46 protein-coding genes and 2 pseudogenes are annotated in these 57,188 nt (G+C 61.5%); 9 read left to right on the plus strand and 39 right to left on the minus strand.

What is annotated here, in order from left to right:
- Window positions 1–28: 28 nt before the first annotated feature.
- From A9G05_RS20990 to msbA, 6 genes are all read right to left on the minus strand, one after another.
- Window positions 29–1,237 (minus strand): acyl-CoA dehydrogenase family protein, encoded by a 1,209-nt coding sequence (locus A9G05_RS20990; RefSeq protein WP_069562793.1) that lies wholly within the window; start codon window positions 1,235–1,237, stop codon window positions 29–31.
- Between the two features lie 66 nt (window positions 1,238–1,303).
- A complete protein-coding gene (locus A9G05_RS20995) occupies window positions 1,304–2,584 on the minus strand; it encodes an acyl-CoA dehydrogenase family protein (RefSeq protein ID WP_069562794.1) in 1,281 nt (426 codons plus the stop codon).
- 161 nt (window positions 2,585–2,745) lie between these two features.
- Window positions 2,746–4,167, minus strand: a complete 1,422-nt coding sequence (gene hldE / locus A9G05_RS21000; protein WP_069562795.1) for a bifunctional D-glycero-beta-D-manno-heptose-7-phosphate kinase/D-glycero-beta-D-manno-heptose 1-phosphate adenylyltransferase HldE — start codon at window positions 4,165–4,167, stop codon at window positions 2,746–2,748.
- Window positions 4,168–4,239: 72 nt separating this feature from the next.
- Window positions 4,240–5,640 (minus strand): PIG-L deacetylase family protein, encoded by a 1,401-nt coding sequence (locus A9G05_RS21005; RefSeq protein WP_069562796.1) that lies wholly within the window; start codon window positions 5,638–5,640, stop codon window positions 4,240–4,242.
- Window positions 5,641–5,644: 4 nt separating this feature from the next.
- The gene (locus A9G05_RS21010; protein ID WP_069562797.1) at window positions 5,645–6,541 is read right to left on the minus strand and encodes a GNAT family N-acetyltransferase; all 897 of its coding nucleotides are present in this window, start codon (window positions 6,539–6,541) and stop codon (window positions 5,645–5,647) included.
- Window positions 6,541–8,376, minus strand: a complete 1,836-nt coding sequence (gene msbA / locus A9G05_RS21015) for a lipid A export permease/ATP-binding protein MsbA (protein ID WP_069562798.1) — start codon at window positions 8,374–8,376, stop codon at window positions 6,541–6,543. Before msbA ends, A9G05_RS21010 begins: the two co-directional genes overlap by 1 nt.
- 126 nt (window positions 8,377–8,502) lie before the next feature.
- Here msbA and A9G05_RS26755 point away from each other — a divergent pair, with 126 nt between their 5' ends.
- Both A9G05_RS26755 and A9G05_RS26760 read left to right on the plus strand, forming a co-directional pair.
- Window positions 8,503–9,684 carry an O-antigen ligase gene (locus tag A9G05_RS26755; protein WP_083272627.1) on the plus strand — a complete coding sequence of 394 codons (1,182 nt, stop codon included), beginning with the start codon at window positions 8,503–8,505 and terminating at the stop codon, window positions 9,682–9,684.
- Window positions 9,684–10,334, plus strand: a complete 651-nt coding sequence (locus tag A9G05_RS26760; protein WP_083272628.1) for a lipopolysaccharide kinase InaA family protein — start codon at window positions 9,684–9,686, stop codon at window positions 10,332–10,334. The genes A9G05_RS26755 and A9G05_RS26760 overlap by 1 nt, the downstream gene beginning before the upstream one ends.
- A gap of 9 nt (window positions 10,335–10,343) precedes the next feature.
- Here the strand turns inward: A9G05_RS26760 and A9G05_RS21025 are convergent, their stop codons facing one another.
- The 15 genes from A9G05_RS21025 to glnE all read right to left on the minus strand — a co-directional run bounded on the left by A9G05_RS21025 (window position 10,344) and on the right by glnE (window position 28,339).
- Window positions 10,344–11,228, minus strand: coding sequence for a glycosyltransferase (locus A9G05_RS21025; protein ID WP_069562799.1), 885 nt, complete (start codon window positions 11,226–11,228; stop codon window positions 10,344–10,346).
- Window positions 11,225–12,376, minus strand: coding sequence for a glycosyltransferase (locus tag A9G05_RS21030; protein ID WP_069562800.1), 1,152 nt, complete (start codon window positions 12,374–12,376; stop codon window positions 11,225–11,227). Before A9G05_RS21030 ends, A9G05_RS21025 begins: the two co-directional genes overlap by 4 nt.
- A complete protein-coding gene (locus A9G05_RS21035; RefSeq protein WP_069562823.1) occupies window positions 12,373–13,245 on the minus strand; it encodes a DUF6625 family protein in 873 nt (290 codons plus the stop codon). Before A9G05_RS21035 ends, A9G05_RS21030 begins: the two co-directional genes overlap by 4 nt.
- A gap of 158 nt (window positions 13,246–13,403) precedes the next feature.
- Entirely contained in the window at window positions 13,404–14,453 is a 1,050-nt protein-coding gene (locus A9G05_RS21040; protein WP_069562801.1) for a hypothetical protein, read from the minus strand.
- Window positions 14,450–15,556 carry a glycosyltransferase gene (locus A9G05_RS21045; RefSeq protein ID WP_069562802.1) on the minus strand — a complete coding sequence of 369 codons (1,107 nt, stop codon included), beginning with the start codon at window positions 15,554–15,556 and terminating at the stop codon, window positions 14,450–14,452. Before A9G05_RS21045 ends, A9G05_RS21040 begins: the two co-directional genes overlap by 4 nt.
- On the minus strand, window positions 15,543–17,297 hold the full coding sequence (locus A9G05_RS21050; RefSeq protein ID WP_069562803.1) for a carbamoyltransferase: 1,755 nt from the start codon (window positions 17,295–17,297) through the stop codon (window positions 15,543–15,545). The genes A9G05_RS21045 and A9G05_RS21050 overlap by 14 nt, the downstream gene beginning before the upstream one ends.
- Before the next feature lie 86 nt (window positions 17,298–17,383).
- Window positions 17,384–18,838, minus strand: coding sequence for a lipopolysaccharide kinase InaA family protein (locus A9G05_RS21055; protein ID WP_069562804.1), 1,455 nt, complete (start codon window positions 18,836–18,838; stop codon window positions 17,384–17,386).
- Entirely contained in the window at window positions 18,835–19,581 is a 747-nt protein-coding gene (locus A9G05_RS21060) for a lipopolysaccharide kinase InaA family protein (protein ID WP_069562805.1), read from the minus strand. Before A9G05_RS21060 ends, A9G05_RS21055 begins: the two co-directional genes overlap by 4 nt.
- Window positions 19,578–20,312 carry a lipopolysaccharide kinase InaA family protein gene (locus A9G05_RS21065; protein ID WP_069562806.1) on the minus strand — a complete coding sequence of 245 codons (735 nt, stop codon included), beginning with the start codon at window positions 20,310–20,312 and terminating at the stop codon, window positions 19,578–19,580. The genes A9G05_RS21060 and A9G05_RS21065 overlap by 4 nt, the downstream gene beginning before the upstream one ends.
- On the minus strand, window positions 20,312–21,118 hold the full coding sequence (gene rfaP / locus A9G05_RS21070; protein WP_069562807.1) for a lipopolysaccharide core heptose(I) kinase RfaP: 807 nt from the start codon (window positions 21,116–21,118) through the stop codon (window positions 20,312–20,314). The genes A9G05_RS21065 and rfaP overlap by 1 nt, the downstream gene beginning before the upstream one ends.
- On the minus strand, window positions 21,115–22,236 hold the full coding sequence (locus tag A9G05_RS21075) for a glycosyltransferase family 4 protein (RefSeq protein ID WP_069562808.1): 1,122 nt from the start codon (window positions 22,234–22,236) through the stop codon (window positions 21,115–21,117). The genes rfaP and A9G05_RS21075 overlap by 4 nt, the downstream gene beginning before the upstream one ends.
- A complete protein-coding gene (gene waaC, locus A9G05_RS21080; RefSeq protein WP_069562809.1) occupies window positions 22,236–23,297 on the minus strand; it encodes a lipopolysaccharide heptosyltransferase I in 1,062 nt (353 codons plus the stop codon). The genes A9G05_RS21075 and waaC overlap by 1 nt, the downstream gene beginning before the upstream one ends.
- Window positions 23,294–24,331: a lipopolysaccharide heptosyltransferase II gene (gene waaF, locus A9G05_RS21085; RefSeq protein WP_069562810.1), complete on the minus strand. Its 1,038-nt coding sequence runs from the start codon at window positions 24,329–24,331 to the stop codon at window positions 23,294–23,296. The genes waaC and waaF overlap by 4 nt, the downstream gene beginning before the upstream one ends.
- A gap of 93 nt (window positions 24,332–24,424) precedes the next feature.
- Complete coding sequence (locus A9G05_RS21090) at window positions 24,425–25,348, minus strand: branched-chain amino acid transaminase (RefSeq protein WP_044400969.1); 924 nt, start codon at window positions 25,346–25,348, stop codon at window positions 24,425–24,427.
- A gap of 42 nt (window positions 25,349–25,390) precedes the next feature.
- Window positions 25,391–28,339, minus strand: a complete 2,949-nt coding sequence (gene glnE / locus A9G05_RS21095) for a bifunctional [glutamate--ammonia ligase]-adenylyl-L-tyrosine phosphorylase/[glutamate--ammonia-ligase] adenylyltransferase (protein WP_069562811.1) — start codon at window positions 28,337–28,339, stop codon at window positions 25,391–25,393.
- A 238-nt stretch (window positions 28,340–28,577) separates the two neighbouring features.
- Between glnE and aceE the strand changes: the two genes are divergently transcribed.
- Both aceE and aceF read left to right on the plus strand, forming a co-directional pair.
- Complete coding sequence (gene aceE / locus A9G05_RS21100; RefSeq protein ID WP_069562812.1) at window positions 28,578–31,223, plus strand: pyruvate dehydrogenase (acetyl-transferring), homodimeric type; 2,646 nt, start codon at window positions 28,578–28,580, stop codon at window positions 31,221–31,223.
- An 11-nt stretch (window positions 31,224–31,234) separates the two neighbouring features.
- Entirely contained in the window at window positions 31,235–33,166 is a 1,932-nt protein-coding gene (aceF, locus tag A9G05_RS21105; protein ID WP_069562813.1) for a dihydrolipoyllysine-residue acetyltransferase, read from the plus strand.
- 181 nt (window positions 33,167–33,347) lie between these two features.
- Here the strand turns inward: aceF and A9G05_RS21110 are convergent, their stop codons facing one another.
- Window positions 33,348–33,878 carry a hypothetical protein gene (locus tag A9G05_RS21110; protein ID WP_107328978.1) on the minus strand — a complete coding sequence of 177 codons (531 nt, stop codon included), beginning with the start codon at window positions 33,876–33,878 and terminating at the stop codon, window positions 33,348–33,350.
- 80 nt (window positions 33,879–33,958) lie between these two features.
- Between A9G05_RS21110 and A9G05_RS21115 the strand changes: the two genes are divergently transcribed.
- Window positions 33,959–36,658, plus strand: a complete 2,700-nt coding sequence (locus A9G05_RS21115; RefSeq protein WP_069562814.1) for a bifunctional diguanylate cyclase/phosphodiesterase — start codon at window positions 33,959–33,961, stop codon at window positions 36,656–36,658.
- A 63-nt stretch (window positions 36,659–36,721) separates the two neighbouring features.
- Window positions 36,722–37,369 carry a peptide-methionine (S)-S-oxide reductase MsrA gene (gene msrA / locus A9G05_RS21120; RefSeq protein WP_069562815.1) on the plus strand — a complete coding sequence of 216 codons (648 nt, stop codon included), beginning with the start codon at window positions 36,722–36,724 and terminating at the stop codon, window positions 37,367–37,369.
- 63 nt (window positions 37,370–37,432) lie between these two features.
- Here the strand turns inward: msrA and A9G05_RS21125 are convergent, their stop codons facing one another.
- Window positions 37,433–38,272, minus strand: coding sequence for a 23S rRNA (adenine(2030)-N(6))-methyltransferase RlmJ (locus A9G05_RS21125; RefSeq protein WP_069562816.1), 840 nt, complete (start codon window positions 38,270–38,272; stop codon window positions 37,433–37,435).
- Window positions 38,273–38,410: 138 nt separating this feature from the next.
- On the opposite strand from A9G05_RS21125, the gene A9G05_RS21130 reads away from it, so the two are divergent.
- Entirely contained in the window at window positions 38,411–40,213 is a 1,803-nt protein-coding gene (locus A9G05_RS21130) for an acyl-CoA dehydrogenase (protein ID WP_069562817.1), read from the plus strand.
- A gap of 56 nt (window positions 40,214–40,269) precedes the next feature.
- Here the strand turns inward: A9G05_RS21130 and A9G05_RS21135 are convergent, their stop codons facing one another.
- From A9G05_RS21135 to A9G05_RS26765, 3 genes are all read right to left on the minus strand, one after another.
- Window positions 40,270–40,728: a hypothetical protein gene (locus A9G05_RS21135; protein WP_069562824.1), complete on the minus strand. Its 459-nt coding sequence runs from the start codon at window positions 40,726–40,728 to the stop codon at window positions 40,270–40,272.
- A 688-nt stretch (window positions 40,729–41,416) separates the two neighbouring features.
- Window positions 41,417–41,809, minus strand: coding sequence for a hypothetical protein (locus A9G05_RS27425; RefSeq protein WP_139131209.1), 393 nt, complete (start codon window positions 41,807–41,809; stop codon window positions 41,417–41,419).
- An 816-nt stretch (window positions 41,810–42,625) separates the two neighbouring features.
- The gene (locus A9G05_RS26765) at window positions 42,626–42,904 is read right to left on the minus strand and encodes a hypothetical protein (RefSeq protein ID WP_083265710.1); all 279 of its coding nucleotides are present in this window, start codon (window positions 42,902–42,904) and stop codon (window positions 42,626–42,628) included.
- Between the two features lie 411 nt (window positions 42,905–43,315).
- Between A9G05_RS26765 and A9G05_RS26775 the strand changes: the two are divergent.
- Window positions 43,316–43,651, plus strand: a pseudogene (locus A9G05_RS26775) (transposase); the annotation flags it as partial.
- A gap of 659 nt (window positions 43,652–44,310) precedes the next feature.
- Here the strand turns inward: A9G05_RS26775 and A9G05_RS27430 are convergent.
- The 3 genes from A9G05_RS27430 to A9G05_RS27440 form a co-directional block, all read right to left on the minus strand.
- Window positions 44,311–44,706: a hypothetical protein gene (locus tag A9G05_RS27430; RefSeq protein WP_139131210.1), complete on the minus strand. Its 396-nt coding sequence runs from the start codon at window positions 44,704–44,706 to the stop codon at window positions 44,311–44,313.
- 214 nt (window positions 44,707–44,920) lie between these two features.
- On the minus strand, window positions 44,921–45,286 hold the full coding sequence (locus tag A9G05_RS27435; protein ID WP_139131211.1) for a hypothetical protein: 366 nt from the start codon (window positions 45,284–45,286) through the stop codon (window positions 44,921–44,923).
- A gap of 442 nt (window positions 45,287–45,728) precedes the next feature.
- Window positions 45,729–46,094: a hypothetical protein gene (locus A9G05_RS27440; protein ID WP_139131212.1), complete on the minus strand. Its 366-nt coding sequence runs from the start codon at window positions 46,092–46,094 to the stop codon at window positions 45,729–45,731.
- A gap of 209 nt (window positions 46,095–46,303) precedes the next feature.
- Between A9G05_RS27440 and A9G05_RS26780 the strand changes: the two are divergent.
- A pseudogene (locus A9G05_RS26780) lies at window positions 46,304–46,684 on the plus strand (acyl-CoA dehydrogenase C-terminal domain-containing protein); the annotation flags it as partial.
- Window positions 46,685–46,859: 175 nt separating this feature from the next.
- Here the strand turns inward: A9G05_RS26780 and A9G05_RS26785 are convergent.
- The 10 genes from A9G05_RS26785 to A9G05_RS21170 form a co-directional block, all read right to left on the minus strand.
- Window positions 46,860–47,258: an Imm7 family immunity protein gene (locus A9G05_RS26785; RefSeq protein WP_083265709.1), complete on the minus strand. Its 399-nt coding sequence runs from the start codon at window positions 47,256–47,258 to the stop codon at window positions 46,860–46,862.
- Window positions 47,259–47,360: 102 nt separating this feature from the next.
- Entirely contained in the window at window positions 47,361–47,585 is a 225-nt protein-coding gene (locus tag A9G05_RS28560) for a restriction endonuclease fold toxin (RefSeq protein WP_205895119.1), read from the minus strand.
- An 80-nt stretch (window positions 47,586–47,665) separates the two neighbouring features.
- Window positions 47,666–48,013, minus strand: coding sequence for a hypothetical protein (locus A9G05_RS21150; protein WP_069562820.1), 348 nt, complete (start codon window positions 48,011–48,013; stop codon window positions 47,666–47,668).
- A gap of 384 nt (window positions 48,014–48,397) precedes the next feature.
- Window positions 48,398–48,754 (minus strand): hypothetical protein, encoded by a 357-nt coding sequence (locus A9G05_RS26795; protein ID WP_083265707.1) that lies wholly within the window; start codon window positions 48,752–48,754, stop codon window positions 48,398–48,400.
- Window positions 48,751–49,179, minus strand: coding sequence for a cysteine peptidase family C39 domain-containing protein (locus A9G05_RS26800; protein WP_256548474.1), 429 nt, complete (start codon window positions 49,177–49,179; stop codon window positions 48,751–48,753). Before A9G05_RS26800 ends, A9G05_RS26795 begins: the two co-directional genes overlap by 4 nt.
- A gap of 100 nt (window positions 49,180–49,279) precedes the next feature.
- Window positions 49,280–49,537 carry a hypothetical protein gene (locus A9G05_RS26805; protein ID WP_083265705.1) on the minus strand — a complete coding sequence of 86 codons (258 nt, stop codon included), beginning with the start codon at window positions 49,535–49,537 and terminating at the stop codon, window positions 49,280–49,282.
- Window positions 49,538–49,546: 9 nt separating this feature from the next.
- Window positions 49,547–49,819: a hypothetical protein gene (locus A9G05_RS26810; protein WP_240923043.1), complete on the minus strand. Its 273-nt coding sequence runs from the start codon at window positions 49,817–49,819 to the stop codon at window positions 49,547–49,549.
- A 96-nt stretch (window positions 49,820–49,915) separates the two neighbouring features.
- Window positions 49,916–50,293 carry a hypothetical protein gene (locus tag A9G05_RS21160; protein WP_240923042.1) on the minus strand — a complete coding sequence of 126 codons (378 nt, stop codon included), beginning with the start codon at window positions 50,291–50,293 and terminating at the stop codon, window positions 49,916–49,918.
- On the minus strand, window positions 50,290–52,857 hold the full coding sequence (locus A9G05_RS28215; protein ID WP_069562822.1) for a DUF637 domain-containing protein: 2,568 nt from the start codon (window positions 52,855–52,857) through the stop codon (window positions 50,290–50,292). Before A9G05_RS28215 ends, A9G05_RS21160 begins: the two co-directional genes overlap by 4 nt.
- A partial coding sequence (locus A9G05_RS21170) for a hemagglutinin repeat-containing protein (RefSeq protein ID WP_171902735.1) occupies window positions 52,772–57,188 on the minus strand: 4,417 nt, incomplete at its 5' end. The genes A9G05_RS21170 and A9G05_RS28215, both read right to left, overlap by 86 nt.

Genomic DNA, 57,188 nt, shown 5'->3' on the forward strand with positions numbered 1-57,188 from the left:
GGCTGAGCCCGCCAGTCGCACTCGCGGCCTACTTCAGCTCGCTGGAGCTCTTGCCCAGCAGGCGCCGGGCCACGATCAGCAACTGGATCTGCTGGGTGCCTTCGAAGATGTCGAGGATCTTCGAGTCCCGTGCCCATTTCTCCAGCAGTTCGTCTTCCCCGTAGCCCAGCGCGCCACACAGCTCGACGCACTTGAGGGTGACCTCGTTGGCCACGCGCCCGGCCTTGGCCTTGGCGATGGAGGCTTCCTTGGAGTTGGGCAGCTTGTTGTCGGCCATCCAGGCGGCCTTGAGGGTCAGCAGCCGCGCCGCTTCCCACTCGGCCTCCAGGCGATAGAGGGTGGCTTCGGCGTGACTCACACTGAGCAGCGGCTTGCGGTAGTCGAAGCTGCAGCCGGCCTTCTTCAGCAGCTCGCGGGTCCGGTCCAGCGCGGCCTTGGCGACGCCGATGGCCATGCCGGCCACCAGGGGGCGGGTGTTGTCGAAGGTCTCCATCACCCCGGCAAAGCCCTTCTGCACGTCGATCTCGGGGTTGCCCAGCAGGTTGGCCGCCGGCACGCGGCAGTCGTTGAAGCTGATGGAGGCGGTGTCGGAGGCCTTGATGCCGAGCTTTTTCTCCAGGCGGGTGACGGTCATGCCGGGCGTGCCCTTCTCCACCACGAAGGACTTGATTGCGGCGCGGCCGAGGCTCCTGTCCAGGGTGGCCCAGACCACCACCGCATCGGCGCGCTCGCCGGAGGTGACGTAGATCTTCTCGCCGTTGAGCACGTAGTGGTCACCGTCCTTCACCGCTGTGGTGCGGATGGCGGCGGAGTCCGAGCCGCAGCCCGGTTCGGTGATGGCCATGGCCGCCCAGGTGCTGCCGAAGCGCTTGAGCTGTTCGTCGTTGGCGACGGCGGCGATGGCGGCGTTGCCCAGGCCCTGGCGGGGCATGCCCAGCAGCAGGCCGACGTCGCCCCAGCACAGTTCGATGACGCCCAGCAGGGCCGAGAGGTTGCCGCCGTTGCGCACGCCCTCCTCCGCCTGGCCACTGCCGCGCTTGCTGGCGGAGGTGGCGCCGACGGCGTCGGGCGAGCCGGCGTTCATGCCGTCCAGCAGGGCGGCCAGCAGGTCCAGCTCCTTGGGGTAGGCGTGCTCGGCCTTGTCGTACTTGCGGGAGATGGGGCGGAAGTAGTTCGCCGCCACCTGGTGGGCCTGGTTGGCCAGGCCACGGAATTTCTTCGGGGTTTCCAGGTTCATCACAAAGTCCTCAGGACCGGATTTCGACCGTTCGAGCTAGACGCGCAATCGGTAGAAAAACGGTTCTCACAAGTGCAGGCCGCCGGACATGAGGGCCACGGCACGCAGGTCGCGGTACCAGCGCTCGGCCGGGTGTTCTTTGGTGAAGCCGTGGCCACCGAGCAGTTGCACGGCGTCGGTGCCGATCTTCATGGCTTTCTCGGCGCACAGCAGGCGCGCCAGGTAAGCCTCGCGACGGAAGTCCTCGCCGCGCTCGGCACGGGCGCAGGCCCGCCAGACCATCAGGCGCATGGCATCCAGTTCGATGCCGATGTCGGCCACCATGAAGGCCACGCCCTGGCGGTGGCTGATGGGTTCGCCGAAGGCGACGCGCTCGTTGCAGTAGGTCACCACGTAGTCCAGCGCGGCCTGGGCGGTGCCCACGGCGAGGGCGCACCAGGCCAGGGTGGTGTAGGCGAGGAAGCGCTCCAGATCGAAGGCACTGCCGGCCAGGCGGTCCTCCATCGGCACCCGCACGCCCTTCAGGCTCAGCCTGGCGGTGGCGCAGGCCTTGAGGCCCATGGCCGGTTCGGGGCGCAGGTTCAGGCCCTTGGCGCCAACATCCACACGGAACAGTGCCGGGCCGTCGGCCGTCTGGGCGGCGACCAGGATGGCGCTGGCGTTGAGGCCTTCGAGCACCAGGCATTTCTCGCCGTCGAGCTGGTAGTGACGCCCCTTGCGCTTGGCCCGGGTGGCCAGGCGCAGCGGGTCGACCAGCAGGCCCGGCTCGCTGACGGCGATGGCCATGGCCGGCGGGCGCGCGGCCCCGACGAAGGCGGGCAGCCAGCGGGCCTGCTGCTCCTGGGAGGCCCAGCGGCGGATGCAGTTGGCCACCGACAGCGGCACCAGCAGCGAGGCAGCCAGGGACAGGTCGCCCCCGCCGAGGGCTTCGGCGATCAGGGCGTTGGTGACGACGGTACGCTCGCCGGCCATGCCGCCCAGCGCTTCACTGACGCCGTAGTGGGCCAGGCCCAGCTCCAGGGCCTGGTTGATCAGCTCGGCGGAGACGCAACCCTGGGCATCCGCCGCTTCCGCAGCCGGTCGCAGGACCTCGCTGGCGAAGGCGCCGAGCATGTCCACGAGCATCTGCTGCTCGTCGCTGAGGGACAGGTCGAAGAGGCCGTCCGGGTCCGCCGGGCGCGGGGCCTTGGCAGACTTGGCGGGCTTGGCCGCCATCCGGAAGCCGGCACGGCTGCCGGTGTAGAGAAGGCGTTCGAAGGGTTTGCGCAGCTTGAACCGGTCCGGCCAGTCGGCCTGGGCCACGCGGTTCAGCACGGACAGGGCACGGCCCTGCACATCGGTACTCATGGCATCGCTCCACGCGGGGTGAGGATGCCGGGATGATGCGCGCGCCTACCAGAGGCGCCTATGACCGGGCCGACGTGCCGCTGTGGCGCCTCGGCCAGTGAGAGCCCTGTTCAGGGTCTGCTGCGCGTCGGCCCTGCCGGACCGTGGGAAAGCTCAGCGAATCAGCGGCTGCGGATCTTCTCGACGATGGCGGTGGTGGAGCTGTTCTCCACCAGGCCGAGCACCCGCACTTCGCCGCCGTAGGCGCGGACCAGATCGGCACCGACCACCTGCTCGACGCCGTAGTCGCCACCCTTGACCAGGATGTCCGGCTTGACCTCGCCCAGCAGGCGCTCGGGGGTGTCTTCGCTGAAGCTCACCACCCAGTCCACGGCGCCGAGACCGGCGAGCACGGCCATGCGCCGGTCCACCGAGTTGATCGGTCGGCCGGGGCCCTTGAGGCGGCTGACGGAGGCGTCGTCGTTGATCGCCACCACCAGGCGATCGCCCTGGGCGCGGGCCTGCTCCAGGTAGGTCACGTGGCCGGCATGGAGGATGTCGAAGCAGCCGTTGGTGAAGACGATCTTCTCGCCGTGGGCGCGGGCGTCTTCGATGGCCAGCAGCAGTTGCTCCAGGCTCAGCACGCCGCGCTCGGAGCCCTGCTCACGCTGCACCGCGCGGCGCAGCTCGGGAGCGCTGATGGCGGCGGTACCCAGCTTGCCGACCACGATGCCGGCGGCCAGGTTGGCCAGGGCGACGGCCTGGGGCAGGTCTTCGCCGGCCGCCAGGCTGGCGGCCAGGGTGGAGATGACGGTGTCGCCGGCGCCGGTGACGTCGAACACTTCGCGGGCACGGGCCGGCAGGTGCAGGGCCGGGTGGCCAGGGCGCAGCAGGGTCATGCCGTGCTCGCCACGGGTTACCAGCAAGGCGCCGAGGTCCAGCTCCTGCATGAGCCGGGCGCCCTTGGCGACCAGCTCGGCCTCGTCGGCGCAGCGGCCGACGATGGTCTCGAATTCATTGAGGTTGGGGGTGATCAGGCTGGCGCCCCGGTAGATGCCGAAGTCCTTGCCCTTGGGATCGGCCAGCACCGGGATACCCTTGCGACGGGCTGCCTGGATCAGCGCCTGGTGGTTCTTCAGGGCGCCCTTGCCGTAGTCGGACAGCACCAGCACCTTGACGCCGGTGAGCAGGCGTTCGACATCGGCGGCCAGGGCCTCGGCGTCGGTGTCGAAGGGCTCCTCGAAGTCCATGCGCAGCAGTTGCTGGTGGCGGCTCATGACCCGCAGCTTGACGATGGTGGGCTGCCCGGCGATGCGCTGGAAGCGGGCGTCCACGCCGGCGGCGCCGAGGCTGGCGAGCAGGCTCTCGGCGGCTTCGTCCTCACCGGTGACGCCGACCAGGGCCGCCGGTGCACCCAGGGCGGCGATGTTCAGCGCCACGTTGGCGGCGCCGCCCGGACGGTCTTCGATCTGGTCCACACGCACCACCGGAACCGGCGCCTCGGGGGAGATGCGCGAGGTGCCGCCATGCCAGTAACGGTCGAGCATGACATCGCCCACCACCAGAACGGGGGCCAGATCGAAACGGGGCATGGTGAGCTTCATGAAGACTCCAGGGCATGGAAAAACGGCGCGGATCATACCATAGCAGCCGATCCACCCCGGCGAAGGCGCCCGTCAATCGGAAAGCCGGCGGACCCAGAACAGCTCGTGGCGACGCACGGCCTTGCGGAAGAATTCGTCCTCGCCGGTGGCTGGCCAGCGGCGGCCTGCGAGGCAGCGCTGGATCAGCCGGCGCAGGCGTTTCTTGGTGGGCAGCGGCCCCTGCAGGTCATGCTGCATGGCCAGGGCCTGGGCCTTGTCACGCTGTTGCGCGGCATCCAGGCAGAGGCTCCACAGCGGGTCGGCCGGAAGCGGCTCGATGGCCGGCGGCAGCGCGATGCCCTGGCCGGCGGGGCCCATGGGCCAGCGGTCGTTGTCGTGCAGGTGGTTGGCGTAGAGCAGCAGGCTGGCGGGCTGCCAGTCGGCTTGCTGGATGGCCGCGAGCAATGCCTGGGTCGCGGCGACGTGGTCGCTGTGAGGGTCCAGCTCGGGATGGGGCGTGACCACCACCTCGGGGCGGAAATGCTCCAGCAGGCGCGCCAGGTCAGCCACCAGATTGGTCCAGCTGGGCACGCCGTCGGCGTCGCCTGGCAGCTCGATGGGGTTGTGCTGGCGCACGGTGCGGACGTCGGCATCCCTGGAAACCTTCGAGCCGAAGCCCTGGTCGGGTGCCTGGGCCATGGCCGGGAGCTGCAGGCAGTAGTAGCCGAGCTGCACACAGCGGGATTGCGGGACACCGCCCCAGAGCGGGATGGCCAGGCTGTCCCAGCTGCGCAGGCGCCCTTTGAGGCGGGCGGCATCGGCGGCATCCAGGCCGAGCCGCTGGTAGTGCTCGGCTTCGATCTCGCCCTGGGTGAGGGTGACGATGCTGGCCTCGGCGGCCTGGCTGTACAGCCCGAATGCGGCCAGTTCGGCGTCGTCGGCGTGGGGGGCGATGACCATCACCCGCTGCTGGCGGAAGTCCGGCTGGGCGAGGGCGTAGAGGGTGGCGTCGGCGGCGATCCGGCAGAAGCGTCCGCCGATGGCCAGGGTCCCGGCCCGCAGCGCGTGGTGCTGGCCGGTCAGGTTGAGGTAGCGCCAGCCGTCGACGCCGCGCTCGAAGTCCTGGCGGTCGTCGCCTATGTGGACCGCCGGATCCAGCCAGCGCCCCAGCCAGGACGCGCGCAGGCGTACCCGCAGGATCAGCGTGTCGGCCTCGCCTGCCCCCTCAGGCAGGTGGACGCAACCGCTGGCCAGGTCGAGCGGCCACTCGGGGGTGCCGGCCGGGAAGGCGTGGCGGTAGTCGTCGCGCGGGGCGTAGAACAGGTGGTCGGCGAACCAGGCTTCATGGGCGATCCAGCCCAGCACCAGGGCCAGCGGCACCAGCCACCAGGCGAGGCCGATGCCCAGGGCCAGCAGCAGGACGAGGGCGACCAGCAGCGCGATGCGCTTCTGCCGGCGGTGGCGTTTCAGCAGTTGCTGCTTGCGTCCGCTCATGGGTTCACACCTGGTAGACGGGCACGCGGTGGCACCAGCGGTCCTTGTATTCGCGGTCGGCACGCCCGAAGGAGTAGCGCAGCGGCTTGTCCAAGGCGCGGGCCTCGGCCCAGGCGGCCTGGGTGTTGACGAAACTGAGGACGCTGCCGGGGCTGAAGGCGCGCTCCTGGGGGTCGACGCCACCGTTGATGTATTCGAGGCTGACCCAGCGCGGGGCCTCGACCCGGTAGAGCACCTGGATGGCCACGGGGCGCTCCTCCAGGTAGATCAGCGAGCCGGTCATGAACTCGCGCATCAGGCCGAACACTTCGGCCAGGTGCGCTTTGCCGGTGGCGTCGAAGCCCCAGCGGCGGTGGAAGAGATCGGCATAGATGGCGGCCTGCTCCGCCGGTTCCAGCTCCAGCATGGGGCGGATCACGCCGCCCGCCTCTTCCAGCAGACGTTGTTCGCGGCGCTGGTTGTAGCGGAACTTCTTGCTGTAGTCCTCCGGCTCGCGAGCCAGGGCCAGGCCCTCGGGCTGCTCGCGCAGGCCGGTGATGCCGCCGAGGTTGAGGGCCGAGACATAGCGGGCCCGATGACGCAGGGCCACGCCGGCCTGCTCGGCGATGGGCAGGATGATTTCGGCGTTGCCCAGGTCGAACAGGCCGCGTTTGCCCTGTTGCTTGAGCACGTCCTTGGACAGCGCCAGGTGTCGGCCCCAGGTGGGCAGTGCAGCGACCAGACGGCCACCCTGGTTCCGACCCAGGTAGCGCACGGGGATGCCGGCCAGGCCGGCCAGGCGCTCGACCACCTCGGGGTGGGTGGCGACGCTGCCGCCGAACTCATGCCAGGCACGGGCATAGGTGGCGGCGTCGATGGGCTCCCAGCCCCGCTCACGCCAGGCACGCAGGTAGCTGAGCATCAGGCGTCCTGCTCCACCGCGTCCTTGCCGTCGTCCTCGAACTGCTTGGCGTGCAGGCGGGCGTAGTAACCGTTGAGGGCCAGCAGCTCGCGGTGGGTGCCGCGCTCGACGATGCGGCCCTGGTCCATCACCAGGATCAGGTCGGCCTTCTCGATGGTGGAGAGGCGGTGGGCGATCACCAGGGTGGTGCGACCCTTCATCACTTCGTCCAAAGCAGCCTGGATGTGCCGCTCGGACTCGGTGTCCAGGGCGGAGGTGGCCTCGTCGAGGATCAGCAGCGGTGCGTTCTTCAGCAGGGCGCGGGCAATGGCCAGGCGCTGGCGCTGGCCGCCGGACAGCAGCACGCCGTTCTCGCCCACCAGGGTGTCGTAGCCCTGGGGCATCTTCTCGATGAATTCGGCGGCGAAGGCGGCTTCGGCGGCGGCCTTGACGTCTTCCAGCGGGGCGCCGGCGAGGTCGCCGTAGGCGATGTTGTTGGTCACCGTGTCGTTGAACAGGGTGACGTGCTGGGTGACCAGGGCGATGTGTCGGCGCAGGTTGCGCAGGCGGTAGTCCTCGATCTCGACGCCGTCCAGCAGGACCTCGCCGTTCTCGTGGTGGTAGAAGCGCGGGATGAGGTTCGCCAGGGTCGACTTGCCGCTGCCGGAGCGGCCCACCAGGGCCACCATCTGGCCGGGTTCGGCGACGAAGGAGATGTCTTCCAGGACGGGCTTTTCCGAGCCCGGGTACTGGAAGTTCAGATGGCGGACCTCCAGGCGGCCCTCGACATGCTCGCGCTCGACGGTGCCTCGGTCAATCTCGGGTTCTTCGTCCAGCTGCTCGAAGATGCTCTCGGCACCGGCGACACCGCGCTGGATGGTGGAGCTGACTTCGGACAGCTGGCGGATCGGCTTGGGCAGCAAGCCGGCCAGGGTGATGTAGGCCACCAGGTCACCGGCCGAGGAATCACCACGCATATAGAGGACGAGGAACATCAGCACCGCCATGGCGCTGTAGATCACCAGCTGCAGCAGGGGGGTGTAGACCGCGGAGGTCTTGGTCATCTTCAACTGGCGGTCGGTGTTGCTGGTGCTGGCGTCGAGGAAGCGGCTCGACTCGTAGGACTCGCCACCGAAGCTGCGAACCACCCGGTAGCCCTGGATGGTCTCGGAGGCGACGTGGGTGACATCCCCCATGGCGACCTGGATCTTCTTGCTCTGCTTGCGGAACTTGCGGCTGGCGCTGCTCACCATGAAGGCGATCAGCGGCAGGATGGCCACCATCACAAGGGTCAGTTGCCAGTTCATCCAAAGCAGGGAGGCGAACAGGAAGACCACCGTCATGCCTTCTCGGATCACCACCTTGATAGCGTCGGTAGCGGCGCCGGTCACCATGGTGACGTTGAAGGTGATGCGGGAGATGAGGTGCCCGGAGTTGTGGTTGTCGAAGTAGCGGTTCGGCAGCACCAGCAGGTTGTTGAACAACGCCAGGCGCAGGTCATGGACCAGGCCGAGCGAGACCTTGGCCAGGAAGTAGTTGCCGAGGTAGGAGCCGATCCCCTGCCAGAGCGCGATGAACACAATCAGCAGCGGCACGGCCTGAAGCAGTTGCAGGCGCGCCAGCCAGGGGTGGTCCTGCACGAAGGGCACACCAGCGAAGAAGCTGGCCTCGGGGTTGTTCAACCCGTCGACGAAGTACTTCAGCACATAGCCGAACATGGGCTGGGTCGAGGCGAAGATAAGGAACCCGACGATGCTGATAAGGAAGAGGCCGATGTAGGGCTTTACGTAGGAGAGCAGCCGGAAATAGATCTTCAGGCTCGAGGTCGATCGCGAGTCTGCAGAATTGTCGGTCATGGAAGTGCGCCATGGGCAGAGCGGGCGCATATGCTACCACAGCCCCTCTGCCCCGCCAGACACGCGAAATATCCGGCTGTATCCCGTAGAATCGCGCCTCGATTCGACATCAGGGATGCGGGCTAAATGTCTCTCGCTTCACGCGCCTGGCAGCGCAATGCGTTCAACTTCATCAGCGATTGGGTACTACCAGCCGGCCTGTTCTGCCTGCTGACCGGTCTTGCGTGGTTGGGTGAGCGCAACCAGTACCACAAGCTCTTCTATGCGCTCATGGCGGCCCCAGCACTCATTGCATTCCTGTTTCAGCCTGCCCAGGCGCTGCGTGTATTTAGGACACCCGTCACGCTTGCCTTCATCGCGTTCTCCGCTTGGGCATTGCTGAGCATCGCCTGGTCAGCTACGGATGAGTCCGTGAGTTCCCTTTTAAAGAGGCCGCTGTACATCCTCATGCTGTTTGTCGCCTGCGCTCTGATGGCACGTGACAACTGCTCGCGGCTTCTGAGGGCTATCCATCTGGCCGCACTGTTGATGATTCCTATTGCGGCCTACTCACTGGTCGATTTCGCCCGTCATTACTCAGATGGAGCCCGCCTGATCGGGAGCGGCGCACTGGACAACCCCCTGCTCAGTTCGCACCTGTTCGGCTTCTTCTGCATCCTCTGGCTCGGCTATGCGATGACCGCCGTGCCTAGAAACGGTCTTGTCGCGCTTTTGCCGCTGGCGCTGTTGTTCATGGCCTTGCTCGCCACAGGCTCTCGGACGCCATTGCTAGCCGCTGCAATTGCGTCAGCCTGGATGGTGATCTGCTGCTGGAATAGGCGTGCGGTATTGCTTGCGACGCTAAGCGTAATCATCGTGACTGGCCTGCTGCTGCTCTATCCGGAAAGCCTTCTGAACCGCGGAACCTCCTATCGCTTCGATATCTGGCAAATGGCGCTGGAGAAAATCCAACTCCACCCTTTGATAGGCCACGGATTTGATGCACCTGTTTCTTTCGTCATCCCAGAAATTGGTTATGCGTTAAGCGAACCCCATAGCTTTTTCTTGGGCGTGCTCTTCTATACCGGCTTGGTCGGGGGTCTGTGCTGGCTATTCATGCATGCCAGCGCCCTGTGGATCTGCTGGCGAAGCCGCAGTGACGCCTGCTTCATCATCGCCGGGGCATTGGTGCTCTACGGGCTGGGAGCGGGGCTGACCGAGGGAGGTGGCATCCTGCCACGCCCCAAAGAGCACTGGCTGCTCACCTGGATCCCCTTGGCATGGGTCGCCACACTGAGCATTGGACGCCAACAGGAGAAATCCACCTGATGCTCTTTCTTTCCAACAAGCAGCTGCAGGCTCTATGTCACGACTCGAAAGTTCTGGAACAGGACGGGCTTGGCCCTAAGGTCCTGCGTTTGAGCGACGGCAGCTTCCTCAAACTGTTTCGTAAACGCCGCATGTTCTCCAGCGAAACACTGAAACCCTACGCTCAGCGTTTCGCCGACAACGCCAAGCGCCTGCAAAGACTCGGCTTCGCCACACCGGAGATCGTTGAGGTCTATCGCCTTGAAGACCCAGTCAATCGTACAGCCGTACGTTATCGCCCCCTACCCGGTGAAACCCTGAGGCACGCCTTGGGGCAATCCAGGCCTTCGCAGCAACAGCCTTTGGTCAAGCAGTTCGGCCAACTGCTGGGCCTATTGCATGAGAAGGGCGTTTACTTCCGCTCCATTCACCTGGGCAACGTGCTGCTGATGCCAAGCGCCGAGCTCGGCTTGATCGATCTTGCCGACATGAAAATTGGCCCTCGGCCACTGAGCCTGCGCCTAAGGCTACGCAACCTCAAGCATATGCGCCGCTATGACGAGGACAGATCCTGGCTATTCGAGCAATTCAACGACGCACTGGCTGAGGGCTATGCCCAGCACGCAGAGCATTACGCCAAAGCCGTTCTAGCAAACGATCAGTCAGCATGAAACTGCCGGTCACTGCTTCTCCAAGGGAGAGAAAAGCAGTCGCCCTAATCCACGCCAGGTTTTCTTGTTCCAGGAGCGGAACGGAATCTGGCGTAGCAGTTGGCGAGCATACTGACGATCACGATTGGAGCATTTCAGGAACATCGAGCTGAGGAAGCGCGTTCTCACGAACTCGTATTGAGGATGGGCACTGAACAAGGCGTAAGTGCGCAAGATGCTATCCACCATGAAAGGCGTGTTCTTGGATGAGTTGCTGCCGTGCTTCCGGTACTGCGCCAATACCTCGCCCAGGCAATCGATAAAATAGCCCGCATGGGTGATCTTGAGTTCGATCAGCAGGTCTTCCAGGCGTATCTGAGGATCGAATCCCCCCACGCGCTCCAGCGCTTCCTTGCGGAAAAGCAGCGTAGGCGCCGGCGGGTAAGGCTTGCGCTCCATGAACACATCATCGAAATCCAACCGGCGGAACGCAGTGTCACGGCGTTGACGCGACTCCGGAAACAGCTGACCCGCCGAATCGATCAGCTCAATGTTCCCGGCGCAGATCCCCACCTCTGGTTTGTCCTGCATGTAGGCGACCTGCTTGGCGATACGCTCGGGAACCATGATGTCGTCCGAGCCAAACGGAGCAATCAGGCTTCCTTGGGCTCTCGCCACAGCTTCATTGAGGGTGTGGGTCAGCCCCTTGTTCTGCTGCACACGGAAATCAAATCCGTATTGCTGCTGCAATCGCTGGATACGTACAGCACTGTCGTCAGTGGAGCCATCGTCGATAACCAGCAGCTCAATGCTCGGGTAAGTCTGCTGAACGACACTCAAGATGCACTGTTCGATGTAGGGCGCATGGTTATAAGACGCGACGATGACGGTCACTAAAGGCTGTTGCAGGGTCATTTCGCTACCTCTTCCAAAGCCGTTTCAATCAGTTCCAGATACTGCTGGCGAAAAACATCAATGTCGTGCTGCTCCTGCAGATAGCGATAAGCGTTTTCGCCTTTCTCTGCGAGCTGGGCATCGCTTAGCGCAAGGTATTGGGACAATGCCTCTTTCAAGGCCGGCACATTGGCTGGCGGAACAGCCAGGCCACCGGCCCCCTGGATCAGCGGCAGCATGGCGGGTACATCGCTCGCGATGACCGGCAGACGTCCACTCATGCCCTCGAGCAATGCCAGACCCAACCCTTCAGCCAATGAAGGCATTGCCCAGATGTCGAACGCGCGGACATAGCGCAAGGCATTCTCACGAAACCCGAGCAAGTGAACTCGCCCCGCCAAACCCAGACGCTCGGTCTCATGCTGCAGACGATCATGCTCTCGCCCAGCACCAATGATCGCCAGGTGGGCATCAGGAAATTGCTCCGCAACTTGCGAGAACGCCTGCACCAGGTAGATGTGCCCCTTTACCGGAACTAGGCGCCCCAGTGCCCCCACCAAACGCGCATGCGTGGGAAGCCCCAGTTGCTCACGCGCGACCTCACGAGACAGTTGCAGCGCTTCCGCCTGGACAATATCGATGGCATTGGTGATCGCAGCGGTGTTGCGCTCAGTGAAACCACAGCGACACTCCAGCAGATACTGCCGCACGGCTGGGGAAACTCCGACGAAGCGCCAGGATGAGTTGACTAGGCTCGCGGTCTGGCGCCGTCGATAGGCGCGGTCATATTCTCCAAAACCATGTGCGATGCCGATGCAAAGCGGAATTTTCAACCAGCGGTTGAGCATCAGCATCATGTTCACTGGCTTGAAACGATTACAGATCACCACATCGAAGCGCTCGCTCCGGCAGTACTGGTAAAGACGCCACATGGCACGAATTCGCATACCTTTGAGCTGGCTGTCGGAAAAGCCGAAGTAGATCGAGCGCTCAGCTCGACTCACTGGCTGCCCGGCAGCCGGGCGTCCCCGCAGAAATGCGTTGACGGTTTCGAATCGCTCCGACGGCAAGGCCCGGAAAATCTGCTCCCCCAAGTCCGCAAAGTCATGCGTCTTGATGTTGTAGTCAGGGTGCAACTGCAGGACCTTGATACGGCGCCCTTTGTTCATTTCCACTCTGCGAATCCTTTTTCGTCGATCACCCAGGCGTGCGTTTCAGCAAGCGCTTGCGTTGCCCGCCAGGCGGGTTCCGACTGGCTATTCCATGCATCCCGCTTCCAAATAGCGAAATGGAAATAGGGGAATTGGCGATCACCATCTAGGTCGTTGGTCAAGCTGCCGTTTTGCCAGAACCAGCGCTGAGGAAAACGGAAACTTCCATCAATCCATGGAACGCACCCGTAGGGTGTACTGAACGCCTCGGTGAATTCACTACGCCGACGCAATGGATTGAATCGACCGACCAGGTTGAAAAGCGGTTCAGGGAAGTTCTTGCGCCACAGGAACAGCCGAGTGAATGCCCCTTCGTCGAGCGCGTGATGCATCTGGTCACTTAACCGCCTCTGCCACTCTGGCATTCGCATGAAAACCTCACGCATCGCTGCGGTATTGCGCAGCAGGCATAAATGGCCCGAGACGCGACGAGCGTGAGTGGAGTAAAGGTCGTAACGTGCCAATCGCTGGGAGGTGAAGTACTGCCGCAAACGCCCGTAGAGAACATCAAGATCACCAAAGGCCCAGAAGTCGTAGCCCCGCAGCCGGTCCTCATGGATGTAACCGAGCGCCGGCTTGAGGTCGCAGAGCTTGTACGGATTTGCCGGCGCGAAAGGAATGCCGAGACGCTGAGAGACCCATGCGCAATAGCTTGCGTAGTCGACTGGCTCGATACGGACGTTCGGCGGCAGACCCTCGGGCTCACCACAGTCACTGAAGAGCAGCCAATCAATATCGGGATTGAGCCGGCAACTTTCCAGAAACAACGGCATCCAGAATGGCCAACGCCCGAAATAGGGAATGACAAAGCAAATGCTCGGGGACACGACCACGCTTCCAAACCTCAACTAAAAAAGAACGAAGCTTCCATGGGGCGAGCCCATTCAACGTACCAAGGCGAATACCAGCCAACCTGCAGTCATACACCGAACACCAGGCGCAATATCCCTTCGATAGGCGAAAAAGGCGAGTGCAGGCAGTTACCTCAACACAACTTTCTCGCCTGCTCGAGCAGATCACCCAATCGTTGCACCTGAGAGGCCGTAAGGAGTTTCCGCCAGCTTGGCGGCAAATCCTGCTCACCACCCTCAGATTTGAGAGCGTTCAGGCAATCAAGGGCATAGGCAGGCGCACACGACCGGGAGTATCGATCAGCGGGTACTTCCAACGCAAAAAAAGCCGCGCGCGCGCCCTTGCGAGCCTGTTTATCCAGCCCAATTGCAAACAGGCGAAACTTGAGACGCTTCAGCAATGAAGGCTTGGGCCTTTGCGAAGGCAGTTCAGCGGAAACGGCAACTAAACGCTCGGAAAACTCTTCCCCGTGAATCGAGAAGAACTCAGCGATCATCAGGCGCCAAAAAAGCTTGTCGCCATAGTAATGATTGACAATCCCCTGGGCGTTCGCGGGCACCCCCAGCCTTCTCACGTAAGCTGCACAGCCAACAGCAAACTGCTCAACAACATGGACATCAGGTGCCAGCGGGTAGATCTCATCAATCAGGCGGATCGCCATATCCATACAGGCAACCGGCTCTTTTCTGAGGGCCAATACGCCAGAGTTGATCAGTGGCATATCGCCCTTGATCTTGTATTCACGCTCCAGCACTTCGGCTGCGGCGTCATGGAGGCGCTCGCCCCGCCATTCATCCCAACGCGCCTCTACTTCATCCACCAACCAATCGGCCTTTTCCAGGCGCTCGAACAGCCTGCTCGCAGAGCCCGCAAAAAAGGTATCGGTATCGATGAAGATACTGGCGCCTGGGAGGTTGAAAGCATCGTGCATTACCGCTGCTTTCAAACGGTGCATATAGCCCTGGCTACCACGCCATTGCTTGAGCCGATCGTCATCAAGCACTTCCAGATCTACGGGCCAGCCATGGAAATCCTCGGGCCTGTCGGTGTACACGAGGATCTGGGGAAGCTCTTCTCGAGGAGTCTGCCGCAGTAGTGAAAGCAGGCTGTACTTCGCCTCCCACCGATATTCCGCCTGCCCGCCGTACAGGAGATACACGAGGCGACGCTGACAGGCGCTCATCCAGCTTTACTCCATAGCGAGACCAGTGGCAATTCCCAGAAGCGCCTTTTGGCTGCGGAATCAGAAAACACCTGTTCAAGGCGCAAAGGGACAACACTGACAGGACTCTGAGCGGATTCCATAATCACGGCAGACAACATAGATGAGTTCGGATAGCTGAATAATCGCCCAGCGCCTTTAACAACCTCACAAGCCCCCCCGTTGTCGCTGGAAACAACGGGAATCCCCGCTGCCATCGCCTCCAGCAGCACCATGCCGAAGGGCTCGTGATCGGACGAGAGCACGAACAGGTCGAACGCACGGAAATACCGCCGTCCTTCCGGGACCTGCCCAAGGAAGCGTACCCGTGCAGTAACGCCCAATTGCTCGGCCAGCGCTTTCAGGGAAGCCTCAAGCCGTCCACTGCCCATGATGGCCAGCAGGCTACCGGCTGGCAGTTGCGGCAACGCTTCGGCGAACCCGCGAATCAACGTGGCCTGGTCTTTGTCCGGGTGCAGGCGCCCCACATTACCGACCACCCACGCATCCTGGGGCAGGCCAAGCATCTCGCGCGCCTCTTCGCGAGACTTGAGGTCAGCCTGGACCGCCTCGATATCGATCCGGTTATAGAGGGTCTCGATCCGCTCGGCAGACCAGCGTGGCAGGCAACGACGCATGTCGTCACGCACCGCATTGGACACCCCCAGCAACGCCAGGCGCTTGCGGAAGAAGTTGGCGAACACCCGGCGCGACAACCGCTGGTAGTCACCGAAAGCATGGTGCACGCCGATCACAGGCAGCGATGTGCCCAGCAAGGCGATGTAGATCGGCTTGAAACGGTGGGCGATGCAGAAACGGAAATCGCGACCCGCCACGATCTTGCGGATCGCGCGGATCGCTCCGAGCTTGAGCCCCCTCACGTCGCGACTGCTCTGACCGAGGAAGATCACTTCGTCGGAGGCCGATCCCTGCACCACCGCCTCACTCGGCTCGCCGGTGAGGTAGACGGTGGTCACTTTGTAAGGAGTGCCTTCGAACAGCACGGCGTACTGACGGGCGCAATCGAGAAAGGGCCCGTCATAGCCGTGGCAGAACTGCAGGACGCGCGGTTCAGAGCTGCTCATACCACTCGGCACCTTCCTTGACCACGAGGATGTCTTCCATGATCAGGTACTGCAGGTCCGACCCGTAGAACATGTTCAGAGCATCGGTCGGCGAGCAGATCATCGGCTCACCGCGACGGTTCAAGGAAGTGTTCAGCGATACACCGTTGCCGGTCAGCTTCTCCAGTTCGAGCATCAGGTCGTACCAGCGTGGATTGTGGCGACGCTCCAGCACCTGGGCACGGGACGTCCCGTCCTCGTGCACCACCTCGGAGACGCGCTCCTTCCACTCCTCGTTGACCTCGAAGGTGAAGGTCATGAAGGGGCTCGGGTGGTCTACCTTGAGCATCTTCGGTGCGACGGTATCGAGCATCGACGGGCAGAAGGGCCTCCAGCGCTCGCGGAACTTGATCTGCTCGTTGATGCGATCGGCGACGCCCGGAACACTCGGGCAACCGATGATGGAACGACCGCCCAGAGCACGCGGGCCGAACTCCATGCGCCCCTGGAACCAGGCCACCGGGTTACCGTCGACCATGATGCGGGCGATGCGCTCCGGGGTGTTCTCGATGCGCTTGAACACCGGCTTGTTCGGGTGCTTGGCGCAGGCGGCAATGACGTCCTCGTTGGAGTAGGACGGACCGAGGTAGACGTGCTCCATCTTCTCCACCGGCACACCGCGCTTGTGGGAGACAAAAGCCGCAGCGCCCACGGCAGTGCCGGCGTCGCCGGAGGCCGGCTGCACGAACAGCTCCTTCACATCCGGGCGAGCGATGATCTTCTGGTTCAGCTTGACGTTGAGCGCACAGCCGCCGGCGAAAGCGATCTTGCCGGTGTCACGGATGATGTCGCCCAGGTAGTAGTCCATCATCTCCAGCGCCAGCTTCTCGAACAGTGCCTGCATGCTGGCGGCGTAGTGGATGTAGGGGTCGTCGGCGATATCGCCCTGGCGCTTCGGCCCGAGCCACTCGATCAGCTTGGGCGAGAAGTAGTAGCCCTTGCCGTTTTCCTTGTAGCGGCGGAAGCCGATGACGTTGGCGTAGTCGGTGTTGATCACCAGCTCGCCATTCTCGAACTTGGCCAGGCGGGAGAAATCGTACTTGGCCGCGTCACCATAGGGCGCCATGCCCATGACCTTGAACTCGCCGTCGAGCATCTCGAAGCCGAGGTACTCAGTGATCGCGCCATAGAGGCCACCCAGGGAGTCCGGGTCGTAGAACTCCTTGATCTTGTGGATCTTGCCGTTCTCGCCCCAACCGAAGAAGGTGGTGGCGTACTCGCCCTTGCCGTCGATCCCGAGGATCGCAGTCTTCTCCTTGAAGCCGGAGCAGTGGTAGGCGCTGGAGGCATGGGCCAGGTGATGCTCCACCGGTTCGATCTTCACCCTCTTGGCGTCGAAGCCCAGTTGCTCCAGACACCAGACGATCTTGTTGCGGTAGCGCTTGTAGCGGCGGTTGCCCATCAGGATCGCGTCCAGGGCACGGTCCGGTGCATACCAGTAGCGCTTGGCGTATTGCCAACGGGCCTTGCCGAAGAGACTGATGGGGGCGAAGGGGATGGCCACAACGTCCACGTCGGACGGCTTGATGCCCGCCTGCTCCAGGCAGAACTTGGCCGACTCGTAGGGCATGCGATTCTTCGCGTGCTTGTCGCGCACGAAGCGCTCTTCTTCGGCGGCCGCGATCAGCTTGCCGTCGATGTAGAGCGCGGCGGAAGGATCATGGCTGAGGGCGCCGGAAAGGCCGAGGATCGTCAGTGCCACAGTGTTAAGCCTCTATCAAAGCGGCCGGGCGTCGTGACGCCCGGCAAGTTGTCCAGTACACAGCCCCTCGGGGCTCATTCCCAGCTTCAAGCCTCGGGCTTCAAGCTGGCCTTGGGTAAACGTTCATCCAGGTGGCGGTACAGCGCCGAATCCGCCGGCCAGTTGCGCAGGAAGCGCTCGCGATCCCGGGCATAGGCCCTGGCGAAGCTGCGCTCGCTGCCGTGTTGCCGGACCGCATCCAGGTCGATCAATGACCAATGCCCGTCCTGCCAGAACAGGTTGTGACCCTTCAGGTCGCCGTGGCTGATGCGCTCGCGGATCAGCGCGGCGAACAGGCGATCCAGGGCTTCCAGCTCGGCTTTCGGCGGCAGGCTATTGCCCGCACTATCCGCCTGGGCGTCTCGAAAACGGGCAATTATATCTTGACCTGGCAGATATTCGGTAATCAGGTACGCCCGCCCGCGCAGACCCAACCAGCGGTGCTCCACCACCGCCAGCGGGCGCGGCGTAGCTATGCCGAGAAACGCCAGGCGATGACCCTCGCGCCAGCTGTGCCAGGCACGGGACGGCCGCCAGAAGCGTTTTAGCCAGTGCAGCAGGTTCTTGATGTTATAGCGCTTGACCAGCAGCGTCTCGCCGCCTTGCTCCACCCTTGCCACCGTTGCGGCGCCGCCATCCTTGAAGCGATGACCGGCGGCGATGGCGGCATCCGGAGCGGCCAGCAGCAGCGCCACGCGCGCCTCGGCATCCCGACGAACGGCACGCAGGCCGAACAGCGAGCGCCGGACGCTGAACAGGCTGCATTCGCGACCGACCTTCTCGAGGAAATCACGCAGGCGCCAGCGGCGGACCCGGGCAATCTCCTTCTCCAGCATTTCCAGCGGCAAGGCGTGCTCGCCGTTGGCCAGCAGGTAATGCACCAGCAGCTCTTCCAGGTAAGGCGCAAGGGTGGCGGGCAACTGGGCGAAGAACACCCCGAGATTGGCGAGCACCTGCTCGCGGGGCAGGGGTTCGCCCTCGCAGACGGCACGCACGCCGCCGCCATCGATCAGCTTGAGCTGCCCGTCATGCCGGAGGACGTTGTCCAGGTGCAGGTCCTCTTGCACCAGGCCGCGAGCATGCAAGTGGGCGACCAGCTCCAGGGCTTCACCCACTACGCGCTGCTGGCCGTCGGAGAGCAACGGCTCGCCTTCGACCAGGCGCCACTCGTCCCACAGGCTGCTGGCGCCCTCGAGGAACTCGAACAACAGCCAGCCGCCCTGTCCGGAGGCCAGCCCGCTTTCCAGCAGGGTCGGCGTCGGCAGGCCCTGGCGCGCCATCAGCTCGGCGCCCTGGCGCTCGCGCTCGAAGTGGCGGGCTGCCTTGCCCCCCACCAGCAGCTTGGCCAACACGCGACGACCTCTCCACGTCGCCGCGCCGACATAGCGCTGGCCCGGCAACACACGCAGCAGGGTCTCCAACTGCAGCAGTTCGCCGTTCAGCTCAAGCTGCAGCGGCAAGGCAGGGGAACGCCCCATGCCAGCGAGTTCAGCGAGCCTCATGCGCGGCTCTCCTTGTCACGCTGGCGCCGCATCAGGAGCTGTTCCCAATGCTCGGCATCGGCGCAGCTTCCCAGGTAGGCAACCAGGAAGCGCCGGATATCATCGGCGCTCCAGATACGCGCACGGCGCAACAGAGGCTCCAGGTCCTTGACCCGGTCGCGACGCCCGAACAGCAGTGGGCGCGTCTTCTCCAGATCAATCAGGCACGCTTCGTAACCAACGGCAGCAGGGCGCAGGAAGATGTGCTTGGGGTAGAAACAGCCGTGCATCTGCCCGGCTCCGTGAAGCTGCCGCGCCAAACGGCCGCAGGCGTCCAGCAGGGCCTCGCGCTGGCCGAGTTCGACTGCAGACCATTGGTCCAGCCAGTGTTCAAGCTCATGCCAGCCATCCAGCGCGCGGGTCAACAGGATGGCGCGGTGCTCGCCCGAGCGGTGCCGCTCAGCGAAGAAGGCTGCCTGCAAGGCGGGAATTCCCAAGGCGGCGTAACGGCGGATATTGCGGAACTCCCGGGCGAAGGTCGGCTCGCCGAAGGGGTGTACCAGGCTGCGGGTCAGGTGATTGGACTGGCGCTTGAGGTAGTACGCCCGCTCACCCAGCTCCAGGCGAAACACGCTACTCCAGCCGCCGCGTTCGGTGTTGGGAAGGTCCACGGCTTCGAGCTTGAGCGCCCACAAGGCATCGAAGTCGGCCAGGCCATGGGCCTGCAGGCAGGCCAAGTCGTCAGGGGCCACGAAGTCGCTCATTCGCGCCCCTCGAAGTAACCCAGCACGCGGCGGACCTGAGCCTTGCCGCTGCGATCCAGGCGCGCGAGCCCACGGTATTGCAGGTAGAAGCGCATCCGCTGAACGCGGGACAGCTTGTATTTGGCCACCTTGTCGAGGCAGGCGAGGTCCTTGACGATCCGCCGCTCCAGGAAGCGCCCCCACCAGAAGGCTCCCGTGGGGCAATCGATGAAGAACAGCTTCCCGGCCGGGTCTACCAACAGGTTTCGCCATTTCAGGTCGTTGTGCGCAAACGCGTGGTCATGGAGGGTCCGGGTCGCCTTGGCCAGTTGCAGGCTGATACCGTCCACCCAGCGCCGGTCGAGCAGTCGCGGATCGTCAGTGAGCGCGAGGTGATTCAGATCCTCGGTGCCCAGCAACTCGCGGGTGATCAATGCGCCTCGCAGAAAGGCTCCACCCCGGCGCTCCATGCCGTAGGCGACGATGGGCGCCGTGGGTATGCCCCACTTGGCGAACCAGCGCAGGTTCTGCCACTCCGCCTTGACCCGCGGCCGCCCGAGGTAGCGACGCAAGCCCTTGCCTGCTCCCCAGTAGCGTTTCACGTAATAACGGATGCCATTGCGCTCCAGGCGTACGACTTCGGACAGCGGATCGCTGGTGATGCGCTCTGCCTCCAGGGCAAAGACGCGATCCAGGCTGCCAAAGTCCTCCGCCAGCGCGGCGTAATCGGTGGCCAGTGTCCAAGCCGCCATCAGAGTGCATCTCCATAGCGCTGCTTGCGCGCATAGAGCTTCGCCGCCTTGCGAGCCAGACGGGCCAGCAGGGGCCGCTCCTGGCGCAAGACCTCGCTCAGTGGCCGGTCGAAGTAGATCCGCAGGAAGCGAAGCCAGTCATGTCGAGTCAGCCCGATATCCAGGGCCGAGAAATAGAGCGCAGCCAGGTCCTTGTCGCGCCAGCGGCGCGGCAGGCTCGGACGGACCTGGGCGCGGTGCAGGTCGATGACCGACAGGCGGAAGTCGCCTGGGGTCACCGGGCGGTCGGTGTGCAACAGGAAGTGGCAGATGTAGCAGTCGCGGTGGTTGACGCCCGCTCGGTGCATTTCACGCACCATCCGCGCCACCTCGTCGATCAGCGCGCGCTTGAGCGCCAGGGGCGGCGGGTTGCGCGGCCAGTCGAGGGAGAAGTCCTCGAGGCTGACGGTCGGCGCCAGTTCCTCGGTGATGATGAAGGAGTGCTGCTGCGCCGGGTTGTCGCCGCGCTCGCCGAAAGCGACGGCGGTCATGGTCGACACGCCCACCTCCTGCAAGCGATGGATCGCCCGCCACTCCTGGCCGGCGCCGAGCACCGGCAGCTTGGCGGTCACCAGGTTCTTGAGGATCTCGCCCCAGCCGATGCCGCGATGGATCTTGACGAAGTAGCCCCGCCCGTCGACCTCGGTACGCAGCGTGCGGCGGCCATCCAGCTCGCGATAGACCTTGCCCTGCAGGGCCTCTACCGCTTCGAAGGCGTCACGCCCGCGCCACAACTGCTCGAAAGGCGCCCTCAGTTCCAGCTTCATGGACGCTCCTGGAGAATCAGGTCGGCCGCCCGCTGGGGCATGCTGTACAGGTCGGCATTATCGGCGAATGCCAGGCCATTGGCCGACCAACGCTGGCGCGCCGCGTCGTCGGTGAGCATCTCGGCGAGCATGCGATTGAGGGTGTCCTGCTCGAAGGGACTGGGCACCACACGGCCAGCATCGGCCTCGTCGATGTAGTGGGCATAGCCACAAACGTCGGTGACCAGTACTGGCAGGCCGGCCACCAGCGCTTCCAGCAGCACCGTGCCGGTGTTCTCGTTGTACGCGGGGTGGATCAGCAGGTCGGCACCCAGCAGGAAGCGTGGGATGTCGCTACGCCCCTTGAGGATGTCCACCTGGTCGGAAATGCCCAGGGCCTTCACCTGCAGCAGGAACGGCTTGGGGTCGTCCTGGCCGATGACGATCAGCCGGGTGCGTTTGCGCAACTCCCGCGGCAGGGACGACAGCGCCTTGAGGGAGCGGTCCAGCCCCTTGGTCTTGAACCCGGAGCCGATCTGCACCAGCAGCCGGTCGTCGCCGGACAGCTTGAATTCCCGGCGGAACTCGGCACGGATGTCCGCTGCATTGGCCGGAGCACGACGGTCACTGGCGATGCCCGGTGGCAGCAAGTGGAAGCGCGACGCCGGGGTGGCGTAGTGCTTCACGAACAGCGGCTGCTGCACTTCGGAAATCATCAGCACGTCGGTCTTCGACTCGGGGGCGAACACCGCGCGCTCGTAGTCGGAGAAGTGCTTGTAGCGCCCCCAGCGACGGTACAGGCCGTTGCGCAGGGTCTGCGCCTTGTCCTCGAAGCAGGGGTCGGCGGCGTAATAGACGTCCAGCCCGGGCATCTTGTTGAAGCCGATCACCCGCTCCACCGGCTGGCGCGCCAGGTCGGCCTCGACCCAGGCGGTGAATTTCTCGTTGCGCTTGTGGTTGAACAGCGTCTTGACCGGCGCGACCCGCACGTCGAAGCCGTCCGGTACGTCACCTTCCCAGATCATGGTGTAGACGCGGATGGCGTGACCACGACGCTGGCATTCCTGAGCGATGCGCATGAAGTCACGCTGCAGGCCGCCGAAGGGGAAGTACTTGTAGAGCACGAAGGCCAGTTGCATCAGTGGGAGTCCTCGGTCAGCAGCAGGGCCTCCAACTGGGTGGCCACCCGCTGCGGGTTCAGCCGGGTGAAGCACAGGGGCTGCTCGCGCTTGAGGTCGAAGCGACGGCGCTCCTCTTCGCTCGGCTGGTAGGCGCACTGCTTCTTCAGGCAGGGCGCACAGGGGAAGTCACTGCCCAGGTGGACCTGCGAACGCCCGTAGGCACCGGTGAAGCCCGGGTTGGTCGGGCCATAGAGCGACAGGGTCGGCACATCCAGGGCAGCAGCCAGATGCCCCAGCCCGGTATCCACTGCCACACAGGCGCGCGCGCCGGCGAGCACCTTGGCCATGCCGGCCAGGGACAGGCGCGGCAGCACGGCGGCGCCGTCCAGGCCTTCGGCGAGGCGTTCGGCCCTGGCCTTCTCTGCGGCATTCCCCCACGGCAGGCGCAGGTTCCAACCATGCTCGCAGATCCGCTCGGCCAGCTCGCGCCAGTAGGCTTCGGGCCAGTGCTTGGTGTCCCAGGTGGTGCCATGCAGGAACAGCAGGTAAGGCGCGGCGCTCGGCGCATCCGCCAGTTGCGCGCGATTCAGGCCATAGTCACCGGTGCTCTGTGGCAACGGGTAGTCCAGTGCCTTGGCGAACAGTTGACGCACCCGCTCGACAGCGTGCTGCCCCCAGGCGACGGCATGGGGCTGGTCGTAGAAGCGCGCGGCGATGGGCTCACGGGCGGATTCGCGATCGAGCCCGGCCACCGGAGCCTTGGCGTAGCGGGTCAGCCAGGCGCTCTTGAACAGCCCCTGGGCGTCGATCACCAGGTCGTAGCGGGTTTCCCGCAGGCGCCGCTTGAAGCGACCCCACTCACCACTGCGCAGGGTCTGGAACAGGTTCTTGCGCCAGCGGCGGATCGCCACCGGGATGACCTGGGCTACCGCCGGGTGCCAGGCGGGAATCTCGGCGAATCCTTCCTCCACCACCCAGTCGAACTGGATGCCAGGGATGGCACGTGCCGCATCGGTGATGGCCGGCAGCGTGTGGATCACATCACCCAGGGAAGAGGTCTTGACCAGCAGAACCCTCATCCGGCGACCTCGATGGAGTCCACCAACAGACGCTCGAGGGCCTCGATGACCGGGTGTGGCTTGAGCTGGCGCAGGCAATTGTAGTGCCCGAAGCGGCAGGTGCGCTCGAAGCAGGGGCTGCACTCCAGCTCCAGGCGGACGATTTCGACGTGCTCGGCCAGCGGCGGCGTGAACTGCGGCGAGGTGGAGCCGTAAACGGCCACCAGCGGGCGGTTCAGGGCAGCAGCAACGTGCATCAGACCGGAGTCGTTGGAGACCACCGCCTCGGCGCAGGAAAGCAGGTCGATAGCCTCGGCCAGGCTGGTCTGCCCGGCCAGGTTGACCACCTCTTCCCGCAGGCCGGGAATCAGGCGCATGCGAATGTCTTCGCCGCCGGGGTGATCATTCTTCGAGCCGAACAGCCACACCTGCCAACCGGCGCGGATCTTCACTTCCGCCACCTTGGCATAGTGCTCGGCCGGCCAGCGCTTGGCCTCGCCGAACTCGGCACCGGGGCACAGGGCCAGGACCGGGCGATCCAGTCCCAGGCCGAAGCGGCCGAGGGCGGCGTCGCGGCTCTGTGCCTCGATGCGCAGGGACGGGCGGGGATACGGCTGGGGCAGCTCGGCGCCGGGCTCGAATGCCAGCGCCATGAAGCGTTCGATCATCAGCGGGTAACGGGCCTTGTCCAGCGTGCGGATGTCATTGAGCAGGCCGTAGCGCATCTCGCCCTTCCAGCCCGTGCGCTTGGGAATCCCGGCGAAGAACGGCACCAGGGCCGACTTCAGCGAGTTGGGCAGCAGGATGGCCTGGTCGTACTGGCCAGCCAGGGACTTGCCGATGCGCCGGCGGGTGGCGAGTTCCAGCACGCCATGCCCGAGCGGGAAGCTCAGTGCCTGGCGGACTTCCGGCATGCGCTCGAGGATGGGGCGGCTCCACTCGGGGGCCAGGACGTCGATCTCGCAGTCGCCATGGCGCGCCTTCAGACACTGGAAGAGCGTCTGGGCCATCACCATGTCACCGACCCACGAGGGGCCTACGATCAGAATTTTCATAAACGGGCAGCTTCACGCCTCAAGCGACAAGCCGCAAGCTCCAAGCGGTCGCCCACTTGCAGCCTGCGGCTTGCGGTATGCAGCTCAGTCGGATTACTTGACCAAGGTGCGCCATTCACCGTGGGCGGCAGTCTTGCCGGTCACCAGGTCGAAGTAGGCCTTCTGCAGTTTCTCGGTCACCGGACCGCGACGGCCGGCACCGATCTGGCGGCCATCCACTTCACGGATCGGGGTCACTTCGGCGGCGGTACCGGTGAAGAAGGCCTCGTCGGCGATGTACACCTCGTCGCGGGTGATGCGCTTCTCGACCACCTTGATGCCCAGCTCGCCGGCCAGGGTCAGGACAGTGTTGCGGGTGATGCCGTTGAGGCAGGAGGTCACTTCCGGGGTGTACACCACGCCATCCTTGACCAGGAAGATGTTCTCGCCCGAGCCCTCGGCCACGTAGCCTTCCGGGTCAAGCAGCATGGCCTCGTCGGCGCCACCGGAGATGGCTTCCTGCAGGGCCAGCATGGAGTTGATGTAGTTGCCGTTGGCCTTGGCGCGGGTCATGGCGATGTTGACGTGGTGACGGGTGTAGGAGCTGGTGCGCACCTTGATACCTGCTTCCAGCGCGGCTTCGCCCATGTAGGCGCCCCAGTGCCAGGCGGCGACGATGACATGCACCTTCAGCCCGGAGGCACGCAGGCCCATGCCTTCGCTGCCGAAGAACACCATGGGGCGCAGGTAGGCGCTTTCCAGGCCGTTCTCGCGGACGGCGGCGCGCTGGGCTTCGTTGATCTCCTCCTTGGTGAAGGGGATCTGCATGTTGAAGATGTGGGCAGAATCGAACAGGCGGTCGGTGTGGGCCTGCAGGCGGAAGATGGCAGTGCCGTCCGGGGTGTTGTAGGCGCGCACGCCTTCGAACACGCCCATGCCGTAGTGCAGGGTGTGGGTCAGGACGTGGGTGGTCGCATCGCGCCACGGCACCAGTTCGCCGTCATACCAGATCACGCCATCACGGTCGGCCATCGACATATTGCCAGCTCCTCAAAGGTTCGATTGATTCAGCACGGCGAGTCAGCTCAAGCCCAACTCGCGCCAGATCCGCATCACGCCGTGGCGTTCCGCCTGGAACTGGTCCCCACTCACCACGCCGGGCTGCTTCTGCAGGGCCAGGCGATGTGCTGCGGAACGATAGGCCTTGTAGGCCTCCTGCAGCAGGCTGACGGTCTCGGCGGTCAGCAGGCCCACAGCGCCGAGGCCATCCAGAATGCGGATGTTGTCGGTGTAGCGAACCAGCTCAGGATGCCGTCGCGACCAGGCGAGGGCCGCATATTGCACCATAAATTCGATATCGACGATACCGCCGGCGTCCTGCTTCAGATCGAACGGCGATGCGGCTTCGAAGGCATTCTCGCCGGTGCCGGCAGCGGTCGCACGGCTGCCCAGGCTGTCGCGCATCTTGGCGCGCATCTCGCTCACTTCGCGGCGCAGGGTGTCGATGTCGCGTTCACGCCCGAGCACAGCCAGGCGGACCGTTTCGAAGGCCGACGCCACGCGCGGGCAGCCCACCAGCACCCGCGCCCGCACCAGGGCCTGGTGCTCCCAGGTCCAGGCTTCGCTCTCCTGGTAGCGCTGGAAGGCGCCCAGGGAACTCACCAGCAGCCCTGCAGCACCGGAAGGCCGCAGGCGCATATCCACTTCGTAAAGATCGCCGGAGGTGGTCTGGGTGGTCAGCAGGTGGATGATGCGCTGCCCCAGGCGGGTGAAGAACTGCGCGCCGTCGATGGGCTTGGCGCCGTCGGTCTCGGCCTGGGGATCGCCGTCGTGGATGAATACCAGGTCCAGGTCGGAGCCGTGACCGAACTCGAGCCCGCCGACCTTGCCGTAGCCAACGATGATGAAGTCCGGGTCGCAGGCCGAGCCATCGGCCCGGCGCGGCGTGCCGTGGCGCGCCACGGTGTGGCGCCAGGCCAGGGCCAGCACTTGGTCGAGGATCGCCTCAGCCAGCCAGGTCAGGTAGTCGCTCACCTTCATCAGGGGCAACGTGCCGGCGATTTCCGAGGCCGCGACCCGCAGGCTGTGGGCCAGCTTGAAGTGCCGCAGCGCCTCCATCTGCTGCTCCAGGTCGTCTTCCGGAATCCGCGTCAGGCGTTCACGCAGCTCGGCCGCCAGTTCAGGTGCCAGCGGCGGGTGATAGAGACGCCCTTCGTTCAGCAGCTCGTCCAGCAGCAACGGGTAGCGGGCGATCTGCTCGGCGATCCAGGGACTGGCGGCGCAGAGGGTGATCAGGCGTTCCAGGGCGCCCGGGTTCTCGGTCAACAGGACCAGGTAGGCAGAGCGGCGCGCGACCTTTTCCACCAGCGGCAATACCCGCTCCAGCACCAGGTCGGGGGTGGCATGCTCGACGGTCATTGCCAGCAGCCGGGGAATGAAGGCGTCCATCCGCTCGCGCCCCAGGCGCTGCATGGCACGCAGCTGGGGGCCGTTGCGCAGGTCGGTGAGGCGCTTGAAGGCAGCCGGGGCATCGCGAAAGCCCGCCTCCTCCAGTTGGCGCTCGGCGCTTTCAGGGTCCAGCGCCTCCTCCCAGAGCGGCAGCCATTCGGCACCGATGCAGGCTTCACCGGCACCACCGCCCTCGTCCTCATCGGGATCGGCAATCACCTGCTGGAAATGCCACTCCACCCGGCCACGCCAGTACATCAGGCGCTCATGGAACGCTGCCCAGTCGTCGAAGCCCATGATGAAGGCAACGCGTGCGCGGTCCAGCTCGTCGTCCGGCAGCATCTGGGTCTGGCGGTCAGCGATGGCCTGCAGGGCGTGCTCGGTGTAGCGCAGGAAGGCATAGCCTTCGCGCAACTCGTCGACCACCTTGCCCGGCAGGTAGCCCTGGCCCGCGAGTGTGGCCAGGACCTTCAGCAGCGGACGCTGCTGCAGGCTGAGGTCGCGCCCGCCATGGATGAGCTGGAAGGCCTGGGCGATGAACTCCACCTCGCGGATGCCACCCGAGCCGAGCTTGACGTTCTCCGTCATGCCCTTGCGGCGGACTTCCTGCTGGATCAACTGCTTCATCGAACGCAGCGCCTCGATGGCAGAGAAGTCCAGGTAGCGGCGGTAGACGAACGGCCGCAGCATCTCCAGCAGTTGCGCCCCGGCAACAGGGTCGCCCCCCACCACTCGGGCCTTGATCATCGCGTAGCGCTCCCAGTCCCGCCCCTGGTCCTGGTAGTACTGCTCCAGCGCATTGAAGCTGAGCACCAGCGCACCGGAGGAACCATAGGGGCGCAGGCGCATGTCCACACGGAACACGAACCCATCGACGGTAATGGCGTCCAACGCCTTGATCAGGCGCTGCCCGAGGCGGATGAAGAACTCCTGGTTGTCCAGCGCACGGCGCGCGCCCTCCGTCTCGCCGCCCTCTGGGTAGCCGAAGATCAGGTCGATATCGGAGGACAGGTTCAACTCATGCGCGCCCAGCTTGCCCATGCCCAGGATGACCATGTGCTGCGGCTCCCCCGAGCGCCGGCCGATGGGTGTGCCGAACTGGGCACAGTGGCGCTGGTAGAGCCAGTGGTAGGCGCGATCGATGCAGGCGTCGGCGAGGCTGGAGAGGTCGCGGCAGGTTTCGGCGAGATCGGCCTGGCGAGTCAGGTCGCGCCAGATGATGCGCACCTGTTGCTGGTTGCGAAAACGCCGCAGGCAGCGGCCTAGTGCCTCATCGTCTGCGCAATCAACAAGGAGTGCATCGATTTTTGTACACAATTCTCCTGATTCGAGTGTACATTCAAGCCCGCCCGACTCCACCAACTGCACCAACATGGCCGGATCACGACGCACCTGTTCAGTCACGAAGTCACTGGCTGCACAGACCCGGCGGAACGCCTCCCAACGGGCTTCGGGCCACTGTGCGAATGCCTCGCGCAGCGACTCAGGGAGGTGCTCCAGCTCAGCGATAAAGCTGTTCCGGGCGCGCTCGGCAAGGGGTTGCAGCAGGTGGGGCAGGGCGACAAGCGGGGGCAGGCTCATGGTCTATCCTGTGATCGGCGCGCGCCGGGCCTCGGTTCCAGAGGCCTCGCATCGTTGGTCTGTAGTTTTACTACGAAAGATTGTGCCCAGAGAGCTGAATCCGCCGTCGATTTGTAGTAAAACTACACGAGGCCGGTTCGACCCCCGGTTAATCCAAGAATTAGCTTCTGCCTGCCCAAAAGGCCGGCAGTGAACATAGGCATCCGATTCTGGAAGCCTTTCCGCCCTGGAGCAAGCCATGCAAGACCTCGATACCGTCGAAACCCAGGAATGGCTGGACGCCCTGGAGTCCGTACTCGACAAAGAAGGTGAAGACCGCGCGCACTACCTGCTGACCCGCATGGGTGAGCTGGCCGCCCGCAGCGGCACCAAGCTGCCCTACTCCACGACTACCCCGTACCGCAACACCATCCCGGTCTCCCACGAGGCACGTATGCCGGGCGACCTGTTCATGGAGCGTCGCATTCGCTCCCTGGTGCGCTGGAACGCACTGGCGATGGTGATGCGCACCAACCTCGAAGACCCGGACCTGGGCGGCCACATCTCCAGCTTCGCCTCCTCGGCGACCCTCTACGACATCGGCTTCAACTACTTCTTCCAGGCTCCCACCGAGGAGCACGGCGGCGACCTGATCTTCTACCAGGGCCACGCCAGCCCCGGCATCTACGCCCGCGCCTTCATGGAAGGCCGCCTGAGCGAAGAACAGATGCAGAACTTCCGTCGCGAAGTCGACGGCAAGGGCCTCTCCTCCTACCCGCACCCGTGGCTGATGCCGGACTTCTGGCAGTTCCCCACCGTGTCCATGGGCCTCGGCCCGATCCAGGCGATCTACCAGGCCCGCTTCATGAAGTACCTGGAAGCCCGCGGCTTCATCCCCGCCGGCAAGCAGAAGGTCTGGTGCTTCATGGGCGACGGCGAGTGCGACGAGCCCGAATCCCTCGGCGCCATCTCCCTGGCCGGCCGCGAGAAGCTGGACAACCTGATCTTCGTCATCAACTGCAACCTGCAGCGCCTCGACGGCCCGGTTCGCGGCAACGGCAAGATCATCCAGGAACTCGAAGGCGTGTTCCGTGGTGCTCAGTGGAATGTCAACAAGGTCGTCTGGGGCCGCTTCTGGGACCCGCTGTTCGCCAAAGACAAGGACGGCTCCCTGCAGCGCCGCATGGACGAAGTGGTCGACGGCGAATACCAGAACTACAAGGCGAAGGACGGTGCGTACGTCCGCGAGAACTTCTTCAACAGCCCCGAACTCAAGGAAATGGTCCAGGACCTTTCCGACGACGAGATCTGGAAGCTGAACCGTGGCGGCCATGACCCGTACAAGGTCTACGCGGCCTACCACCAGGCCGTGAATCACACCGGCCAGCCCACCGTCATCCTCGCCAAGACCATCAAGGGCTATGGCACCGGTGCCGGCGAAGCGCAGAACACCGCCCACAACACCAAGAAGGTGGACGTGGACAGCCTGCGCCAGTTCCGCGACCGCTTCGACATCCCGGTCCGCGACGAAGACCTGGAAAAACTGCCCTTCGTACGCCCCGAGCCGGGCAGCGCCGAGCACAAGTACCTGCATGAGCGCCGCGCCGCCCTGGGTGGCTACGTGCCCCAGCGCCGTGCCAACAGCTTCAGCATCCCGACTCCGCCGCTGGATACCCTCAAGGCCATCCTCGACGGCACCGGCGACCGTGAAATCTCCACCACCATGGCCTTCGTGCGCATCCTCGCGCAGCTGGTCAAGGACAAGGAACTCGGCCAGCGCATCGTCCCCATCATCCCGGACGAAGCCCGCACCTTCGGTATGGAAGGCATGTTCCGCCAACTGGGCATCTACTCCTCCGTCGGCCAGCTCTACGAGCCCGTCGATAAGGATCAGGTGATGTTCTACAAGGAGGACAAGAAGGGCCAGATCCTCGAAGAGGGCATCAACGAGGCGGGCGCCATGTCCTCGTTCATCGCGGCCGGCACCGCCTACAGCAACCACAACCAGCCGATGCTGCCGTTCTACATCTTCTATTCGATGTTCGGCTTCCAGCGCATCGGCGACCTGGCCTGGGCGGCGGGCGACAGCCGTGCCCGTGGCTTCCTGATCGGCGGCACCTCCGGGCGGACCACCCTCAACGGCGAAGGCCTGCAGCACGAGGACGGTCACAGCCACATCATGGCGGCCACCATCCCCAACTGCCGCACCTACGACCCCACCTACGGCTACGAGCTGGCGGTGATCGTGCGTGAAGGCATCCGCCAGATGACCGAAGAGCAGCAGAACGTCTTCTACTACATCACCGTGATGAACGAGGCCTACCAGCAGCCCGCGCTGCCCGAGGGCGTCGAGGAAGGCATCATCAAGGGCATGTACCTCCTCGAAGAGGACAAGAAGGAAGCCGCGCACCACGTGCAACTGCTGGGCTCCGGCACCATCCTGCGCGAGGTCCGCGAAGCTGCGAAGATCCTGCGTGACGAATACAACGTCGCCGCCGACGTCTGGAGCGTCACCAGCTTCAACGAACTGCGTCGCGACGGCCTGGCCGTTGAGCGTCGCAACCGCCTGCACCCGGAGCAGAAGCCCCAGCAGACCTACGTCGAGCAGTGCCTGACCGGCCGCAAAGGCCCGGTCGTCGCCTCCACCGACTACATGAAGCTGTTCGCCGACCAGATCCGCCAGTGGGTCCCGAGCAAGGAATACAAGGTGCTCGGCACCGACGGCTTCGGCCGCAGCGACAGCCGCAAGAAGCTGCGCCACTTCTTCGAAGTGGACCGCTACTGGGTTGTGCTGGCCGCCCTGGAAGCCCTGGCAGACCGTGGCGAGATCGAACCGCGCGTAGTGGCCGAGGCCATCGCCAAGTTCGGCATCGACCCCGAAAAACGTAACCCGCTGGACTGCTAAGGAGCGTAGCGATGAGTGAGTTGATTCGCGTACCCGACATCGGCAGCGGCGAAGGTGAAGTGATCGAACTGTTCGTCAAGGTCGGCGACCGCATCGAAGCCGACCAGAGCCTGCTGACCCTGGAGTCCGACAAAGCCTCCATGGAGATCCCCGCGCCAAAGGCCGGGGTAATCAAGAGCCTCAAGGTCAAGCTCGGCGACCGCCTCAAGGAAGGCGACGAACTGCTGGAACTGGAAGTCGAAGGTGCCGCCGCAGCCCCGGCTCCGGCTGCTGCTCCGGCCGCCAAGGCCGAGGAAAAGCCCGCTGCCGCACCGGCCCCGGCCGCTTCGGGCTCCAGCGTGCAGGACGTCCACGTGCCGGACATCGGCACCAGCGGCAAGGTCAAGGTCATCGAAGTCATGGTCAAGGCCGGTGACACCGTCGAAGCCGACCAGTCGCTGATCACCCTGGAGTCCGACAAGGCCTCCATGGAGATCCCCTCCCCCGCCGCCGGCGTGGTGGAAAGCGTCATCGTCAAGCTGGACGACGAAGTCGGCACCGGCGACCTGATCATCAAGCTGAAGGTCGCGGGTGGCGCTGCTGCCCCGGCACCGGCTGCGGCCCCCGCAGCAGCCCCGGCTGCTTCGGGCTCCAGCGTGCAGGACGTCCATGTGCCGGACATCGGCACCAGCGGCAAGGTCAAGGTCATCGAAGTCATGGTCAAGGCCGGCGACACCGTCGAAGCCGACCAATCGCTGATCACCCTGGAGTCCGACAAGGCCTCCATGGAAATCCCCTCCCCCGCCGCCGGCGTGGTGGAAAGCGTCATCGTCAAGCTGGACGACGAAGTCGGCACCGGCGACCTGATCCTCAAGCTCAAGACCGCAGGCGCCGCCGCGGCTGCCGAGCCGGCCGCCCAGCAGCAACCGCTGCACCGCGTACCGGAAGGCGCCCACCCGGTGGCCGCCGCCGAGGTCTCGGCGATTGCCTCGCTGTCCGCCGCCGCCGCCAACACCACCGGCGTACCGGCCCGCTCCAGCGGTGCCAAGGTCCACGCCGGCCCGGCTGTTCGCCAACTGGCCCGCGAGTTCGGTGTCGACCTGGCGGCCGTTCCGGCCACCGGCCCCCACGGTCGCGTGCTGAAGGAAGACGTGCAGGCCTACGTGAAGTCGATCATGCAGAAGGCCAAGGACACCCCGGCAGCTGCCGCCGCGCCCACCGGTGGTGCCGGCATCCCGCCGATCCCCACCGTGGACTTCAGCAAGTTCGGTGAAATCGAAGAAGTGGCCATGACCCGCCTGATGCAGGTCGGTGCCGCCAACCTGCACCGCAGCTGGCTCAACGTGCCCCACGTCACCCAGTTCGACTCCGCCGACATCACCGAGCTGGAAGCCTTCCGCGTCGCCCAGAAAGCCGTGGCCGAGAAGGCGGGCGTCAAGCTCACCGTCCTGCCGCTGCTGCTCAAGGCCTGCGCCTACCTGCTCAAGGAACTGCCGGACTTCAACAGCTCCCTCGCCCCCAGCGGCAAGGCACTGATCCGCAAGAAGTACGTGCACATCGGCTTTGCCGTGGACACCCCGGACGGCCTGTTGGTCCCGGTGATCCGCAATGTCGACCAGAAGAGCCTCCTGCAGCTCGCTGCCGAAGCCGCCGCCCTGGCCGAGAAAGCGCGCACCAAGAAGCTCTCCGCCGACGACATGCAAGGCGCCTGCTTCACCATCTCCAGCCTCGGCCACATTGGCGGCACCGGCTTCACGCCGATCGTCAACGCACCCGAAGTGGCGATCCTCGGCGTCTCCAAGGCCACCATGCAGCCAGTGTGGGACGGCAAGGCCTTCCAGCCTCGCCTGATGCTGCCGCTGTCGCTGTCCTACGATCACCGCGTGATCAACGGCGCCGCCGCCGCGCGCTTCACCAAGCGCCTCGGTGACGTACTGGCGGACATCCGCACCATGCTGCTGTAACACCCTTTGCTTCATTGCGAGCACGTCAGGCTCGTACCTCAACCCCGCCGATTGGCGGGGTTTTTTTTGAGTGCGAAACAGAGGTGCAGACAACAACGACCCGCCGCGCAAATGCGCGGCAGGATGCAAGGCAAGGAAGAAGAAAAGAACGGTTGCCAAGGGCCGAGGAAGGCCCCGGAACTCAACCCTTCTGGACGTTGCGGATCAGAAAGCTCAGCGCCTTGGCCAGCTCGCCGGCGCCCTTCACGTCCCGCACGATGGTCAGCAGCGGCGCGTTGCTGCCCGGCGCATTGAAGGTGCAGCTGATGCCGCCACGCGGGCACTCGTAACTGATGCTCGGATCGACGCCGAACACCGGCAGCAAGCGGTTGTGCACCGCCACCCCGGTGCCATTGGCGGCGCGGGTTTCCTCACGCAGCATCAGCTCGCCCGGGCGCGCCAGGCTGAGCTGGTAGCGCAGGTCCCGACGATCCGCCTGGCCAACCTGGTAACCGGCGCTCAAGGCATAGGTACTGAGCAGCGAATTGGCATGGGCGAACAACGCCTTGCGCTCATCGGAGGTCATGTACAGACGCTTCAGTTCGGACAGGTAGCGCGCCTGCTCCTCGCTACTCAGGGCCGGCTGCGTCTCCGCCGCGCGCGCTCCAACGGAAAAAAGCAGCCCACACAGCAACAAAGCCCCACCCAGTTGTCTTGTCAGCCCCATCAGCATGATGCACCCTTGCCCGACGCCAAATTTTAGAAGTGGGCCGAAGCCCGAACTCGGCCAGCATACTGGAACCCACCCGCCCGATGAAAAGCCATCCCGATGCCGCCAGCCGTACGGTGGCCGAGGTTGTGACGCAGTTGCCAGTCCCTTCGCGGCTTGGCCTCATGCGTTTCGAGCGGCTGAACGAGGCCAGTTGGGCGATGCTCTTCCTCGATGCCAGTTGCGAACGCCATATCGGCCTGCCCGCCACCGAGCTCTGCGCCCTGGTGGGCTCGCCCTACGCCAGCCTGATGAACCCCGAGTCGCGCTACCGGCTGCATGACGACATCCAGCAGCAACTGGTCTCCGGCGCCAACTACCAGGTGCACTACCCGCTTCACGGCCCCGATGGCGTGATCCAGCTGCTGGAGATCGGCGAAGCCTTCCAGCAGCACGGCCGGCAGCTGCTGCGGGGCTACCTGCTGCTGGTGGACACTGCGGCAGAGGAATCCGACCACGCCCAGCAGATGCAGGAGCTGGAAGCCCAGAACGCCCGCCTCAAGAGCTCCCTGGAGCTGTATCAGCGCTCCCAGGAAGACCACCTGCAACACCTCATCCGCTCCCGCGCCCAGCAGAGCCTCATCGTCCGCCTGGCCCGCCACCGCTACAGCGCGGGTGACCCGGCGCAGGAAGCCGCACGGTTGATCACCCAGGCCGCCTGCGAAGCCTACGAAGTCGCCCGCGCCTCCTTGTGGATGCTCGAAGGCAGCACCCTGCGCCCGGTCAGCCGCTACCTGCGCGACCAGGGGCACCACGAACTGCCGCCGGCGATGGACGTCAGCCGTTTCCCGCGCTACCTGGAAGCCCTGCACAGTGGCCGCGCCATCGACGCCCACAGCGCCCAGCGCGACCCCCGCACCAGCGAACTGCAGGAGGAATACCTCAAGCCCTCCGGCGTCGTCGCCCTGCTCGATGCCAGCGTGCGCATCGGCGGTGAAGTGGTCGGCGTCCTGTGCCTGGAACACACCGGCGCTCCCCGCGTCTGGCAGAGCGACGAGATCGCCTTCGCCGGCGAACTGGCCGACCAGTTCGCCCAGGTCCTGGTCAACCAGCAGCGCCTCGACGCCACCACCGCCCTGCACCTGTTCCAGCGCGCGGTCGAGCAGAGCGCCAGCGCCTTCCTGCTGGTGGACCGCGACGGCCTGGTGGAATACGTCAACCCCAGCTTCACCGACATCACCCAGTACAGCGCCGACGAAGTCCATGGCCGCCGCCTCTCCGACCTGCCCGCCCTGGAGAACCTCAGCGACCTGCTGTTCGACGCCCGCTCCAGCCTCAGCACCTGCAACAGCTGGCAGGGCGAATTCCGCAGCCGCCGCAAGAACCTCGAGCCCTACTGGGGCCAGTTGTCCATCTCCAAGGTGTTCGGCGAGAACGGCGAGCTGACGCACTACATCGGCATCTACGAAGACATCACCCACAACAAACTGGCCCAGCAGCGCATCGAAAAGCTGGCCTACACCGACAACCTCACCGGCCTCGGCAACCGCCCCTACTTCATCCGCAGCCTCGAAGAGCGCTTCCGCCACGAACAGGAAACGCCTCTCTGCCTGCTGCTGGTGGACATCGACAACTTCAAGCGGATCAACGACAGCCTCGGCCACCAGACCGGCGACAAGCTCCTGGTCAGCCTCGCCCGGCGCCTGCGCAACACCCTGAGCCCCGGCGACATCCTCGCCCGCTTCGCCAGCAACGAATTCGCCGTGCTGCTCGACGGCGCCGACCTGGAGACCGGCCAGAAGACCGCCGGCCAGATCCTCCGCACCCTGGACAAGCCCCTGTTCGTCGACAACCAGCTGATCAGCGTCACCGGCTCCCTCGGCCTCGCCTGCGCCCCCCAGCACGGGCGTGACCCGCAGACCCTGATGAAGCACGCCGGCCTCGCCCTGCACAAGGCCAAGGCCAACGGCAAGCACCAGCTGCAGCTGTTCACCGAGACCCTCAACGCCGAGGCCAGCTACAAGCTCTTCGTCGAGAACAACCTGCGTCGCGCCCTGGCGCAGAACGAGCTGGACGTCTTCTACCAGCCCAAGCTGTGCCTGCGCAGCGGCCAACTGCTCGGCATGGAAGCGCTGCTGCGCTGGCAGCATCCCGAGCGCGGCATGATCCGCCCGGACCAGTTCATCAGCGTCGCCGAAGAGACCGGGATGATCATCCCCATCGGCAAATGGGTGATCCGCGAAGCCTGCCGCATGAGCCGCCGCCTCAGCGCCGCTGGCCTCGGCCAGGTGCAGGTCGCCATCAACCTCTCGCCCAAGCAGTTCAGCGACCCCGACCTGGTGGGCTCCATCGCCGCCATCCTCCAGGAAGAGGAACTGCCCCCCGCGCTGCTGGAACTGGAGCTGACCGAAGGCCTGCTGCTGGAAGCCACCGACGACACCCGCCTGCAGCTCAACCGCCTCAAGGCACTCGGGCTGACCCTGGCGATGGACGACTTCGGCACCGGTTACTCCTCCCTGAGCTACCTGAAGAAGTTCCCCATCGACGTCATCAAGATCGACCGCAGCTTCATCAACGACATCCCCGACAACTCCGACGACATGGAAATCACCGCCGCCGTGATCGCCATGGCCCACAAGCTCAAGCTCAAAGTCGTCGCCGAAGGCATCGAAACCGCCGCGCAACTGGGCTTCCTGCGCCGCCAGCGCTGCGACGTCGGCCAGGGCTACCTGTTCGACAAACCCATTCCCGGCGCCCAGCTCATCGAGAGCCTGCACCGCTACCCCTGCCGCACGGCTCACTGACGCCGCTGTAACATCAGGACCCGAAGCGGGTCTATCGACCAGCCCCATCCTCAGGAGAACGCCATGGTCCTGCGCTCACAGATCCTCGCCCACAAGATCGAACTGCCCACCGCCGCCCAGGCGCTGCCCGGCCGTGAGACCCCGATGCCAGTGCCCGAAGCTCATTACGTCAACGGCCACCCGCTGCAAGCGCCCTTCCCTGCCGGGCTGGAACAGGCCGTGTTCGGCCTCGGCTGCTTCTGGGGCGCCGAGCGGCGCTTCTGGCAACAGGAAGGGGTCTGGAGCACCGCCGTCGGCTACGCCGGAGGCCACACCCCCAACCCCACCTATGACGAAGTCTGCTCCGGCCTCACCGGGCACACCGAAGTGGTGCTGGTGGTATTCGACCCGCGCGTGATCAGCTACGAACGGCTGCTCGCCGTGTTCTGGGAGGCGCACAACCCCACCCAGGGCATGCGCCAGGGCAACGACATCGGCACCCAGTACCGCTCCGCGATCTACTGCACCAGCCACGCCCAACTCCAGGCCGCCCGTGCCAGCGAAGCACGCTTCCAGACCGAACTGGACAAGGCCGGCTTCGGCGCCATCACCACCGAGATCGCCGAAGCACCGGCCTTCTACTACGCCGAGGCCTACCACCAGCAGTACCTGGCCAAGAACCCCAACGGCTACTGCGGGCTGGGCGGCACCGGCGTCTGCCTGCCGGCCTGACCCCGAGTACTGATCGCACCCTGAGCGCCGCAGCGGCAACGCCATCGGCGCTGCGGAAGTCTGCTAGCCCTCGGCGATCAGCCAGTCCAACCGCCAGTCGCCCTGGCTCTGGGCCAGTTCACCGGCCAGCCAGGGCAGCACCTCGCGCAGCTCCTCCTCCAGGCCCCACGGCGGGTTGGCGATGGCCAGCCCCGAACCGTTCAGGCCGATGCTGTTGTCCGTCGGGTGCACCATCAGCTCCGCCCGCAGCAGCTTGGGCGCACCGGACGCCGACAGCCCCTGGTAGAAGCGCTTCAGCTGGCGCTCGTCCTTGATCGGGTACCAGATCGCCACCACCGTCTGGCGCATCCGGCCAATCGCCTCCTTCAGCGCCGTCACGCAGCGCTCCAGGTCATCGGCCTGTTCGAACGGCGGATCGATCAGCATCAGCGCGCGCTTCTCCGCTGCCGGCAGCAGCGCCCGCGGCAGGTGCCAGCCATCACCGAGGCGCACCGTCACCCGGCGATCACCGGCCATGTTCTCCTTCAGCGCCTGGCCGTCTTCCGGGTGCATCTCGTTCAGCACCAGACGGTCGTGGGGGCGCATCAGCCGGCGCGCCACCTCAGGCGAGCCCGGGTAGTAGCGCAGCGCACCCGACGGGTTCAGCGCGGCCACGGTGCCCAGGTAGTCCGCCAGCGGAGCCGGCAGGTCATCGCGGCCCCACAGCCGGCCGATGCCCTCCTCCCATTCGCCGGTGCGGCTGGCCTGGTCGCCGGCCAGGTCATAGAGGCCGACCCCGGCGTGGCTGTCCAGGTAGGCGAAGGGAGCGTCCTTGCGCGACAGCAGGGCGATCATCCGGGCCAGGGCCAGGTGTTTGAGCACGTCGGCGTGGTTGCCGGCGTGGAAGGCGTGACGGTAGTTCATGGCATGGTTTCCTCGCGAGGCGCGCAGTTTACCAGCCGCGACCCAGGCCGGGTTTGGCCGCTGCATCACCCTCATGGATGTTGCTAGGCGGCCTTCATTCACCAATCTAGACTCCGGGCATTCCACCGGAGACCGACCATGTCCGAGACCCTGCTCAGCTCCCGCAACCTGGCCTTCGAACTCTATGAAGTGCTCGATGCCGAAGCCCTGACCCAGCGCCCGCGCTTCGCCGACCACAACCGCGAGACCTTCGACGCCGCCCTCGCCACCGCGCGCGGCATCGCCGAAGAGCTCTTCGCCCCGCACAACCGCAAGAATGACGAGCACGAGCCGCAGTACGTCGACGGCGCCGCCCAGTTGATCCCCGAGGTCAAGCCCGCGCTGGAAGCCTTCATCGAAGCCGGCTTCCTCAACGCCACCCGCGACTTCGAGGTCGGCGGCATGCAGCTGCCCAACCTGCTGTCCCAGGCCTGCTTCGCCCACTTCCAGTCCGCCAACGCCGGCACCGCGTCCTACGCCATGCTCACCATGGGCGCCAGCAACCTGATCGAAAGCTTCGGCAGCGAAGAGCAGAAGGCCCGCTTCCTCGCCCCCATGATCGAAGGCCGCTACTTCGGCACCATGGCGCTCACCGAGCCCCACGCCGGCTCCTCCCTGTCGGACATCCGCACCCGCGCCGAACCCCAGGCCGACGGCACCTACCGCCTCAAGGGCAACAAGATCTTCATCTCCGGCGGCGACCAGCCGATCTCCGAGAACATCGTGCACATGGTCCTGGCCAAGCTGCCGGACGCCCCGCCCGGCGTGAAAGGCATCAGCCTGTTCATCGTTCCCAAGTTCCTGGTCAACGACGACGGCAGCCTCGGCAAACGCAACGACGTCATCCTCGCCGGCCTGTTCCACAAGATGGGCTGGCGCGGCACCACCTCCACCGCGCTCAACTTCGGCGACAACGGCGAATGCGTCGGCTACCTGGTGGGCAAGCCCCACCACGGCCTGTCCTACATGTTCCAGATGATGAACGAGGCCCGTATCGGCGTCGGCATGGGCGCCATCATGCTCGGCTACGCCGGCTACCTGTACTCACTGGACTACGCCCGCAACCGGCCCCAGGGCCGCCATGCCGACGGCAAGGACCCGAGCAGCCCGCAGATCCCGATCATCCAGCACACCGACGTACGCCGCCTGCTGCTCACCCAGAAGGCCTACGTCGAAGGCGCCTTCGACCTCGGCCTGTATGCCGCGCGCCTGTTCGACGACACCCAGACCCTCGCCGACGACAGCGCCCGCCAACAGGCCCACGAACTGCTCGACCTGCTCACCCCCATCGTCAAGTCCTGGCCCTCCGAGTTCTGCCTCAAGGCTAACGAACTGGCCATCCAGGTCCTCGGCGGCCACGGCTACACCCGCGAATACCCGGTGGAGCAGTACTACCGCGACAACCGCCTCAACCCCATCCACGAAGGCACCCACGGCATCCAGTCCCTCGACCTGCTCGGGCGCAAACTGGCGCAGAACAACGGTGCTGGCCTCAAGCAGCTCAACCGCCTCATGAACGAGACCTGCCAGCGCGCCGCCGCCCACAGCAAACTGGACGCCCTGCGCCAACCGCTCGAGCAACTGCTCGCCCGCCTCTCCAGCGTCACCCTCGCCCTGCTCGGCGACCTGATGCAGGGCAAGGTCGCACAGGCCCTGGCCAACTCCGCGCTCTACCTCAACAGCTTCGGCCACGCCGTCATCGGCTGGCGCTGGCTGGAACAGGCCATCCGCGCGCAGGAAGGCCTGGCCAACGGCAACCCCGCCGACACCGAGTTCTACAAAGGCAAACTGCAGGCCGCCCGCTTCTTCCTCACCTGGGAAGTGCCCGGCGTCCACCACGCCCTGGCCATCCTCGAAGCCCGCGACGACACCTGCCTGGGCATGCAAGCCGACTGGTTCTGAGTCCAACCGGACCTTTCACGCCCCGCGCACATGCGGGGCTTTTTTATGGCTCGCGGTCAGTCCTCAGCCTTCAACAGCACATACGCCTCACCGCCAGCCCGGTCATGGGCAAGGATGAAAACCTGGCCACCCAGCGTGATCTTCGCAGGCGAGGTTTGCGCAACCGGCGTACTGGACAAATCACGAGCCGCGTCCAGCAATTGCCGGGTAAGGTGCTCGTCCCGCTGTGAAGACGTGGTCACGACACACTCCTTCCCTGCCTGGATCTGAACGCCCAGGCTCTTGTCCGCCTTGAAGCCGGCCATCATGAAGCCCATATCGCCCACCTCGACGCCCACCGCCTTGGCGGCAGTCGCTGCCCGGGAAAAGTCTGGCGCAGTCTTCAGGCAGATTTCACGGAACGCCTGAATAGCGGCAGAGGGTGTGTCATCGGAAGCAACCGGAGAAGTCATCGGGCCTTGATTGGAACAGGCAGCCATCAGAGCGACGGCTGTGATAAGAAAAGTACGCTTCATATTCTTTATACCCATTGAATTCAGCCTTAAGCCCCTACCACAAACCATCTACTCAGACTTGCCCTCAAAATAAATCAAGAGACTTGGCTTACGACTAGGCAACTCTTCCTCAAGCTTAGAAATTAGTAGAGAAGCAGAGAAATTATCACATTTTATTCGCAAGCCATCCGCCACTTCACAAATATAGAAACTCTGAAAAAAGGCACTTGCCACCTCATCGATTACTTTCCTAACAACCTCACGATCCTCCTGATCACAGCCCTCTACCACTAAATACCCCCAAACGGGCGGTATGAACATCGCTTTTGAAATATCAATCTCCTGTATCAAAACCCCACAATGGGTACATCTTACTGGGTCTGTAGACTCCATAAGACAACTGTGACACTCATACAAATTTTTAGATTTTTTCAATCTTTCACTCCGAATAAAAATATCCCGACAGACCAATCACACCATTGCATCAACTGTTAGAAAAATACTTCATCAATTACAGCGACAATATAAAGACAACCAGAAAATAAAATTAGCGGCATCAGCCAGACCTTCGTTATTATTCGAACAAACTAAAAAATATTATCAACCACCCCAGAACCTTACAATGTACGGAGAGTGCCGATTGGTCAGATCAAAATCTTAATCATTAAGTGCCTAGCTGCCTTACTCCAAAAACAGAACAAGAACCACTTTACCCAAAGTAAAAATACTCTTCATTATCGTCGCACATCCTTTTAACACCAGACACCACTCCATTCCCCCCTACATAAACCCAACCCTCACCAACGGGATCTGGAATATAACACTCAACTCCCAGAACAGAAGATGCAGATATTATTTTTCCCTTTAAATCCGCAGCACTCATCTCACACCTGAACAGCTGCAGCAACATAGCAGCCTCCCCATAGACGTACGAAAAAACACATAGACATCTGCAGCTGGATAAATCCAGCGCACCAGCCCTTTCATAAAACTCAGCATCCTGAAAAACAACGACCTCATCCACGGAAGCGCCCACGACCAGAGCAATGAAAGCCCTTAACTCTTGGAGAGAAACTCTATATCTCAACAAAAAATCAATCATTATTTATAATCCTCCAAACCTTCCGTTTATTCGGTCCTTCAAATCTGTGGATCGCGCGTCGGCACTTGCTGACGAGTGCGGGAGAGATGTGTCTGTAATGCAGGGATTAGCCGGCGCGAGGTGCTCGCGCCGGCTGGAAACTCAGAAGTGGGCGGGTGATTTGGCCATTTTTATCGACTTTTTCAAAAACTGCAGGTGCTGAAGACAGCCATCTACTCCGGCTTACCCTCAAAATAAATCAAGAGACTTGGCTTACGACTAGGCAACTCTTCCTCAAGCTTAGAAATTAGTAGAGAAGCAGAAGAATTATTACATTTTATTCGCAAGCCATCCGCCACTTCAGAAATATAGAAACTCTGAAAAAAGGCACTTGCCACCTCATCGGTTACTTTCCTCACAATCTCACGATCCTCCTGATCACAGCCCTCTACCACTAAGTACCCCCAAACGGGCGGTATGAACATCGCTTTTGAAATATCAATCTCCTGTATCAAAACCCCACAATGGGTACATCTTACTGGGTCTGTAGACTCCATAAGACAACTGTGACAGTCATACAATTTTTTAGACTTCTTCAATTTTTCACTCCGAATAAAAACAGCCCGGCAGGCCAATCACACCACTGTATCAACCATTAGAAAAAATACCCCATAAATTCCAGCGACACTATAAAGACAACCAGAAAATACAGTTAGCGGTATCGGCCAGGCCTTCGTTATTATTCGAACCAACAGAAAAAAGGTTATCAACCGTACACCCACCGAACCTTACAATGTTCGGAGAGAGCCGATAATCTACCAATGCGAGCAGCCTTGTTCAGAGTCTTTCTAGTGGATCCCAAAGAATTCTTTTTACATAAGCCCTAGCCTCTTCTTCAGTTTCAAAATCCAAAACCTCGTACTCATCATTATTCAGCATAGCCCGCCAAGATATGCTCCCATCTCCAAAAGCCTCAGATAGCTCATGCTTCATTATCTCCTCCTTGCCACTTACCTTTAATCCACTAACATAGATATTGATAGCTGCATCTTCTGGAAGACTGAAATCCGTGACAAAAATAGTCCGCAGCATGTGGCGAATGTTTTCATATTTCATGATTCATAACTCATCATGGAAGTGGTGCAGGAAATATAGTAATTGTTTCCCATACATTTTTATTAGGATTAAACTGATATACCCCCTCTACACTACGCAGACCATCAACCCTAACTGGCGCACCATGCGCCTCCAAATTCGCAGTTTTATTACCGCCACTCAAAACTGTTCTAAAGCCCCTACCAAGATCAACGCCGACATCGCCCACATCACTAACATTCACTCTAATCACACTCTGCCCCGGCTGGCGGGCTAGAGCCTTCTGCAGGGCTCCACCATTTCTAATGGTTTGATCAGCAAAGACTAGCAGTTCATCGCTATGGAAGGCGGAAGATAGCGGAGGAACCGAAGGACCGACATCACTATTAGGCTTGATAGAAGACTTTGCGCGGAGTATTAAGTCACCATCCAGTACACTACCGCCACGATGCCAACGGGATAACTCCTCGCTTCCTGCTTTCAAGCCAGCGACTTTCCCCATGTACAGCTACTCTTGGATCAGGTACGTATCCCCGGAAAGTCGGGGCGGCCTGAGCCGGGGTACCTAGACTTTTTGATCGACCGAGATATCGGCAGCGCAACATCATCGAGCAGATGTTCGGCTGGCTAAAAGAGAACCGAAGAATCGGTACCCGTTACGACAAGCTCGCCAAGAGCTTTACTGCAATGGTCACACTGGCTTGCGCGCTGCGATGCCCACATAAGAATTTCTGTATATATAATATTATGCCACTGAAAAAATATTAAGCATCTAACCAGAAAATACCTGTCCCGACTTACCCTCAAAATAAATCAACGGGCTTGGCTTACGCCCTGAAAGCTCCTGCTCCAACCTAGGGATTAGCAGGGAAGCGGAATAGTCGTTGCATTTCACAAGCAACTTACCCGCAACCTCGGAAATATAGAAATTGTGGTAAAAGGCATTTGCTACCTCACTCGCAATACGCCTAACCACCTCAAGAGCCTCCTGATCAAAGCCTTCCACCACGACATACCCCCCAATGGGCGGTATGAACATTGCGTTTGTGAGATCAAGCTCCTCTATCGACGCTCCACAATTGGTGCAATTTAAAGGATCTGTAGACTCTCTCAGACAGCCATAGCACTGATACAGCTTCGCAGTTCTTTTCACTTTCCCTAAACCTCGAACAAATAAAAACGCACACCGCAACCCAATAGAACAACCACATCACTACATAAAACATCTACGACAACCAATACAACAACAAGCCAACCAGAAAAATATAATCTACAGCCTGCCAAAGCCCTTGCAATCCAAAAAACAACAAAAAGCCTCACACAGCATGCAACCGCGTTACCACATAGCTAGCAGAAGAGCAGGGAAAACTCAAAAAAAGAAGAATAAAAATCACTAAACCATTAACTCAGCAAACCACTGCTGAATCCTAATAGTAATCGAGCCAATCGCTAGATTTTATCCCTCTCTTACTGATAAACTCCTGATACTTGGCCCTATGCCGCTCTGCGCTGCCCTCAATAGCGATTTGAACAAAGCCACCCCCTCTCTCTTCCACCGACATTGAAATCACTTTGACTACTCTCTGCACGCTGCTTGTAATAACGCCACAAACTCTAGCTCGATGAAATATAAAGCTATTACCTCCTCCCAATGGCAAAATCCGCTCCAATACCGAAAAAATTATTTCTGGCTCAGACACTTCCATTCTCTGAGAGCTCTCACAATTTTCAACCTGCTCGGCCTGATCAACCTGAACAAGATATAGCTTAAAATCAATTATTATCAGCCACCCATTTACTACAACAGAACCGCCTGCCATCATATTTAGCTCTTAATAGTCAAACAGTGAAAACCAAGCCTCCAACCCCATACTTCAACAGAAGACTCTAAATGATCCGGCCACCATACGAATACTTCCAATCCCCACAACTAACTTATGCATAGAAATCTACTTGAGCAGAATTCTACCTAACACCTCGTAGACAAGAAAAATCCTGACCCTATTTTCAAAAACGGCAGGCACTGAAATTGACCACCTACTCCGGCTTACCCTCAAAACAAATTACGATATCTGGCCTACACCCACGCAGTTCATCTTCCAATTTAGGTATCAGTTTAGCGGCAGCAATCTCGTTGCACTCTATTACTAGAGCGCCATCCACTTCAAAAGTAGAGAAATTCTGATAGAAGCGATTCGCCACCTCATCTATCACACGGTTCACAGCATCCAGCTCTTCTTGATTAATGTCATTGATTACCACAACACCCCAAACAGGCGGGATCACCATCGCACCTGAAAGATCCAACTTCCTGATTAAAACCCCACAATTCGTGCATGTTACTGGATCTTTAGACCCCATCAGGCAGCTATGGCACGCATATAAGCGCGTTGCTTTTTCCATTAACCTTTTCCACCTCTAATCAAAATATGGGCAACTGCAGAAGACTAGAGCATAGGTCACACCGAGCTGAGCGTCCGACCTAGGTAATGCTGTTTTTGCTATCGATCCAGCGGAGGTACATTGATGTTTTCTGCCGAATACAGCAGAGATTTGCTTTGGATCAAGGAAGCGTTAACAGCCAAGTCATATTGGTGGCGAGAACACTTGAACGAGCGAGCGATCTGAACCACTTTGGTCAGTTTTTAACTAACAATCAGCAGTGCCTAAAACCAACCAAGAGCGCGAGCACTTGATAAGCAATAATTAACCTTTACCTCATGCTTCGACTTAACCCATGAAAAACCTTGACTCCACCACTATAAACTTCACATCATCACCATTGAAAAAAAATTTAGTTTTATGGGCATGCGAGCCTTAGTCACACCATCTAAGAAATATTTGTTCAGCCCCATCTGAAATCAGGCTCTATTGAATACCGAACCCCAGCAGACTCAAGAATCTCTTTAACTCGAAGCACATCAATTGCTTGACCGGAAAGCACTACAAAGCGCCCCCCTTCAAGAGCCTTTCTAGACTCCAAGAAATTTAAGCCTGACACTTCAGCAACCGCTCTTATATGAGCCCCACTCTTAAAATCCCCATCACAGTGGATATCATATTCTTGTTCATCAACCCTGATTTCTGGAATCTGGGTAGTCACCAATGACCACTCACAATCAACACACCTTAAACCTTGAGCACTCCCCTCATTAAAAGCTTCTAATCGCCCACCACAAACTTCACATGCAAGAGAAGACATTTTGTCCATTATAGTCTCCTAGGACTGAATACCTTGAGCTTACCTTGCTTCAAAAAAATCTGGCGTATTTACAGTGGAGATCTTTTATCTAATGATGCGCGCGGCGCAACCACCATCTGCCCATCACCATAAGCCCAAACTAGGTTGGTAGGCGCCTCAACCGGAACGCCCATTTTATTGGCCAAATTCTGAGCAAAGCTGCTATCACAAGCGCCTAGGCTTGCCAGCGCGCCGCCGCCCATAGCGAACTGGACGCCCTGCGCCAACCGCTGGAGCAACTGCTCGCCCGCCTCTCCACCGTCACCCTCGCCCTGCTCGGCGACCTGATGCAGGGCAAGGTCGCCCAGGCCCTGGCCAACTCCGCGCTCTACCTCAACAGTTTCGGCCACGCCGTCATCGGCTGGCGCTGGCTGGAACAAGCAATCCGCGCGCAGCAAGGCCTGGCCAACGGCAACCCCGCCGACACCGAGTTCTACAAAGGCAAATTGCAGGCCGCCCGCTTCTTCCTCACCTGGGAAGTGCCCGGCGTCCACCACGCCCTGACCATCCTCGAAGCCCGCAAAGACACCTGCCTGGGCATGCAAGCCGACTGGTTCTGAGTCCAACCGGACCTTTCACGCCCCGCGCACATGCGGGGCTTTTTTATGGCTCGCGGTCAGTCTTCAGCCTTCAACACCACATACGCCTCACCGCCCGCCCGGTCATGGGCAAGGATGAAAACCTAATGGCGCCCAACCAACGAAAATTAAATCTGCCCCCTTTTTTCCCTGTAAATCATTCGTCCTCAACGACAGGTATTACTGGCGACAGAAACGGATCTAAAAAAATCTCGCACTTTCCTCTTTTGATTACTCTGACTGAAAACACACCGCGCCCATATTCAGTACTTGCCTGCTCATCGTACTCATAGATTAATCCATATGCCCCAGCAAAGTCTTTCGTCACAATGCTAACTACTTTTTGTAGGTCTTCGGCTTCAGTGCGCCGCCTATTAGGAGTGGCGTTTAACACAAGGGTATAAGCGCCATTCATTAGTAAAATTTCACATCTACCGCTTGACCATCCAAAGCTGGATAATTCATTTTTCAATTTTTTAACTTTTTGATCCACCCCCCCTTCATCCATTTCCGAAGGGGATTCGGATAATTTAATCCAACCATGAAATTCATACATAAATTATCCCCTTACAATGGAGTCCTATCGATTACTGGCTCTATACCGTATCGCCTTCCATACTCATTTAATTTTTCAATAACTGCCGGATTAGGAGCACCATCAAAATGGAAATAAGACTTTCGGCCTAATTCTACAGCAGCTTCCAAAGGTACCTTTAGCTTGGTTACGGAACGCACTTCCCATTTGGAAATTAGCAGGCTTTGTTTTCCCTATAAACTCATCACTAAAGACATAAAATTCGCGATCTTTAAATTTACCAGGAAATTTTACTGAAGAAATCCCACCCAACCTTGCTGCGATGGCGTCTGCTGCGGGGTCATTCACATTGACCTTTGTATACTTTGCAAAAACTTCCTTCCCACCCCTCGTAGCAGGACCAGCTACCTCTTTTTGACCAACTCAAATTATGCGTTACGCAATGTCCACCACCGACAACTCACGTCAGGTTCAAGCATCACCCAAGCCTCTGATGTCGAGGTATAGATATCAAAAACGACATGAATCCCTGCTCCCGCGTCATCCCGAAAAAGCTCAATAAACTTCACACTTTCCGAAGTAATGATAGCCAACTCCTGCTCAGCAAACCGCAGCACGACCTGAAACGACCCCATTACAGCGCTGAAAGAAAAATCAACCTCCAGCTCACTACTGCCAGATTTTTTTATGTAGCGACATAACGACAAACTTGGGTCAATCTCGACCGGTTCAATACCAAATTCTTCCAAAAAGTCATTGATGCTTGGAAAGTCCACCCCGGCCTCCTTAATGAATAGGTATGATTGTGCTAAGTTTTCGAGTCCCGTCCTCAAGAACTTGAAACGTACTCTGAAAATTCGCGGCCTTGCCTGATGGCTCCATAAGCAATGATTCCCTAACCTCAAATTTTCCGAACTGGTTAGTGAACGTATTCACCACGTTGCCTTCGGTTTTAACCGAAAGAGCCAAGTGCTCAGTCAGCATTTGGTAACCACTTGCATTATCTGGAACACCAAGCCTCTTCATCTCAAGGGCGAGTTGATTCGAACGAGCGGCGTTGTGGGAATTGCTAGCCACACGCCCAAATAGATAGTCAAACTTGCCCGACGCTATCTCTAACCCTTTTGGACCAACCTGTCAGTAAAGCCCATCAAAAACCGTCACTCTTCGTCCCAAAAATTCCCTGGCGGCGCATACTCACCATCCTTCAAGACAACACACCACCCGAAGTTCGTATAAAACATTTCTAGCCCAATGATTTTATAAACATCAGGCTCAATTCCCCTCAAGGTAATCAGACTGTTCGCATAGTGCGTATATTGCCCTCCCCCACCAGCAATAGCTCTTAACTCCAACTCATTACGATCCCATTCAGATACAATTCCGGATGCCTCAGGAACAGTATCCGAAAAAGAAATCTCAAATTCTTTAGATATTTTGCACAAGCAAGGAATTCGCTCCTGCCTGAGCAATTGCTCAGTGTGCATATTTTGGGGGAAGCTAATTTTTAATTTCATTTCAAAGCACTCCGAGGAACAACAACCTCACCCGAAAAATTTCTTTCAAAGGTACTAACAGGACTGAAATACTGCGTACCATGCGGGTCACGAATAGCCACAACAGAAATGCCATTTCTAGTTGTAACCCCATCCACCACAACAAAATGGGAAAAACCAGAGCCTGTAGTCTTGTCAACAACTCGAACAACTACCGGAGTTCCATTTGAGGTATATCTAGCCAAATCAGCGACATTTCTGTTCCCAAAGGCACTTGCAGGAACACCTTCAGCCTTCATCAGGCTAGCAACATCCTGAGCAAAAATTCCTTTTTCAGAGGGCGGGAGCTTTTGGATAAGAGTGCCTACATCAACTTCCTTGCCCAACGTATTCAGAACCATCCCACAAGAGTTGTGACCGCAAGTAGGCACAGGTCCTTGATTCACGACCAGACGATCACCGCCTCTCGGTATCGCATCATCAAGCAACGGATTTCTAGCGCCCGTGCCTGCAACATCTCCAGCCGTCCCTGTCGCTTTTGGACCATTAACTCAAGCCGCACGCTTCTAGGAAAAATGGCAGCGGAATCACTTGCTCACTGCCAGCCCCTGAAGATAAGACATCTCCTAAAGTAGCCGTACCAAACTCAAAATCCAAAGCAACATCAAAACAGTTAAACTCAAAACTTCTTGTAGCAACCTGCGCCTCTGGATTTATAGACTCTCTCACAGCGGCTGCAAGCACCTCTCTTACGGAGTCGCTAAGCTCCTGTTCCAAAAAAGCACTAAGCAAATCATTTTTCATGGTGCATTCTCATTTGGGGAAGGCCGTGTTTATTATCCCATCCCGAACATTCACCTTCAGAGTGCTGGTTGGTTTCCCAGAAACATCTACACCAATAATCTTGCCAACGTTATACTCTACTACATATCCACCCGGACCATTGGGAGTTACCTTCCCGTACCTCAAAGCGCTATCCACATAGTTCGAAACATCTTTTAGAGATGTACCAGCAGCAAACTTACTTGTATTGGAGAATCCGGAGTCAGGGCCATGGCGATAGAAGACATGTTCAATACCTGTCATCAGCCCACCATGCTTATAGGTGTTAGAGCTCCAAGATGCATCGATTTGACGGGGTGCCGGCAACGCTTTTAATGGTTCAGTCGCTTTTGGACCAACTTACAGTTCAATAAAGTCAAAAACCTTACCAAACAGCCGCTCAATATCTGGCCTTACCCCAAGAGACGCAAGTGCTTTATCCGTCGTCAAAGGCATGTCGTAAGGCTCAAACCCTCGACGGACAGCAATACCATATAAGGCATACTCGTCATCTTCCGCATGCTCCCAATGGGGGACATAGCCAATTACCTGATATATCTTAAAAATTTCATCATGAAAATCCATCAAGTCGTACAAAAATACAGGGGCGTCATCTAGCGATAGTGCTTGAGCGCACCACGTATTAAACTCATCCCTGCTTATAGCCCCACAAAAAAGACAGGTGATAACAAACGCTATCAGCTCATCGCTGAAGCAACCAGTCTCACTCAGATTCACATTCCACCTCCCATGGCTTCGCCACCGATGTGCCCCGTCTTTGAATGAATCAGTTCAGGGACTAACTGCATTCGCCCACTATCCTGATGGTGATGCCACGTATAGCCATCAATTTTCTTTGCCCCTGCGTTAATCTGCTGAAGCTGCTTAGCAGTAAAACTTGAGGCTTTCACTTGACCTTGCTGAATCGCCCCTAACAAATCTTTGGTCGCAAGTTTCATCTGCCCTACATAGCTCGCAGATTTGAAGACATCAATTGATATCCGCGTATCAAATGCAGCCACATCATCAAATATAGGGAAGCCCCTGTTATCGAATACGATCCCCGTTACCGGATGGCGCTGCCCGGCAAGATGCACATTTCGACCATCGACTGGCGGAACCGTAGTGGAAAGAACATTGTCGCGCCCATAATTAGACTCAAGCTCATTTCTGGTGGTTTGCGGATTGTACGGAGCCTCGGAGCCTTTACCTTTTGGACCCTCCGTAGCATGCACCACACACCCACCGGCCCCACACTGCAGGCACGGCCCTGTATTGTGCACCCACGTTTTCAGACTCCCTACATAGAAGGTATGTCCTATATCCACTGTCAGGTTATAGGTCACGCCCTGGGGCTGGACCATCTCGATGGACTCGACCCGTATGGACGCGTCATTGCTGCTGCCATCGCCTAACGACTGCAGTTCATCCCCTGCCTTCAGGCTGATCGCTGGTACGAAATCTTTGCGAGCAGGCACATAGAAGGGGTGACCCGGAGTAACCAGCAGAGTGTCGGTCTGATCCTTGCCTAGGGCGTTCAGTCTCAATCGGTAGATTGCCTGGTCAGTCCGCACGTGCGTGGCGGTGACCGCTGCGGCAAAGGGCTTACCGCCCTTCTCAGGTTTGCTCCAGACGATGTCGCCGGCCTTGAGGGTTTCGATCGCCTTGTCGCCGTCCGGTGTCGAAACCATGGTTCCTGCGGCAAAGCAGCATGGCTTGACCAGCTTCCCAGTGGTGGTCTGGTTGGAGTATTTGGCTAGATCCTGTTGAGAGGGGGTGATCTTGCCCGCCTCCAGCTTTCTGAGCTTCGCACTGAGTTCCTCGATAGCGATGACGGTCTCGGCAGCCTTGGTACTCAGCTTGCTCGCACCCGCCGCCTTGAGGACGGTTGCCAGCCGCTCGAGCTTGGCCAGCTTGGCAGTGGGCCCCAGTGCGTCCCAGATACCGGGTTCGACTATCTCACTGAGCGCTTGCCCCAACTCCGCAACGACCTTGAAGTTTCCGGCATATTCCTGCTGTAGCTTCTGTATCTCCCGAACTTCCACGGGCAACTGATTGATTTGCCCATCCATATTGGCAATGAGTTCGTCCAGCTTCTTCTGCGTATCTTTTATATAGAGCTCGCGCGCCTCTGCATCCAACTGGGCCTGAAGCTCCTGCGGACTCGCCGACTTTAGATACTCCTCACGCTTTGCCGCATCTCGGGCACTTGCATCTCTGGCCTTGTCACTGGCCATATCAAAAAGAATATTCTTGACGTCCTGGCCATCCCGCCATTGTTGATTGGAAAACTCTTTTTCCAATACAGCACTGGCATAGCGATCCTGGACTTTGTCCATTGCCGCTCTGCCCTCGGCTACTTCTCGCTCGATCTGCTCACAATTCCCGTTTGCCCGGCAGTTCTTCAGACGCTCGGTATTCTCCGCACTGATCTTTTGGTACTTGGCCTTGATCTGCTCACAGGTGCCAGCCTGCTCACAGCCATCGAGCTCTCGAACAAGGGCCTGGACATCCTGATGGCGCAGATAGTTATTGGCCGTCGCGTTGGCCGCAACCGCGGCTGCAATTTCCGCATTGCCATCTGACATACCTGCTGCCAGGGCACCCACGAGTTGGGAGATGACCAGCAGCTTCTCCCGCCCTTCCCGGTACGCATCGCTGGTTTTATCGAGGTCGGCTGGCAACACATGTTCGCCAATCCACTTGAGCATCAGCTCGTTGGCGCCAGCGGCGATAGCACCGGTCCGGAAGTCGCCACCCATGGCTTCGGACAGGAGGCCACCTAACGTCGCGTGGAGTGCGACCTTCTCGAAGCTGCCCGTCTCAAGACGCAATCCACCGATGACGTCGGCACCTGCGGCGCCTGCAATCGCAACGGCGTTGGCAACTGCTGCGCTTTTGAGGTTGTCCTTGAGGCTGCCGCCATAAACGGCAGTCTTAACACCGGCTTGAACTGCAGTGACCTTGGCCACCTGGCCGACACTTTGCCAGTTGAACCCCATTGAGCCGGGGCTGTAGTTCCCCACCAGCCCCGCTGTCACGCCGCCCACCACATACCCTTTGACGGCGTCCTTGGAGGTCATGTCCTTGGCGATTGCGCCCAGGTTTCCGCGGTTGTTGATGGTGCTGATGGTCCCCTGTACGGCAGCAGCCTGGAATGCGCCCTGAGCGACCCCTCCTACTACCGTTCCGGCTAAGCCGCCCTCAACGGCACCGCTAACCGTAGAAGCAATTACGGATCCAGCACCGGCAGTCAGGTAGGTGACGATGATCGCGATGATGATCTGCGCCCCGCCACCCAACCCCGAGTGGCTGTACTTGAAGGAGTCGTGTACCTCCTTCACGCGTCGCCAATCGATGTCGCCACGCTTCTCGGCATCCTTGATGCCACGCCAGTTGCGGGTCAGCACTGACCATGACGTCGATGGTCTCGCTGACGGTCTTCTGATCGATCTGCTTGATGTCGATCTTCAAGCCTTCAACCGCCTTGATGGCGATCTCGCCCTGGGCAATGAGCTGGCTCTGCAGCACCGTTTCATCGGTATTGCCTTTGCCGCTCATGGAGTTCCAGACGAAGCTGCTCTTGCTCTTCTCGTGACTCTCCTGATGCAGGTCCTTCACCGCTTCGAAGGTGATGGCGCCACCACTGTCCAGGGTCAGGTTGCCGCCACTTTCGAGGCGAGCACGCTGATAGAGCTGGTCGCCCTCACTGACCAGAGAGAGGTCACCCCCTGTTGTGATGGTGGTGCCGACATTTCGGACATCGGTCACTTCGTCGCGCTGGCTCTTCTTGGCGCCGAAGGCTCCCTTCTTCTTCATGTCGTACAGGTGGTAGTCGCTGTCCTGTCCGGCAGTCAGGGCCAACTGTTCGCCGGCATACAGGTAGGCCTCTTCACCGGCCTTGAGCTGGCTGGCGCTGAGCAGCAGGTTGCCGCCCGCCTCGATATCGAGGCCGCCACCCGCTTCGATCACTGCTGCCTGCTGGCGGACGGTGCTGTCTTCCTTGTTGACCTTCTTGCCACTGCGCTTGTAGCGGTACTCACTGCTGGTCTCGTCGGCTGCCGCGGCGATGGTGATGTCGCGCTCGGTCTCCAGGCTGACATCGCCCCCCGCCTTGACGGTGCTGGCAATCACGGCGAGATCCTGCCCGGCGCTGGCATCCAGATCCCCCCCCACCTGCACATCACTCCCATGCTGGGTGGTGCTGGTGGTGCTCCAGAAATGGCGCTTGTCCTTGCGCATGCTGCCGTTTTCCTCGGCAGCAGAGGCGATGACCAGGTCGTTGCCGGCCTTCAGGGTGGCGTTGCCGCCGGCCTTGAGGCTGCCGCCGATATTCTGGATGTCCTTCCCGGCGGTGAGGGTCATGCTGTTGCCGGCCTCGATGCCGGCTGCCTTGTCCACCACGCTGGTGAGCTGGCTGAAGTTCCTGCCGCTGCGGGACTCCTGGCTGATGGTGCGCTCGTTGGTGATGTCGCCGGTGAGGGCGATAGCGCTGACATCCTTGCCGTTGATGAGGCCGCCACGGGCATTGCGGATGCTGTCGGTGGCGAGCAGGGACAGGCGCTCGCCGGCCTGCATCAGGCCGCTGTTGCTGATGTTGAGGGCCGAGGCCTGGAGGCTGTTGCTGGCCCGCAGGGTGCCGCTGTTGGTGAGGGTGGTGCCGCTGATCAGCGCCACGTCGCGGCCCTGGATCAGCGCGCCGCTCGGGGCCAGGCGGTCCTTGGCCTGGGCCAGGTAGAGCACCGGTACCAGCACCTTCTGCCCACTGACCTCCTGCTCCTCCATCCACACGATGTCGTGGGTCAGCGCGGCGACCTGCTCTGCGCTCAGGGCGATGCCCGGGGCGAGGTTGAGGCGCTCCTTGCTGGCGAGGGCGTTGTCCATCAGGTACTTGAACTGGGCCTCGTCGGAGGCCAGCCCATCCAGGAAGCGCTTGCCGGTACGGGCGATGACCGCCTCCCGGAGCAGGCGCTGCTCATACAGACCGTCCCCCAGGCGACGCTGGGTCTCGTCCGGTTTGAAGCCCAGGCGGTCCAGCAGGTAGCTGGAGTTGATGAAGCCCGACAGGCTGGCGAAGACCGGGTTGGTCTCGATCAGGTAGGGGTGGCCGGGGTTGGTATTGACCCGGAACAACCCGTTCTGCCCCTGGGGCAGACTGAACCCGGGCAAGGCGACGGGGTTGATGGCCTGCTGCTGGGCGTCGGGTGCCAGTTGGGCATTCAGCCGGACCACCAACGGCTGGCTGGAATCGGAAACCTGGCTGTCCAGGCTGCGGCTCGCGCCGGCCTGGGGGGCCTGGCCGGTGATGACGGCATCGTTGGTGAGCGGCTGGGTCGCCTGGATGCTCACATTGCCGCCCGCCTGGATGATGGCCGGCGCAGCGGAGCCGGTCGGCGTGCGGGTTTCGATGTCGCTCACCAGGTTCCAGGCGTACAGCGCGCCGGGCATCTCCTTGGGCATCGGACGGGCGTTGTAGGGGTCGATGTAGTTCCCGCGGAAACGCTCGTCGGTACCGTCCGTGACGCGCCCGGTGTTGAAGCGGCGCGTGCGCTCGATGGTGCCGCTGGCCGCGCCGGTGTTGTCCAGGCTGGTGGCCACGATGGCGATGTTGCCGGTGGCGCTGAGGCTGCTGTACAGGTTGCTGACCGCACCGCCCTGGATGTCCAGGTTGCCGCCCGAGTTGATCCGGCCGGCGGCGGAATCGCTGGCGACGATGGTCTTGAAGCGTTCGGTGGCCACGTAGTCGACGTTGTGGTGGTCACCGCTGCAGTCGTAGCAGACCACGCTGATGTAGCCGTAGGTGAGCTCACGCCCCTCGACGAAGGTCTCTTTGCGGTTGCTCAGCACGGCGGCCCGCAGGCTCATGTCGCCCGAGCTTTCCAGCGTCCCGGAGATGTTCTCCAGGCGGGTCAGTTGGGCCCCGGCATCATCCCTCGCAACGCTCAGGCTCCCCAGGCTGTAGAGGTCCCCCAGCAGGTTGGTCAGGCTGCCGGTGCGCAGCACCATGTCCGCGCCGCTGAACACCAGGCCGCGCTCGTTGCGCAGGCTGTCGCTCTCGATGCGTAACGCCTTGGTCGCGCCGAGGGTGCCGCGGTTGTCCACGCTGCCGGCCTTGAGCAGCAGGTCGCCGGCGGCGCTGAGCTGGCCGGCGCTGGTGAGTGCGCCACCCAGGCGGAAGTCGCCGTTGCCGCCGCTGCGCAGTTGGGCGCCGCTGCCCAGTTCGGCGCTGGCGGCGCTGACGGTCATGTCGCTCTGGCTCTTGAGGCTGCCGTTGCCCTGGTAGCGGCCGCCGAGGGCGAGCTGGAGCTTGCCCTGGGTTTCGATCAGGCCGTCGTTGGTCCAGTCGGTGCCGCTGGCGGTGATGTCGTCGATGGACACCAGTTGCCCGGTGGCTGTCTGGGTGAAGCGGCCGACCTTGAGGTCGATGCGCTGGGCCTGCAGCAGGCTGCTGTTGGTCCAGTCGGCTACGTCGAGGCTGAGGGTGCCGTTGGTGAGGAAGCGGCCGCCGGCCTGGCCGACGTCGGCCAGGTTGAGGCCGAAGCCCTGGTTACCGACGTGGCGCAGGGTGCCGCCCTGGTTGCTGAGCTGGGTGCTGCTGAGGCGGAAGGCGGCGTTGCCGATTTCCACCAGGCCGTTGTCGTTGTCGAAGCGCCCGCCGAGGCGGAAGACGCTTTCGCCGCTGCGGCCCAGGGCGCGCAGTTTGCCGTTGGCGTTGCGGGCGTCGTTGAGGTCGAGGCTGAGGGTCTGCGCGGCTTCCACCAGGCCGCCGCTGTTGTCGAGCAGGCCGCCGAGGGTGAGGTCGATGGTGTCGGCGCCGAGGCTGCCGCTGTGGTTGCGCAGGCTGTCGGCGTTCGCCGTGAGGCTGTGCTTGGCCTGGATCTGGCCGTTGTCGTTGAGCAGTTCGCCGCGGGTGAGGCTGAGGTTGCCCTGGGTGGCGGTGATGTGGCCTTGGCTGTTGTCGAGGCGGGTGCGGGTGGTGAGGTCGACGCTGTCGCCCTGGAGGCGGCCGGCTGTGTTGTCGAGGGTGTCGCTGCGGGCGGTGAGGGTGCCGTTCTGGGCGATGAGGCGCCCTTGCTGGTTGCGCAGGTCCTGGGCGTCGACGGTCAGGGCGCCCTGGACGGTAAGGAGTTTGCCGTTGCGGTTGTCGAGGGTGCTGGCGGTGGCCTTGAGTTCGCCGCTGTCGGCCTGGACGGTGCCGCTCTGGTTGTCCAGGACGGCGGTGTCGAGGGTGAGGCCGTCGGCCTTGGAGAGGATGAGGCCGCCCTGGCGGTTGTCGAGGGTGCTGGCCTTGATCTGGGCGCTGCCGGTGGCGACCAGTTTGGCGCTCTGGTTGTCGAGGGTGGCGAGGTCGGTGGTGAGGCGGCCCTGGGCGTGTACGGTGCCGCGGTTGCGCAGGGTGCCGCCCTGGATGTCGAGGACGCTGGCGGGGTTGTCGCTGTTGGGGCTGCCGTCGCTGCTTACGCCGGCTTCGAGGCGGCCGGGGTTGTCGATGTGGGTGGCGTTGAGGCGCAGGTCGCCGCCGGCGGCGAGGCGTTCCTGGTTATTGAGGGTGCCGGTGGTGAGGCGGGCGTTGCCGCTGGCGTAGGTGCTGCGGGTGAGTTCGATGTCGGTGGCGTTGGCGGTGAGGTTGCCG

Origin of the sequence: Pseudomonas sp. ENNP23, assembly GCF_001728945.1 — a bacterium.
In the GTDB taxonomy this organism is placed as follows: domain Bacteria; phylum Pseudomonadota; class Gammaproteobacteria; order Pseudomonadales; family Pseudomonadaceae; genus Metapseudomonas; species Metapseudomonas otitidis.

Coding starts and splice junctions, on each gene's coding strand:
- A9G05_RS20990 (WP_069562793.1), bottom strand. CDS start 1,237: ATGAACCTGGAAACCCCGAAGAAATTCCGTGGCCTGGCCAACCAGGCC.
- A9G05_RS20995 (WP_069562794.1), bottom strand. CDS start 2,584: ATGAGTACCGATGTGCAGGGCCGTGCCCTGTCCGTGCTGAACCGCGTG.
- hldE (WP_069562795.1), bottom strand. CDS start 4,167: ATGAAGCTCACCATGCCCCGTTTCGATCTGGCCCCCGTTCTGGTGGTG.
- A9G05_RS21005 (WP_069562796.1), bottom strand. CDS start 5,640: ATGAGCGGACGCAAGCAGCAACTGCTGAAACGCCACCGCCGGCAGAAG.
- A9G05_RS21010 (WP_069562797.1), bottom strand. CDS start 6,541: ATGCTCAGCTACCTGCGTGCCTGGCGTGAGCGGGGCTGGGAGCCCATC.
- msbA (WP_069562798.1), bottom strand. CDS start 8,376: ATGACCGACAATTCTGCAGACTCGCGATCGACCTCGAGCCTGAAGATC.
- A9G05_RS26755 (WP_083272627.1), top strand. CDS start 8,503: ATGTCTCTCGCTTCACGCGCCTGGCAGCGCAATGCGTTCAACTTCATC.
- A9G05_RS26760 (WP_083272628.1), top strand. CDS start 9,684: ATGCTCTTTCTTTCCAACAAGCAGCTGCAGGCTCTATGTCACGACTCG.
- A9G05_RS21025 (WP_069562799.1), bottom strand. CDS start 11,228: ATGACCCTGCAACAGCCTTTAGTGACCGTCATCGTCGCGTCTTATAAC.
- A9G05_RS21030 (WP_069562800.1), bottom strand. CDS start 12,376: ATGAACAAAGGGCGCCGTATCAAGGTCCTGCAGTTGCACCCTGACTAC.
- A9G05_RS21040 (WP_069562801.1), bottom strand. CDS start 14,453: ATGAGCGCCTGTCAGCGTCGCCTCGTGTATCTCCTGTACGGCGGGCAG.
- A9G05_RS21045 (WP_069562802.1), bottom strand. CDS start 15,556: ATGAGCAGCTCTGAACCGCGCGTCCTGCAGTTCTGCCACGGCTATGAC.
- A9G05_RS21055 (WP_069562804.1), bottom strand. CDS start 18,838: ATGAGGCTCGCTGAACTCGCTGGCATGGGGCGTTCCCCTGCCTTGCCG.
- A9G05_RS21060 (WP_069562805.1), bottom strand. CDS start 19,581: ATGAGCGACTTCGTGGCCCCTGACGACTTGGCCTGCCTGCAGGCCCAT.
- A9G05_RS21065 (WP_069562806.1), bottom strand. CDS start 20,312: ATGGCGGCTTGGACACTGGCCACCGATTACGCCGCGCTGGCGGAGGAC.
- rfaP (WP_069562807.1), bottom strand. CDS start 21,118: ATGAAGCTGGAACTGAGGGCGCCTTTCGAGCAGTTGTGGCGCGGGCGT.
- A9G05_RS21075 (WP_069562808.1), bottom strand. CDS start 22,236: ATGCAACTGGCCTTCGTGCTCTACAAGTACTTCCCCTTCGGCGGCCTG.
- waaC (WP_069562809.1), bottom strand. CDS start 23,297: ATGAGGGTTCTGCTGGTCAAGACCTCTTCCCTGGGTGATGTGATCCAC.
- waaF (WP_069562810.1), bottom strand. CDS start 24,331: ATGAAAATTCTGATCGTAGGCCCCTCGTGGGTCGGTGACATGGTGATG.
- A9G05_RS21090 (WP_044400969.1), bottom strand. CDS start 25,348: ATGTCGATGGCCGACCGTGATGGCGTGATCTGGTATGACGGCGAACTG.
- glnE (WP_069562811.1), bottom strand. CDS start 28,339: ATGAGCCTGCCCCCGCTTGTCGCCCTGCCCCACCTGCTGCAACCCCTT.
- aceE (WP_069562812.1), top strand. CDS start 28,578: ATGCAAGACCTCGATACCGTCGAAACCCAGGAATGGCTGGACGCCCTG.
- aceF (WP_069562813.1), top strand. CDS start 31,235: ATGAGTGAGTTGATTCGCGTACCCGACATCGGCAGCGGCGAAGGTGAA.
- A9G05_RS21110 (WP_107328978.1), bottom strand. CDS start 33,878: ATGCTGATGGGGCTGACAAGACAACTGGGTGGGGCTTTGTTGCTGTGT.
- A9G05_RS21115 (WP_069562814.1), top strand. CDS start 33,959: ATGAAAAGCCATCCCGATGCCGCCAGCCGTACGGTGGCCGAGGTTGTG.
- msrA (WP_069562815.1), top strand. CDS start 36,722: ATGGTCCTGCGCTCACAGATCCTCGCCCACAAGATCGAACTGCCCACC.
- A9G05_RS21125 (WP_069562816.1), bottom strand. CDS start 38,272: ATGAACTACCGTCACGCCTTCCACGCCGGCAACCACGCCGACGTGCTC.
- A9G05_RS21130 (WP_069562817.1), top strand. CDS start 38,411: ATGTCCGAGACCCTGCTCAGCTCCCGCAACCTGGCCTTCGAACTCTAT.
- A9G05_RS21135 (WP_069562824.1), bottom strand. CDS start 40,728: ATGAAGCGTACTTTTCTTATCACAGCCGTCGCTCTGATGGCTGCCTGT.
- A9G05_RS27425 (WP_139131209.1), bottom strand. CDS start 41,809: ATGATTGATTTTTTGTTGAGATATAGAGTTTCTCTCCAAGAGTTAAGG.
- A9G05_RS26765 (WP_083265710.1), bottom strand. CDS start 42,904: ATGAAATATGAAAACATTCGCCACATGCTGCGGACTATTTTTGTCACG.
- A9G05_RS27430 (WP_139131210.1), bottom strand. CDS start 44,706: ATGATGGCAGGCGGTTCTGTTGTAGTAAATGGGTGGCTGATAATAATT.
- A9G05_RS27435 (WP_139131211.1), bottom strand. CDS start 45,286: ATGGAAAAAGCAACGCGCTTATATGCGTGCCATAGCTGCCTGATGGGG.
- A9G05_RS27440 (WP_139131212.1), bottom strand. CDS start 46,094: ATGGACAAAATGTCTTCTCTTGCATGTGAAGTTTGTGGTGGGCGATTA.
- A9G05_RS26785 (WP_083265709.1), bottom strand. CDS start 47,258: ATGTATGAATTTCATGGTTGGATTAAATTATCCGAATCCCCTTCGGAA.
- A9G05_RS26795 (WP_083265707.1), bottom strand. CDS start 48,754: ATGAAATTAAAAATTAGCTTCCCCCAAAATATGCACACTGAGCAATTG.
- A9G05_RS26805 (WP_083265705.1), bottom strand. CDS start 49,537: ATGAAAAATGATTTGCTTAGTGCTTTTTTGGAACAGGAGCTTAGCGAC.
- A9G05_RS26810 (WP_240923043.1), bottom strand. CDS start 49,819: ATGACAGGTATTGAACATGTCTTCTATCGCCATGGCCCTGACTCCGGA.